The following is a 57,671-nucleotide window of genomic DNA, read 5'->3' as shown; positions in this document are numbered from 1 at the left end:
CCGCAATCAACTTGGCAGTCAAGAGAAACAAAGCGGAAATACCGATAAAATAATTATCGGTATCCCCTCATATGCCAACATCGGTTATTTATTCAGGCTGGTAGCAACAGTGACCGTCGTATGGGGCCTGGTGCCGTAATTGAGAAGGTTTCTATTGGAGAATACCTGGTTGCTGAAGTCCACCCTCATCTCGCCTCACAGGCAACAGGCCACTCTATTGAGCTTTTACATCATCACAGCACAAATATGGATATGCACTCACAAGACAATCAGGGCAACCTATTGAGTTGTGGCCATGCTGAGAGAATGACAGTGCGTATTTTGCTTATTTTTTATGCTTAATAATGCGATAGCTCAAATCACAGCGCCAAAGGCCGTCTTTTCTGTCAACTAGTGAACTGTATCATTTTGATTCTTAACCCGGCACACCGTGCTTGGTATAGATATCAAAACGTCCAGACTTACCTTCGAGAGCGAATGCAGGTTTTCTTCCGCTCAAGTGTGGCGCCAACTTGGGGCGCTTTACCACCGTACGGTAATAGCAGGCCTTAAGAGCAGGCTCTAGAAGATCATCTGCATCATCATCAGTCCCCACCAAGTGATGAAAAGCCACCATCTCTTTCTTTACCTTGGCACTTTTACCTCGCGGTGGGAACATAGGATCCAGGAAGACAACCGGCCAGGATTCCTCCGCCTGTTGCGCTAGCCAGTTGCCGGCGGAATCTTCTCTGTCGGCCAGGGACAGGCGCTCTGCCACCGTTGCCAATTCTGGATCGAGGACCGCCGCCTCTCGCAAGCGCCGTAAACCGTCTTGCAACAACAGATGAACTACCGGATTGCGCTCTAGCATCAGTACCTCACAGCCAACAGATGCCAAAATAAAGGCATCGCGCCCGAGCCCAGCGGTAGCATCCAAAACACGAGGGTGGAAACCGGGCCGAACACCTACAGCCTTGGCAACTGGCTGTGCTTTGCCACCACCAAATTTACGCCTGTGCGCCATGGTACCCGCAACAAAATCGACTACGACAGGTCCAGGAGCCTTACGTCCTGTTGCGCAAAGCTGTATTTGTTCACCACAACGTAACACCTGGGCAAAATCGCTGATGTCTGTAGGGTTTGACACTCCCAGACAGGGGAGGTCGAGCTGACTGGAAAGTTGGTCCGCGACAGCAAGATTATCAGGTGCAGCCGCGATAATGGCCAATGTTGGGCTCACCGGCACTCCATAAAACAGTTAAAAGGTGGGCGATGCTAACCCGGATTTTCCAACCATTCCAGAGCCTGTTTTTTTTCGCTCAAAGTGAAGGGACGTACTTCAGCGCTGATAAAATGGCAAACCAGGTGCGGCATAAAACTCAAAACAGGGTTATCTGACACTACTGCAATTCTTTGAATATGCCTCTGGTGATCATGCACGAAACGAAAATGAGTAATCATCGCCACAAAATTTTCCCAGCCGGCAAAATCCTGTGCATCAATCAATAGCCCTTGGATTCTGCCCTGCTCCCGTATCACCGGGTCAACCTGGGAAGCCAATTGGTGGAAGTCTTCCGCAGTAAACTTTCCCTTGGGCCTTACTTCTAGGATTTTATGTCCCTGAAACCATTTATGCTCAATCATTCTTTCAAAATAGCTTTGGGCCACCTCAACAGGCAGCCCTTACCCATCCATCTCCTGAGTTTATGCCGGATCAGCGCTGGGGCTGATCCGAATTGCTCTCCATACCTTCATCCGTGCCTGTATCCGTTCCGCTGGGGTTTTCGGCGCCCTCCACCGCTTGTTCAGCTTCCTTTGAGGTGTCTTCAACGGCTTCTCCAGCAGGATTTGTGCCCATTTGAGTGGTATCGCTATCGCTGGCCGAACCAGCCTCACCAGGAGTGGGGGTTGGATCAGTGCCCGAAGGAACATCAGGACTGGAAGAAGCGCCTCCTCCCGGAGGTGTCGGATCAGTCTGGTCAGATTCCTGCGGCATCTGAGTATCCGGGTTACCCATACCATCAGGAGGTGTAGAGGTGCCATTAGGAGAAGAGGAGTCACTACCACTGCCGCTATCAGCCGGCATGGAGTTGTCATTCATCTGCTCGCTTTTCGGCTGATTCATCGAATCATACGCTTCTTTGGCCTTATGCTCGCCACTCCGCGACATAAAATATCCGATGATCAACAACAAAATGATCAGTGGAATCAATAACTTCTTCATACGTCGACCTCTCGACCCCAAGCGGTTTCAGGAAAAACACTTATTGCGAGGCCGGTCCAGCCCTAAAGCTTTTGGGCCCACAATTTTGGGTGATGTGGGCTCGCCTCACATGGCATCCATGCGACAATAATAGCTGGCCCTAAGGCCTTTTGACGCCAGCGCAATCATAATTCAACGTAAATCGATCAAAAGAAGATGACGCCAATACTGATAAGAATAACCCGGCATTGGCGTAGTTCAAGGAACTGACCTCTTCCTGGAGAGTTTGGATTGCTGTAAATAGAGGATGACTTACAACGGGAAGTTCTATTCACCAGTCTTTGAACAACAACCTCACTGACAGGCTTGATAAGCTCCCTCAGCCCTGGGTGGTAAATTCCCTAAGTTCGGCTAGGAGTTCTTCTGCCTCTGACTCCATCACCGCTGCATCACAACTGCGAAGCTGTAACCGCCCGTAACTGTCCAGGCTGGCAAAGATCAGGTATCTCTCTCCTTTTTCCAGTTTCATATCACAGTATTCCAATCCCAGGCGAAAGGTAATCTGGTCCGCCACGACTCCCTTCCATACCTGCCCAGGCACTGCTGAGTAGACATACCCGGAAATTGCCGTAACACCCTGTTCTGACAAGGCACTATCAATATCCCGGTGAATCCCGATAACTTCCACTTGAGCCACTATCACCGCCTCAGTAAAACGTATTTCCAGGTTGGAAATGGGTACAACCGGGGCTTTCTCCACTGCATACCCCAACGTGGCCGCCAGATTAAGGAAAATAAAGACAAATCCCAGAGCAAAGGTTGCTGGGCTAATATGACGCTGCACAATATATCTCCATTATTTGCGTTATCGCTGTTTTAGAAATAGCACAAGTCGGGAACTCTCGAAGAATACGCTCCTTTTCTTTACCTGTATTATTCTCGATGAATAATGATCATTTATTGACCACGCCTTACTTCTTCACATATTGCTTCTCGTTATCTATTACTAGAAGCCCTTGCGGGCAATGAGAATTATGTGCAGTAGCTTGATGGCGCGTTACACTAAGCCAACATTTTTAAAGAGCAGCTTCGGTGCCAACGTCAACATTGGCAATCAAGCAGTGATACGACTACAGAATATTTTATCTGCCAATAGGTCAACTTACTTCCGTAAAAATATCGAAAACCGCATCGATCAAATTTATCGCACACTATACAAATGCCTTCAAGAAATCGTTGAAGACAAAAAATCTCTACTTAGGACTTCTGCGCTGCCTTCGCCTTCTGCTGATTCGTAATTTTCACTTTAAACAACACACACCAACTTCTACCACACTCAATCCCAACCAAGACATTTAAAAAAACTCAAATCATAAAACATCAAAAAAACAAACCACCCTACAACGCCAATCAATCAAACTATGCAGATGCCCCCCTTTTTCACAAACGCATAAAACATTAAGAGCATTTGCGACAAGCGGGACCAACATTAAGACAAAGGTCTCTTAGCTACACCCCACAGAAAAAATGCTTTGATAGACTTTATGTATAGCGGCCAATAACCTATTAAAGTGATTTTGAGGTGAATATTTTTCAACTCTCTAATTTATCGACCAAGACCAAGCCATCTGAAAAAATTCAAAACTATAACAATAATACTATTACAATCTCATAGATACCTTCAGGTCGAAGGAAAAAAACCTCTCCGATCTAGAGGCACACTCATTCATGCTCGCCATAGACTTACATGAATCAGACTGAAGAATATTATTATTCCTCCGGCTTTTAGCAATCAACAAAGAAACAAAAAAATGCTTATACAAAAAATAGCGATTACGCTGGCCTTTTCAGCGGCATTAGCATCTTCACTTGTAAACTCAAAAACTTTAGTTTGGGAGGATAACTTCGACGGTGACAGCATCGACACTTCAGTCTGGACTTACGATGTTGGCAACTCCGGCTGGGGCAACAACGAACTGCAAAATTATACCGATAACAGTGATAACGCTTATATAGAAAACGGTAACTTGGTGATTCAGGCACTGAGAGGCGCCGATGGTAAATTTACTTCTGCCCGCCTTAAATCCATCGGCCGCATGTCCTATAAATACGGCACAATTGAAGCCCGTATTAAACTGCCGGACTTGGAATCCGGTCTATGGCCAGCATTTTGGCAACTAGGAAATGATTTCGGCCAGGCTGGCTGGCCTGCATGCGGTGAGCTAGATATTCTGGAAGCGGGTATGGCTGAAGCTCTAAATGCTGGCAAGGTAAATTCCGCAGTCTCTGGTGCTTTCCATTGGCGGCACGAATCAGATGATTACACAGGCAAAGCAGATTACGGTCAATCCAAGAATCTGATAGAAGATTTTCAATCCAGCAGTAACCTTACTGAAGATTACCATATATTCGGTATGACCTGGACACCGGAAAAAATCTCTATGTGGGTGGATGACGAAGCAAATGAAATAATCAGCATCAACACAGATAATCCCGCATTCAGTGAATTTCAGCAAAAGCATTTTTTAATTTTAAACTTGGCGGTTGGTGGGAATTTCCCACAGATATACGATAACAATGAAATCACTGCACCCATGCCCGCCAAGATGTATGTTGACTATGTACGTATCTACGACAATGACGATTCCAGCTATAGTACCGAACTCACATTAGCCGCCGATACTGCAAAAAGAGGAAATCTGGGTATTATCGGTGAAGGCAGTGAAATCACTGAATCTCTTCGTCTCGGCACCGATACCGAACTCTATGTATGGAACAACATGGAAGGCCTCAATAACAGCGACTCGCTGGAATTCAAAGTAGCCGAAGGCGACTGGTTCGGCATGGGAGTGTGGATGCATTACGATCTGAACCTGATGAATTATCAAAATGGTCACCTGAACTTCCGTATGAAAAGCACTGGAAACCAGGGTTTTGAAATCGGGCTCGCTAGTACCAACGGTGGCGAAGCATGGGTTGCCCTAAACCCAGATGGCGAGTCTTTTGGCCTGAAATGGGATGGCCAATGGCACTTGGTCAGTATCCCCCTCAGTCAATTTGGAGTGGACTTTCATACCATCAACCAGGCCCTCATGATACGCGGCGATGCATCAACAGAAGTCTTTGTACTATCCATAGATGATGTTTATTTTAGTGAGAGCCTTGACAAAAGATCTCCGAATGGCACCTTCTCTCTATACAGCGAGACTATCGAGGCCAACTCATCTTTCGAGTTGGGCACTGATGGCAATCTGTATATTTGGGAAGAAACCCTGCTAGAAGTTTCCTCTTCACCATACGAAGGATCAGAGTCTCTATCCTATACCTCTGCCGGTGCCGGCTGGTTCGGCATGTCCTTTACCGCTGATAATTATTACGACCTATCGGCGTTTGATAACGGTACTGCAACCCTCAATTTCGCCCTTAAGTCCAGCTCGACCACCAGCTTTCAAATTGGTATGAAGAGCGGCAGCATCGGCAATGTCGGGCAGAAATGGATCGACTTTACCAGTGGTGCCGACCCCTATGGCTTTGTTCGTGACGGTCAATGGCATCAGATCTCCATACCGCTCAGTGACTTTAGCGATGAGGTGGATATGTCGAACGTAATCCAGCTGTTCGAGCTACTCGGTGTGAATGGAGAAATCAGCCATATCGAAATCGACAATATTTACTTCTCTGGGGGCGACAGCAATGATAATGATACCGGTGACCAGGATCTGATTGCCCAAGCGACAGTCACAGCCAGCAACGAAATCCAACCCATATCAAATGCCATTGACTCTGACAGCAGCACCCGCTGGGAAAGTGCCCACGGCGGCGACTCCGCCTGGATTCTTTTAGATTTGGGCGAAGCTGAATCACTCAAAACCCTCTCTATCGACTGGGAACATGCGAATGCCTCAGCTTATAGGGTACAAGGCAGTAACGACGCTGTTACCTGGGCAACGCTGGTCGACTTCACCGGGGGCAATGCCGGTGAGAGAACTGATGAACATACGCTCGGTGGCAGCTACCGTTATGTACGCCTGTATTTTACCGAGCGGAGCACCGTCTATGGCTATTCCATTTGGGAACTGAACCTCAGAGGAAAAAAAGGCAAGACTCAAACATCTCCGCCACTTCAGAACTGCAAAGCGCCAAACTGGCAATTGATGGGGACCACAACACGCGCTGGGAAAGTGCTCATGGCCTCGACGATGTCAGCCTGACTTACGACCTGGGCGAGCAACAGGTTATTAATTCAGTCCGCATCGACTGGGAAACCGCCAATGCCGCCACATATACTTTACTGGGCAGCACTGACGGCAACAATTGGGTCAACATCCAGTCCTTCTCCGGGATGAAGGCCGGTGAGCGTAGCGACTTTATCACAGTAGAGAGCAACTACCGCTACCTGAAAGTTGACTGCACTGAGCGCAACACTCCCTACGGTTACTCTATCTGGGAAATAGGCACTCTCTAAGTAGTTCGGGGCAACGCTAAGCTGATGGTGCCCCGCTTACTGCCTACACACCGAATGGAAGTAAATCCCAAATTAAATGATCAAACAATGCCAACAAGGCGAGAGGCACCCGCTGATTACAAGGTGCTGTCAACCTGCCCCAAAGAAATATTGAAATGATGAACTTCGAATTGCTCGCGAAGAGTCATCTAGCCGTATTTTCGGTGCGCTTTAGCCCCCACTCTTATCTTGATCAGAATCATACAATAATAATGACATGCTACACTTTCTTTAAAAGGGAGAGTAAAAAGAGCAGTCTAAGCATCAAAGTAGACTCCTTAGATATTTATGAAGGGCAGCTTTCAGTTGTCTCTACAGACCACTATAAGTTAGACGGTAGATCTTATGAGCGAAATCATCTGAAATCAGTATGCTGCCGTCAGGCATTTCCAAAAAGGCTACCGGGCGGCCAAATGTCGTTTCCTCTTGCATAAATCCTGTAATTACTGGCTGATATCCAGTAATTTTGCTGTCTTCAACTGTGGCCAGCATTACGCGGTACCCGGATTTTTCACTTCGATTCCAAGAACCGTGTTCAGCGACCAGAAGCTGTTGCTGATATTGCTCTGGGAATTGCTTGCCTCGATAAAAATGTATCCCCAAGGGCGCCACATGGGCCCCCAAATTCAATACTGGTGGGGAAAAATCGCTAGCTTTTTTCCCCTGACCAAATTCCGGATCGGCAATATCATCGCCGTGAAAATAAGGGTAACCAAAATGCTCCCCCTCAAAACTCACCTTGTTTATCTCACACGGCGGAATATCATCGCCCATCATATCTCTGCCGTTATCACTAAACCACAATTCGTTTGTTTGCGGATGGAAATCAAAACCTACAGAGTTACGTACACCGCTGGCGATCACTTTTACTTGCTGGGAGGCCAGATCCAAAGAAAATATCTTAGAGTAATTTTCATCGGCATCACAAATATTACACGGCGCCCCTACGGGAACTATTAGTTGCCCGCTTTTATTAAACTGCAAAAACTTCCAACCATGATGCCCGTCGGTTGGAAACTGGTCGTAAACCACTTCAGAGCTTGGCTTATCCAGATTCTTATCTATATCTTTAAATCGAATAATTTTATTAATATCAGCCACATACAGATCACCATCCCTATAAGCAATGCCTGTTGGGGCCCTTAGATTTTCCATTAGCAACCAACGCTTATCGGCTTTGCCATCATTATCTGTATCTCTGAGGGCATACACCTTTTTAGCGCTGAAAGAACCTGAAAAAACAGTACCCGATTCTGAACGGGCGAGCTGGCGCGCAGTCTCTACATCTTCAGCAAAGTAACTAAGCTCAAAGCCTTCAGGCACTTTTAGTTGTTCAAGTGTTATTTCAGCCTGTGCCAGTGGTGAGAAAAGTAAACTTGTTAGCAATATCCGCTTCATTATTGTCAACCAATAGGTAAAAGGCCATCTTATCGACAGACAAGCTTATTGGCTAATTCACAAAAGAGACATGGGATAAAATCCAGTGTAGATACGCCAAAGTGTTAAGTTAACGTCCTAAACCTGCACTAACTCACAATTCACTGAAAGTTGTTATGGTTAACCAGTGGCAGCTCTCAGTTTCCGGTTATCTCCGTAAGCTGGTTATTACCAGGGAATATGGAGGCGTAATTAGCTGGGTACACCAAATAGGCAGGATATGGAAGCGAATTAACAGGATTGAAGCTCGGGACAAATACAATTATTGGAGGGCCGCAGCGTCCACGGCAATTTTCTATGGACGCTGCGGGAAGCCGCACATATGGCAGCCGTATTTTGCGCTTTTACAAAGGCAGCAGCTCAAGCTCTACACGGCGATTGGCCTGACGTCCAGATTCGGAGTCGTTGCTGGCCAGCGGATAACGCTCACCATAACCAACAGCTTGTACACGGCCATAGGAAACACCGCCATTGCTAAAGAAATTTGCTACAGAGTTAGCACGCTGCTCACTCAAAGATTGGTTGTGAACATCCGAGCCAGTGCTGTCAGTGTGCCCGCTTACGCGAATGGCCGTTTTATCAAACTCCTGCAGAACCACGGTTACAGACTCCAACGTATCATAAAAATCGGAGCGAATATCGGAACGATTGGTGCCGAAGGTGATATTGCCAGGCATGATCAGGCGGATGTTGTCGCCTTCTCGCTGCACTCGTACGCCACTGCCTTCGAGGCGCTGGCGTAGAGCCATTTCCTGACGATCCATGTAGTAGCCAATACCACCACCGATAGCCGCACCACCCAGAGCGCCAGTGAGCGCGCCCTTTTTACGGTCTTTCTTGCTCGCAGTTGCCACGCCCACAATAGCACCAGCCACCGCGCCAATTCCCGCCCCCTTGGCGGCATTACTGGTTTTACTCTCGCCTGTGTAAGGGTCCAGTGTGGAACAGCCCACCAGTGAGCCCATTGCAAGAATTGCTACCCAATGTTTCATTATTGGTTCTCCTAACTCTCTTTTAAATAACGGGTATCGGGATGTACTGAAGCCCAGTGCTCCTGCACAGTCCCAACATTATTCAACGCGCTAGCTGACCGGCGGCTGAATCAACCCTGTGAAATGTGGTGAAGGCTACGACGAAGTGACCATCAAATCTATTGACCAGTCCCCATTGCGCATCACCAGTTACTGCAGAGATGTACCCGGGTACAAACTCGATGGTTGAGAAGTGCCCAACCCCCTATTCTTCCACAGCTTCTGTGGATAACTCTGTGCATTAATTAGCAAAGGACAACGCCATACAGCGTGGATCCTTGCCTGTAGCGTTTTGCACATTTTTTAAACTTTTTAATTTTTCCTGTAAAAACAATAAGTTAGAGTAGTCAATAAAAATAATGTACCGGCTGTTTCAGTTAATTTTAATGCGTCGCCAGTGCCACTTTCTTATGTGGAAAAGTTTGTCAATACCCCTAGCGTCAGAGGACAAACTTTTTTTAGACGCTTTTGTACTTATTTGTCTTACTAAATGGCGCAACATTTATTTTAATGTTTTCTGCGCCAAACATCTTTTAATAATGCGGTGGCTTTTCATCCTGCTGCTTCGCCCCACCCTGCACTTCAAAGGCCAGGGCACCGTACTTTTCCCCCAGCTCGCGCATACGCGCGACAAGGCCGCGGATGTCGGCATCCTGACGTGTAATAACATCATTTAGCTGAGAAATGGTATCTTCCTGGAAAGCGAGACGGCCTTCCAGTTCATCAATGCGTTCGGCCAGTTTCAAAACTTCCTCACTCATTACAGCAACCCATATAACGATTCCACCAGTCCTACCGCGCGCCGGTCCATAAACAGGCTCTGCCCTAAACGAGTGGTGATATATCCGATTCCCAAACCTCGCTCGGGGTCAGCAAATCCCACGCTTCCACCTGCACCCGGGTGACCAAAACCCCGGCTACCGCCAAAACGCAGATCCGCTGCACTACTACTGCGGATAAAGCCGCAGCCAAAACTCACCTCGGCCTGCAGTACCATATCGCGACCATGGCTCTGTTCCCGGGAAGCTTCTCTAACCCACTCTTTCGGCAAAGTCTCGGGGTTTTCTTTTGACAGGTCACCATAAACCGCTGCCAGGTCCCGCGCACTGAAGTGGCCATTCGCCGCAGGAATCAAAGCTTCGCGCCACTCGCGGCTATTGGTTCCCATCATCAGGCTGACCGGGTTACTGAAAGCCATGGCTACCGGGCCCTTGCGATCCTCTTTTATCGCGCGACCGATAGCATTTTCACGCAGCTCATGAAGCGGTTGCTTCAGCGGGCTTACATCAGCAATACGTTGGGATTTATGACCCTCAGCGCCAAATCCCCCATCGAGATCGAGGGGTTGGGCTAGCATATCCCGATAAAGTTCCAATAGCGATTTTTGTGCAACCCTTTCGATTAACCCACCCAGGCTCCAGCCGTATAAAAAAGGTGCATACCCTTGTTTACTGCCGGGAGCCCACCAGGGCTCGGCGCGTGCAACTTCGTCACAAGCCGCTTGCCAGTCATAAATCAGACTGTCCTTAACCCGCTCACTGAAGGCAACCAGGCCACTGCGGTGACAAAGCAACTGGCGCGCGGTGACAGTTTCCTTGCCATGAGCAAATTCAGGCCAGTAATCAGCCACCGGGCGATCCAGGTCCAGCTTGTCCGCGGCCACCTGCTGCATGGCCAACAGCGCAAGGACTCCCTTACTGGAAGAGAACACATTAACCAGCGTGTCCTCTGTAAAAGGCCGCTCTGCGTCCCGGTCGGCGCTGCCAGACCACAGGGAGCAGATCAGTTCACCATGCTGGCGTACGGCGAAGGCCGCACCAGTATCCCCACACTCGCGAAAATTCCTGGCAAAAGCATCGTAAAGCGCTTCAAATCCGGGGGCGCAAAAGCCGTATATTTCCATGTATCTACGTCCAGATAATTCGGGTAACTCTATTGGAGGTCCGCAAGGGTAGTTTCTTCCCCTCCGCGGCGCAAATCAGTAGTATTGCGCGTCCACAGTGAGGGATAGTTATGAATCAAGAAACCGCCATTCAGGACCAGATTCAGGGCAACCACTGTTTCGGCTGTGGCCCGGACAATGACCAAGGACTACGCATCAAGAGCTTTTGGAGTGCCCAGGATCAAACCCGTTGTGAATTCACTCCGAGCCCGTTCCACAACGCCGGACCTGCAAAGTACTTAAATGGCGGAATTATCGCCACAGTGATCGACTGCCACACTGTTTGCACCGCTATCGCTGATGGCTACTTACAGGCTGGGCGCGAAGTTGGGGCCGGAGAGAAAATCTGGTATGCCACAGGCAAGCTTGATATCAAATACCTGGCTCCAGCATTAATTGACAAACCACTACTCCTCGAAGCCTCCATTGTCGGGCGCAGCCGGAAAAAAACCGTATTACACTGCGACCTCTACAGCGATGACCACTTATGTGCGAAGGCGGAAGTTATCGCTGTGCTTGTACCGGGCAGCTGGTAACGGCCTCCACCGCTCAGATAAGCACCACTTTGTATTTCCTTTGTCCAGAGCAGCCTTGCCATCCCACTTGTCTGCCGTCCTTTCCAGGCCGATTTAGCAATAGACTGCAGCCAAAAAATTCAAACTGATCAAACTTCAGGCGCCTCTTCCGTATCCTCCAGCCTATGCCCACAAAACTTGCAGTATTCCGCATCCGGGTCGTGGGCGCTACGGCTGCAGTTATTGCAGGCCAACTGGGTGCGTTCGCGGTGCATCTCCCCGGCCAGCTCAGCGGTAAGGATCCCAGTGGGAACCGCAATAATCGAATAGCCGATCAGCATAGTCATGGCGGCAATTGCCTGTCCCAATGGGGTCTGTGGTGAGATGTCTCCGTAACCCACTGTGGTGATCGTGACAATGGCCCAGTAAACGCTGGTGGGAATACTGGTGAAACCGTGATCAGGCCCCTCTACCACAAACATCAGCGCCCCAAAAAGGATGCACATCACCAGGACACTGGCATAGAACACCAGGATTTTTCGCCGGGCAAGCCCTAAGGCGCGCAACAGGATATTGGCATCGCGCAAATAGCGAACCAGTTTCAGAATCCTGAAAATACGCAATACCCGCAGCAGGCGGATCACCAACAGGTAGGTCGCACCGGTATAGAGCAGGGCCAGGTAACTGGGAAGGATTGCGAGCAGGTCGACAATTCCATAGAAGCTGAATATATATTTGCGGCGATTCACCGAGCAGTAAATACGCGCGAAGTATTCGATGGTAAATAGCCCGGTAAAGACCCACTCAAGACCGATCAGTAGCTGTCCAAAACGTTCGGCGATAGTGCCAATCGAAGCCAGTAGGACCAGGGACACACTGATCAAAATCGCCCAGATCAAAAAAACATCAAAGTTGCGTCCGGCGGGGGTATCTGTACCGAAGATCACCTCATTGAGCAGTTTTCGACGTCCAGTTAACGCCATCTATCACCTCAACCACTTGCTGCTATCAATTTGCGGCGAAATTCTAACCTCTGGGAGGGCGCTGGTCGCCCCTAATTTCCACCGGGTCCATTACCTTTCAGTTAAGCTGAGCCCCTTTGACTTCTTCTATAGCTCGGGCACAATCGCGCCCAATTCAAGAATACAACTGTTTATCGTGGAGTCCCCAGCCATGGCCAAAGAAAATCGTCTCGTCTATTCCACCGACCGCGGTCGCATCAAAGAAAAAACTTCTGTGGAGAAGCGTCACGAGGGGGACGGCACAGTGCGTATCCAAAGAGAGACCAAGGGGCGCAAGGGCAAAGGGGTAACCTGTGTACATGGGGTTACCGGTACCGACAGCGAGCTGAAACTGCTACTGGCGGAACTGAAAAAGCGCTGTGGCTGCGGCGGCGCCCTGAAAGATGGCGTGATCGAGATCCAGGGCGACAAACGCCCGGAAATCAAGGCGCTACTGGAATCCAAGAATTACAAGGTAAAACTGGCTGGCGGCTAAACTGTGCGCAACAGGCGCAATGGATTCAACTGTAATTGCTGTTCCCGCTTGAGACAGCGACTCAGCAAGGAGGCCAGCTGTACTTGGTAGTGCTCGAAAATCACCGACCTGGCATATTTACAGCGGGATTCCATCGACTGCACCATCGCCAAGGCCTCATGGTGACGCTTTGGTAATAGCTGCAGGGGTTCGCGCTTAGCCTTGATACATAAGGCACTGTCGAGCCCCTGTGCTTTGAATAAGTCCGAGGACTCCACCGTAGCAAAAGTCGCATCCAGCTCCCTTGCACTCAGGGCCAGGTATTTCTGTACCAGTTCTCGCTCAGCCAGATTTTGCGACAGATTCTGGGCAAATAGCGACAAGCTGGCAGAGTAGCCGCCAAGCCTTTCCAAGTGCGTCGCGAGAGCGTCGTAGGCCGCCAAATGGCGCAACAGGTTACGTGCTTCCTGCCGCTCTCTGGCCGGCATCGCCACCAGGGCCAGGCACAGCCGTTGGTAAAATACGGTGTATATATGCTGTAGCTGTTTTTCACTCTCTTCCAGCTCTGATCGTTTCAGCGCAGCCATTTCCTGAGCTGATGCGAGACTGCTGCTTTGCAGAGAGTAGTTCTGCGGATTAATGCTCAGCTTGTTCCTGATCATTGCCGCACCTAATTGCATAGCCACCATACGCAACCGCAACTTCTGACTGCGCTCGCGCACCTCCCCTAAATCGACCAGCTTGCCGCGTAACCAATCGATACTGGCCTGCAAATCCATCTCCTGCATCTCTTCTGAAACCGGTCGACGCAACGGTAACAACGTCAGTGGAGGATATCGATTAAAGTACTCTTCCAACACTTGTACAGCCTCATCCACCTCTCGACTGGAACAGAGCAGGCGACGATTCTCCACTACCTGACAGTCAGGTCCGGCATGGGCGGCACTGCTCGCCTGCGCCACCTGGGAAAAATCGACAAACAGATCAGACAGGGAAATCTCACGTAGAATCCGCCCATTCAAGCCGCGCTGATTCACCGCCTCAATACGCTCTAAATCCGCAGCCTCACAAATATCCCAGGGATCACTGGCCTGTCCCATGGCCAGCTCTATGGCCTTCCGGGTTTCCTCATCCAGGTTGTCCAGGGTCCAGGCAACCGCGGTTGAAATATTTTCAAAGCGCTGCCCCAAGGCCGCGGCCTCACGGCCAGTCTCAGATACAATCAAGTCCGCGTGTATCAGCCGATGCCACCTTTCAGCAAAGCCCGCAAATGCCTCACTGCCAATCAAATCTGCCGCCCAGAGATCGGCACGGGACTCCAGGAACCTGGCGCTGCCCCGGGTCATGGCACGGTGCAGGTGTTCAAGGCGCTCGACCATCGGCAGTAAGAAGTGACCACAAGTAACCAGCATTCGATGCAAGGGCTTTTGTAAACGATTCGGTTCCCCACTGGTACATAACGCACTGCGCTCATTTTCCAGTGCCCACTGCATCAACTCCAAGCGACGGACACCATCCAATACCAACCACGCCAATATCCCGGTTAATTTTCCCTGATAGATACCCAGCCCTCGCGCCACCAGGGCAAGACATTCACTGCCACGCATGGATGCCACACAGGAGAGCCCCAAGTGAATAGGTAGCTGCTGGCGTATGACCTGCGTAAATTCAGGAGAGCTGAAAACCTGGGCATCGGGACCGAGAGTGACCTCCTGTACTTTCGGTAAATTGGTCCTTCGGGAAAGCTGGTCAAACAAACGCAAAAGATCCCTGCCCTCGGCACGATTTAGCCTTATCTCGCCGGACTTGGGCTGGATATTCCGCGGAAACCACAGGTAGGGTGCAACCAGGAGTAAAAGTAGAAATAAAAGGAAGGCCACAGTAAACAAGCTATAGGCAATAACTCCACCAGTCAGCTCTCCCTGCCACACCGCCAGGGGAATCTGCCAGAGAGCATAACCAACCCCGTATAAACACAGGCCCGCAATACCAAGGAAAATAATGGGCAACACCAAAGCCGGAAGCAGCCCGAAACAAGCCCTGGCAACAGCGGATGGAACAGTAGCTTGTTTATCTCCAAAAACCTGCTCTAGGTCCTTTGCAGGCTCCCGTGTTACAGAGGTCTCCGTGCGTGATTTTACTTTTCTGGCTTGGTCATCTCGCGCTGAGCTAACAGTACTTCCATTGGCAAGCCTTTTATCCGTTGAGGGCTTTTTCGCAACACTTTGGTTCTTTCGTCGCTGGGCTACTTTGATCCGGGCAATCAGCTGCTGGTTATCAAATTTACCTGCGGGGCAGACCTCCACACGCAAGCCAATTTTCTGCAAGCCAGCGCGGAACTCCAGAGCCTGGGCTGATGCCAGTTGATCCCTGATCACCCAGCCTTTCAGCAATAACCTGCGTGCCTGGGCCTCGGGGATAGAAAACAATTGTGCAGCATCCCTTACCACTTGATCCGAATTTTTGGCGTGAAGTGTCCTTCCCGTGGAAACTACCTGGTATAAATCCTGGCCCGCCATCTCCCTCTCCCGTCAACTAGTGACGTAAATTGTCACATTTATTACATCTTGCGCGCAGAGTAAAAGATTCCAAGGAAATCAGGTGCGCACCAGTTCTCAGGAAACTGGTCGAGACCTCAAAATTGGCAGGAAAGGAGGCAAGGTGCACAGTTTTCTGGCGCACTTTGCCTGATTGAAAGGGTCAGGGAGTAAATATCTGGAATATCCGCGCAGCCAGCTCTGGGATAGTCAGCCCCTTATCCCTCGGCTTGTACCAGCTATAGGTGTGGCTCAACGCCCCCACCAAAAGCCGCCGCACCAGCGCAGGATCGTCACCGGGGCATTTGGCCGCAATAATCGCATCCAGCCAAATCTGTTCATACTCTTCACGCAGCCGCAACACGTCCCCCTGGCTTTCCTCAGACAGGCTGCGCCACTCCATTACTAAAATGGAAAAACCGGGCACCGCCTGTTCGTGGATAGCCTCAAGCTCAGACTGAATACAGGCCAGTAACCTCTCCTGCGGACAGCCTGCACACTCTGCAGCACTACGCATCCTGGCGCTGGCAAAGATAGTGACCTCTTTCATTACTCCGCAGAGGATCTGCTCCTTACTGGCGAAATGATGAAAAATACTGCCAGAAAGTATGCCGATTTCTGCAGCAAGATCACGTACGGTGGTGCGGGCAAACCCCCTCTGCTCAAACAGGCGTGCAGCCGCATTCAGTAGGCGCCCACGGGGAGAGGCCGGGTCCGTTAACAGGCCTTCATCAACCAGGGCCCCTATCAATTGTTGTGGTGATAATTCTGTTGGCGCCTCCGCCAGTGCTTGCGCGCTTTCTCGCACGAGTTTCTCCAGTATCTATACGGACAATCAATCCGGAATATTAGCGGCCCCATGAATTTACAATCAAATAGACGCCAGCTATTGAATACCAAGCGCTTGCTTGGTAGCGTTAAGCTATTCTGCGTTTTCCCACAGGCAGGCGCAAGCGCCGACAAGAACAATAAAAACTGAACAAGCCTTAATGGCTCGACATTAAAGGAAACTTTCATGCGCTATCAAAGCCAGCTGCGCCCCGGCAGCTTTAGCGAACAGACTCATGTTGTCACCGGCGGCGGCAGTGGTATCGGCCGCTGTATCGCCCATGAGCTGGCCAGTCTAGGCGCCCACGTGGTGCTGATCGGGCGCAAACAGGACAAGTTGGAACGGGTTGCCGGCGAGATCAATAACGATGGTGGTGAGTGCAGTCTGTACAGCCTGGATATCCGCAATGAAGAATGTGTGCAGGAAACCGTAGGGCAAATCGTTCAGACCCAGGGCAGGATTCACGGACTGGTGAACAATGCCGGAGGCCAGTTTCCCGCTCCCCTTGAACAGATTAATACCAAGGGCTTCGATGCAGTCGTGCGCAGTAATTTGTTAGGCGGCTTTTTGATGTCTCGCGAAGTATTCGTGCAATCGATGAAAAAACACGGCGGCAGCATCGTAAATATCACTGCGGACAATACCGGCGGAATGCCGATGATGGGGCACTCCGGTGCTGCTCGCGCGGGCATGGAAAATATTACAGAAACCGCAGCACTTGAGTGGGCATCGTTTGGGGTTCGAATCAACGCCGTGGCGCCCGGCTATATTCTTTCCAGCGGTTTTGACACCTACGATCCTGACTTCCTGCGCGAGCTGCTGCCGGGATTTCGCGACAGTATTCCCCTCTACCGGCTGGGCGAGGAGGCGGAAGTGAGTGGTGCAGTGTGCTTCCTGCTTTCCGATGCGGCCAGTTATATTACCGGGCAAACCTTGCGCATCGATGGAGGCTCCAGCCTGAAACATCACTCCCCCCTGTGGCAACCACAAGCGGCCAATACTTCCAAGCGTTTTAACGGATTCCATCGGAAACACAGGCCTCAGGTAGTGAAAGAGCTGGAAGCGGAGGGCAAGCTCTAATGCAGCCGATTGATTCCCAGCTCGACAACCGCTCGACGGAATTTAACGATAACAAAGCCGCGATGCTCGAGCAGATCAATGAATTTCGCGCAGCTGAACAGCGCCCGGTAAAGGCGGAAAAAAACAAGGCTGCCCGCTACCGAGATCGCGGCTGGCTACTGCCGCGAGAGCGCCTCAACCTGCTGCTTGATCCCGGAGCCCCTTTTATAGAGCTGTGCTCACTCGCCGGCTACAAACTCTTCGACGATCAGGATGGTAGCGGCGCTGGCGGCGGTGCTATTTGTGGCATCGGCCAGATCAGCGGGCGTCGCTGTATGGTGCGAGTGGATAATTACGCGGTGAAAGGCGGCACTATCTCTCCTGCCGGAATGGATAAAGCACTGCGTATGCAGCGCATCGCACTGGAAAATCACCTGCCGGTGGTCAGCCTGGCACAAAGTGGCGGCGCTAACTTAATGTATGCCACTGATACATTTGCCCCCGGTGGACGCGGTTTTGCCAACCAGGCACGCATGTCCGCCGCCGGTATCCCTCAGATAACCGTTGTGCACGGTGGCGCTACTGCCGGCGGCGCCTATCAGCCGGGACTGTCCGATTACGTGGTAATGGTGCGCGGGCAAACCGGTATGTATTTAGCCGGGCCGCCCCTGCTTAAAGCCGCTACCGGTGAGATTGCCGATGAGGAGAGTCTCGGCGGGGCAGAAATGCACTGCAGCGAATCCGGCAGTGGCGATTACCTGGCCGAAAATGATGCCGATGGCATTCGTATGGCACGGGAAATTGTCGCCGTCCTACCCTCGCCAAAACAGAATAGCTTAGAAAGAAATTACCAAGATCCACTCCACCCTATCGACGACCTGCTCGGCCTGATCCCGTCAGACAGCAAAAAGCCTTATGACGTGCGCGAAATTCTTGCGCGAATTGCCGACGGCTCCGCCATGCTGGATTTCAAACCGGACTTTGACCGGCAGACAGTATGTGGCCACATACGTATCGAAGGCTTTCCAGTAGGCATTATTGGCAATAACGGCCCCATCACCCCCAAAGGGGCCAATAAGGCCGCGCAGTTTATCCAGCTGTGCGAACAGAGCGGTACCCCGCTGCTGTTTTTACACAATACCACTGGATTTATGGTGGGTACCGAGGTGGAGTGCAACGGTATTATCAAGCACGGAGCCAAAATGATTCAGGCCGTGGCCAATGCCAGTGTACCCAAACTCAGTATTGTCATCGGCGGTTCTTATGGGGCCGGCAACTACGCCATGTGCGGTCGCGGATTTGATCCCCGCTTTATTTTTGCCTGGCCCAATTCCCGCACAGCGGTAATGGGCGCGGCCCAGGCCGGCAAGGTTATGCGCATAGTCACTGAGCAGAAAATGCAACGCAGCGGCAGTGTGGATGAACTGGTGTTGGACAAATTGGAAAACGATACCAGTGCCTTTATGCAGGGCAATTCCGGTGCGCTCGCTTGCAGCGCCCGCCTGTGGGACGACGGCATTATCGATCCCCGTGATACGCGCAAACTCTTGGGTATGTTACTGGAGGTTTGCAGTGAATCCGAGCACAGCAGGCTGAACAAAAATACCTTCGGCGTGGCGAGGTTTTAAAAAAACGCGGGGCAACAAGGAAGTGCCGTTGCCCATTTTCAAAATCACCGGGTTCACACTTCAAGGCAGGGAAAACAATAATGATACTCAGCGATCAACACCGGGAACTGCAGCGCACCGTACAAAATTTTGTACAACAGGAGATCAATCCCAACGTGGCAGAATGGGAAAAGGCCGGTCGCTTTCCTATCCGCGAAATTTTCCAGCAACTGGCCGGCCTCGGTCTGCTCGGCATCAGCAAGTCCAGTGACTACGGGGGCCTTGGCCTCGATTTCAGCTATGAAACAGTTTTCCTGGAGGAGCTGGGCGGTGCCCACTGCGGTGGTGTGCCCCTGTCAATTTCAGTCCAGACCTCCATGTGTACCCCTGCCCTGGCAAATTTTGGTAGCCAGGACCTCAAAGAACAATTCCTGATCCCCGCCGTAAACGGAGAGATGATCGGCGCAATTGCCGTATCTGAACCCGGCGCCGGCTCCGATGTCGCCTCAATTAAAACCACCGCCAAAAGTGAGGGCGATGACTATGTGATCAACGGCAGTAAGATGTGGATCACCAACGCCCCCTGCGCCGATTTTTTCTGCGCTCTGGTCAACACCAGCGAAGGGAAATCCCACAGTAACAAATCCCTGGTTATTATTCCGGCGAAGACACCGGGCCTGCGTATCGGTGAAAAGCTCGACAAACTGGGCATGCGCTCATCGGAAACCGCCCCCATCTTTTTTGACAATGTGCGGGTGCCCAAACATTTCCGTATCGGCGATGAAGGTGCCGGCTTCCTGTTACAGATGCTGCAATTCCAGGAAGAACGCCTCGCTGGCGCCGCACTGAATTTAAAAGGCCTGGAGAATTGTGTGAACAGCACCATCGACTATGTGCGCGAACGCCATGCCTTTAAAGCGCCATTGATCGACAACCAAACCATCCATTTTGCACTCGCAGAAATGCAGACCGAAGTGGAGTGCCTGCGCTCATTAACCTGGCGTGCGGTGGAAGCTTATGTGGCAGGTGAAGATGTCACCACCCTCGCCTCCATGGCCAAGCTCAAGGCGGGCCGCCTATCCCGCAGCATTCCAGATCAGTGCCTGCAGTTCTGGGGTGGCATGGGCTATATCGAGGAGACTGTAATCAACCGCGCTTACCGGGATAGCCGCCTCACCGCTATCGGCGGCGGTGCAGATGAGGTAATGCTCGGTATTATCTGTAAGCTGATGGGCATACTGCCCGGCAAACGCAAACCCACCGCGTGAGGTCAGGCCATGCAGACAATTATTAATGAGACCATTGGCATCGCCTGCCATCTCACCCTAAACCGGCCACAACAGCGCAACGCCATCAGTTTGCAAATGGTGGATGAGCTTCTGCAAAAACTTGCGGAAGCAGAGGAAGACCCGCAGGTGCGAGTACTGGTGCTGCGCGGTGCAGAACACAATTTCTGCGCCGGTGGTGATATTGCCGATATGCTCAACGCACAACAGGGCGCGAGTAATGGCAATAGCGATGCATTCTTCCACCTCAACCGCCGATTCGGCGAATTGATGGAGCAATTTAATCGCACTCCACTAGTAGTCATTGCGGTATTAGAAGGTGCTGTAATGGGCGGTGGTTTTGGGCTCGCTTGCAGTGCCGATATTGCTATCGCCGATCACAGTTGTCGTTTTGCCCTGCCGGAAACCCGCCTGGGTTTACCGCCTGCACAAATCGCTCCATTTGTAGTGGCGCGGGTCGGCCTTTCCCAGGCCCGACGCCTCGCCCTCAGCGGAGCAAAAGTCAATGCACAGCAGGCCTTGGAAATTGGCTTAATCCATCAGTTACTCGATAATTCCGAAGACCTCGAAAGCGCATTGCAGGAACACCTGGGCGCAATCAATGCCTGCGCTCCCGGCGCCCTGGCAACTACCAAGCAAATCTTGCTGGATGCAGCACGGGTGAGTGACGAAACTGCCCTCGGTCAATTACTCGACGGCGCCGCAGAGAAATTTTCCCACGCAATTCAAGGCCATGAAGGGCGCGAAGGCGCTCGTGCATTTCTGGAAAAACGATCACCGGAGTGGCAGCACTGATGTCGACAGCAGAGACCCTGTTAATCGCCAACCGCGGCGAGATCGCACTGCGTATTATGCGTACTGCTCGGGCAGAGGGCTATCGCACAGTTGCCGTCTACAGTGACGCGGACCGCGATGCACTACACGCACAAACTGCCGATATCGCCGTGGCAATTGGCGGGCAGACTTCGGCGGAGTCCTATCTGGATATCCAAAAAATTCTCGACGCGGCTAAAAAATCCGGAGCCACCGCCGTCCACCCCGGCTACGGCTTTCTCGCTGAGAACGCGGAATTTGCCAGCGCTTGCGAAGAGAATGAACTGCGTTTTGTTGGTCCGAGTGCCGAAGTCATAGAACTGATGGGCAACAAACGCAAAGCCAAGGAGTTTGTTGCCGCTGCCGGCGTACCCTGTATTCCCGGTTTCCAGGGTGCCCAGGACGACGACACCCTGATCGCCGAGGCGCGGCGCATCGGCTTCCCCCTCATGATCAAAGCCGCCGCAGGCGGTGGTGGGCGCGGCATGCGCCTGGCTCACGGGGACAACGAGCTGGCCTCCCAGTTGCGCGCCGCCCGCAGTGAGTCGATGAGTGCATTCGGCAGCGACGAATTAATTCTGGAAAAAGCACTGGTCAATGCTCGCCATATCGAAATCCAGGTATTTGCGGATCGTCATGGCAACTGTATTCACCTGGGGGAGCGGGATTGCTCCGTACAACGACGCCATCAAAAAGTGGTCGAAGAGTGCCCTTCCCCAGCGGTCGACGCCCAACTGCGGGAAAAAATGGGGCAAGCCGCAGTCGCCGCCGCGCGAGCCTGCGGTTATCTAGGCGCGGGCACCGTAGAGTTTCTACTCTGCCCCAGCGGCGAATTTTATTTCCTGGAAATGAACACCCGGTTGCAAGTAGAGCACCCGGTAACAGAAATGGTAACCGGTTTTGACCTGGTAGCCTGGCAACTGGCAGTAGCACGCGGCGAAGCCCTATGCGTCTCCCAGCAACAAGTCACCCAGCAGGGGCATGCCATTGAAGTCCGCCTGTATGCCGAAGATCCGGAACAACAATTCCTGCCCCAGGCCGGAAAAGTGCTCCACTGGATGGCGCCAAAGAGGCAAGGAATCCGTATCGACCACGCCTTGAAAAGTGGTTGCGAAATTACGCCATTTTACGACCCCATGCTCGGCAAATTAATTGCCTGGGGGCAGGATCGAGAAGAAGCTCGGCGCAAGCTAACCCAAGCCCTAAGCCAGCTGGAATTTATCGGCCCTAAAAACAATATCCATTTCCTGCAGAAGATCCTGGCCGAATCACAGTTTATCGCTGGCGATGCCGATACCAGTTTTCTCGACCAAAACAGCACGCTGACATCCGCAGAATCGGTTCCAGCAGTAATTGCAGCCCAAGCCGCACTACTTAATCACTTGCACCAAGCCAACCCCCAGGATCGGCGTAGCGGCCGCTGTGACTGGCGCAGTGGCGACAACAGCGTGCCAATCAACTATCGACTGGGAATTTCAGGGCAAACCCTAAACTGTGAGCTGCTGGCGTTAGTAAATAATTCTTATCAAATCTTGGTAGGCGATCAGCAGTTCCTGATTCAGTGGGTCCACTTTGAGAAATCACAAAAAGTTAGTGGAGTTTATAGCGCTGAACTCCTGCTGGATGGCGTTAGCCAAAAGAGCCTGTTCCTAGCCAACCAAAGCAATCTGCATCTCCTGTTAGACGGCAGGCAATTTCATTTTGTCGATATCACCCACGCCCCAGCCAAATCGAGCCTTAATGAAGGCAGTGGCCGCATCACAGCCCCTATGGACGGTTGCCTGGTGCAGGTATTGGTTGAGCCCAATCAAAGAGTTCAGCGGGGAGACACCATCGCCTTAATGGAAGCCATGAAAATGGAGCACGCCCTACGCGCAGACCGCGACGGTACCGTAATTAAACTGGGCGCCTGTGAAGGAGACCAGGTACGCGGTGGCCAGCTGTTAGTTCAGATCGAAGCCGCTCCCACGGAAACCGCCAAAATCCCCAGCGACGCTACTTCCTAAAGGAGATCAAAATGTACGATATTGATGCCTCCCGTATGGCAAGCCCCTTTTATGACGAAGGCCATCAGGAATGGCGCACCCAGTTGCGCCGCTTTGTCGACCGTGAGATTACTCCCTACATCACTCAATGGGACGAAGACGGCGAACTGCCCGCCGAACTTTGGGAAAAAGCGGCAGAAGTTGGCCTTCTGCAGATGAGTTATCCGGAAAACTACGGCGGAATCGAAACCGATGTCTTCCATATGATTGTTGCCGCAGAGGAGTTGGCCCGCCCCGGCGCAGGTGGACTCTACGCCAGCCTGATGGTCCACGGCATTGCCCTGCCCCCATTACTGCACTATGGCAGCGAGGCCCTTAAAGATCAGGTTATTCCCTCTGTATTACGTGGCGAAAAGCATATTTCCCTGGCTGTTACCGAGCCAGGCGCCGGCTCCGATGTAGCCAATCTCCAGTGTCGCGCAGAGCGTGATGGGCACGACTATATCGTGACCGGCGAAAAAACCTATATCACCGGCGGCATGCGCGCTAACTGGTTTACTACTGCCGTGCGCACTGGCGAAGAAGGCTTCGGTGGTATCTCCCTGCTCTTAATTCCTGCAGATGCCGAGGGAGTTAGCCGGCAGCTGCTCGATAAAAAACAGGGCTGGTGGTGCTCCGACACAGCCAGTATCTTTTTTGATCAAGTGCGCGTTCCTGCTAGCAACCTGATTGGAGATGAAAATCAGGGGTTTATACCCATAGTGCACAACTTCAATCGCGAGCGCCTGGGCATTGCCGCTTCCTGTGTAGAATTTAGCCGGGTATGTTTACAGGACGCCATTGAGTGGGCCCAAGAGCGCCAAACTTTCGGAAAGCGCCTCGCCAATCACCAGGTGATTCGGCACAAGTTTGCCCAGATGCTTCAACGCATCAATGCCACCCAAGCCTACCTGGACCTCTGTGCCTGGGCAGAGCAACAACATAAACTCAAGGTAGCCGACATCGCACTGCTTAAGGTTCAAGCTACAGAAACCCTTGAGTTCTGCGCCCGGGAAGCTATGCAGGTATTAGGTGGCGCAGGCTATATGCGCGGCAGTCGGATTGAGCGTATCTATCGCGAGGTACGGGTAAATGCCATTGGAGGGGGATCTGAGGAAATTATGCGGGATTTGGCTTCGAGACAGATGGGAATTTAGAGAGATACTGAAGACCACTATTAAAATCTCTGAGTGGAAACCGAAGCCCAGTAAATAAATCAAGCCGGTAAAAAAGCCGGCCTGATTTATTGAGGGATAGTCTTCTAGAAATCCAGCTTCTTCTCTTTAATAAACTCCCTTACCTGCTGGTTCAATACAGCCATAGGGACATTACCATTTCTCAAAACAATCTCATGGAAGTCTTTTATATCGAACCCCTCTTCCAGTTCACTCTGCATTAACTCCCGAAGCGCAAAAATCTCTAATGCACCAGAATCATAGGAAGTCAGCTGGGCCGGCATAACCGCCATCCGGTCCATCAAAGTACTTGGGCCTTTGGCAAATGAAGCGCCGGATTCCCGTAGAAATTCTGCCACTTCTGTATCACTCCAACCGAGCATATGCATAGCGGTATCCGCAACCATACCTCGTGCAGGCCATGCACGTCTCAGGATTTTGGTTGATCCATACTGGTACATACCCGCCTCTTCCGCAAGGTGTTCCGCATACCTTCCCCAACCTTCAGCAAAAGCCGAGTTAGACAGTGCATCTTCTATTTTATGGAATTTTTCTTGCTCCTGGACGAGAGCAATTTGCATATGATGACCCGGGTATCCTTCATGGATAGTGACTTTCTCTGCGGAAGCGTATGACTCATCCTTATAGGTTGTCGGATCATATCCAAATCTTGCCTTTCGCTCCTTAGTGCCAGGAACATAGTGTGCACTACGGCCCGAACCCCACTCGTGCTCGGGAATAGCCTTAACTTCCATTTCGATCAAAGGCATTTCATGGAAAAAGTCTACTGTTAAATCTCTGGACTTATCTACCAAACGTTCATAAAACTGATGCATTTCATCAGAATTGCTAAACTTCTGTGTTTCATCTTCACTTGCTCTAGCGACCGCCTCAGAATACGTGTCCACCTGAAAGAGATCCCTCCCCAAACGAACCACTTCGCTCCTGTTTGCGTTTACCGTACTTAAACCCAGCTCAAAAACCTCTTCAGGAGTCCTCTGTAATGTTGTATATGACCGGTATTGGGCCATATAGCACTCGCGACCATTAGGAATCGCGTGAATGCCCAGCTCGGCTCTTGCCTCAGGCAAATACTCGGCCTGTAGAAAATCCCTATAGCGCTTCATTGACGGTATCAATTGATCCGAGAGAACCACTTTAAATGCAGCCTCAAACTCTGGATTTTCCGCTTTCTTCGCAAGACCAAGAAATGGATGGTCATCAATATGTGCTTGTGTTAGACCATCAATTTGCTGAATTACACGTTCAACCACGCTTTTAGGTGCAGAATAACCTCGCTTAAGCCCATGGCTTAAGTTAATAATTTCCTGATCATAATAGGCAGACGCGAGGCGCCAACGCTCAATTGCATCCACCCTATCCTGTTCAGTTTTAACCGGCTGAACATCAGCCAAAAAACTTAATATAATATGTGGCCCAAACATATGATCAACGGACCACAATTCAGACTGGCAACTTCTCAGTCCGACATTGGACTCCAATCGTTCTTTAAACTTAAAATAAAACATCTTAGCCTGAGAGCTATCCAGATATTTGACATCAATTTTATTCAGCGCCTTAAGGACCCTATCCTCAACCTGAGCCAAGGCATTAAAACTAGCAGGGGTATTGGTTAGAAAGAGATCATGCCTATCTAGCTCTATATCACCAAAATATGCATAAGGCTGGAAGCTATTGAGATACGCCTCGGAGTATTCGTCAGCAAGATCATGTAGAACTTCAGAGCCATTCACAGCAGGAACAGATGGTTCTTCAAGTTTATTGTAGGTGGCAGAACACCCCGCAACAAGCGAAGAGAACACCAATATTCCAGCACTTAAATTTTTAATATCAATCACTTTTTAACTCATTAAATTTCTTTTTATTAACACAAGGGCAAACTTCAGACTCATAAGCCTAATGGTTAAGAGTTATGCATAGCATTAGAGCCAAAGAACCACTGAATAATACTGTAATGTCTCTGCCGGATTTAAGGGCTACAGATGTCAATCGCAAGGGCTAGCCCTTGCAGGTGCTGCAACGCGGTAGAGATGGCCTTCAAGACCCACACTATAGGGCTTTTAGAGGTATCACTAATTATTCAGGGGTTCCTTAATATTCGGCAAAATCTAGATTATAATGATTCGGCATTCTGTATCCCTGTCAACCGAAAACCTCCCGGCGAAAAAACTTCACCCTCAAAATAAAAACACATGCAATTGGAGCTTATAAACGATGTACCATATTGTCTACAGGACCTAATGTCGTTCTCGACAAGGTGACCTTATTCATAGATTAATGGCTTATGAATCACATTTACCTTCCTATCTCAGGAATTCCAAAAGAAAACCTCTCAGTATCTAATCTGGAATACACTGCCCTGTGAAAATATTGTGAAGCTTCAATAACATTGCAATCACACCCCCCTTGATATGCACAGGAACATCGTCTCCAAATACTTTACTGAAAATTTACATTTACACTAGCTCAGCACAATAATTCAACTGCAGAGGAATAAAAATCTACAAGAGAGTCTCGAGCCTCTCCACTTCGCGCCCTAATTGCCAAACTCTGTAAAGTCGCATGGAATAACTTGGCTGTTGTCTTAGCATCCCTACTGGACGACCAATCTCCGCTATTTTTCGCTCTCTCTAACCGGCACTCGATTCGGCTGTCAACCTGGGTAATTAGAGTTGCCAGGTCACTCCTGATCTCTGGGTGAGCTAGAGATTCAACGGGCGCCGTACAAGTAATAAAACAACCTAGCGGCTCCCCTTTATCCAGGTAAGTTATTAGCGCCTGTTCGTAAAATCGCAACATAGCTTCTTTCAAGGTACAACTATCATCCAATATGGCATCGAGCTCTTCCCCCAACTGATTCGTAAACTGAGTAAAAGCTTTGCGATATATAGATACCTTGTCGCCAAAAGCATTATAGATACTCGGCCTGTTCATCTGCATTGATTCAGCCAGATCATCTAAAGAGGTAGCGGTAAGACCTTTACGCCAAAATACCTGGAGCGCTCCCTCAAGGGCTTCAGTGGCATCATATTTGGGCGGTCGCCCCCTTTTCTTATTCATTTTTGTACTATTCCGAACATAATTATTGACAGATGCAAAAGCCTACCATATTTTATTGTTCGAAACGGTACAGAATAAGAAATAAGATGGATCTGACAACAAACAAAACCCCTCCGACTCTACCTTGCCTGGCCTGCAGCCTTGTAGCCTCCAGCGCTAGAGCTGCACTTACTGGGCCCATTCGCCTGGTAAAAAGGGAGCGTATTCAATATGTCGCTAAACAGATATATCAAGTTCCTGATTCGATTAACTGTAAAAGAGCGCTGGATATGGTCGCTCAATGTAGCCCTGCCTTCTTACTTAACCACTGCCTAAGAAGCTATGCATTTGGTTTGGCCATGAGCCACAAAGTAAAGACGACTATTGACAAAGAGGTATATTTTCTTGGGGCCATCATGCATGACCTTGGACTAACCAAGACCTACGATATAGGCGGAACCTTTGAGCTGGATGGCGCGCAGGCTGCAAGATCCTTTTGCATAGATCGTAATATTTCTCCAGAGAAAGCGGATCTGATACATGAGATGGTCGCTCACCACAACTCTGTCGGCATTGCGCACAAAAAAGATTCTGAAATTTCCCTGCTACATTTTGCTGCGGGGCTGGATGTAGCAGGATTCTGGCTGAATGATATCAACCCAAAGACCTTATCTGAGGTAATTGATAATTTCCCCAGACTGGACTTTAAGGAGGGCATGAAACAATTACTGAACGAGCAAATAAAGAGAAAACCAATGAGCTATATGAAACCATTTATAAAGCTTGGATTTCTTAAAAAAATAGACACCACACCTTTTTAACAGACTTTCGAACTGATCATTTGAATAATTTGACAAATTATATTTGTCAGGAGGATTACTATGTCTAAAAAAATCCATTTAACTGATATACAAAAGCTACCTGAAAACCAACTTAAAAAAAGCGAGTGGAGCAATATCATAAAATGGTTAAATATTACCCTTATCTCGATTGTCGCATTTTTAATTGGGGCCTGCGATTCGGGTTTTCGGCAAACAATGATGAAGCAGGCAATACCTATTGACTACTTCGAACCATTTACAGAGCTCCCAGCTCAACTTGTACAACACAGCGACCAACTCTATAGTTTCCGCCTGGGAATGAATCGAGCGATGATTCTGAAAACCAGCGATGGTCTGGCAGTATTTGATAGCTTTAACAAGAATTTCAGTAAGGCGCTCTTCGCCGAGCTAAAGAGATGGTTTCCAGGACAAGCTGTACGTTGGCTGGTCTACTCTCACAACCACCTGGATCATATTCGTGGTGGGGCTTACCTCAACCCAAAAATTGTAGTCGGGCATGCTGACATCAATCACTTGATTCTAGACTGGGAGCATCCACTGAATGACGTCTTGCCTGTCACTGAGACAGTGAAAGGTGATATGACTCTTAAGCTTGGTGACCAAACTGTTCATTTCCTTTACATGCCTAAATCTCACTCCTCAACCTTATATGGATTTTTTATTGAAAAAGAGAATGCCGTATTCGCCCCAGACATGATGTTCGTAAACACATTTCCTCCCTTTGGCTTACCTGATTGGTACTACCCAGGGTATATTCGGGCGCTCAATCGGCTAATTGATCTCAATGCAAAAATCTATATCCCTAGCCACTTCAATGAAGGGAGTAAAGTCGACCTAATCAACTATAGGGATATGATGGTGGATTTTCGAAAAACTGTAGAAAGGGAAATGGCTAAACTTGAATATGAACCTGATCAGGGAAAAAAATTACGAGCTATTTTTGACGTTGTTTATCCTGAACTTCAGGAAAAATACGGCCACTGGCATGGCTTTGACGCGATGTTTGTGCCGCATTTTGCCGGACAAATTGGAGGTACCTACTTGGGGTTCTGAATTAAAGGTTTATTGTACCCCCCCTCAGCTGATAGGGACTTTATCAGCCTTATCCTCTTAAAATCCTTAGCTCAAGAACTGCTTGAGCTACCCCTTTAAAATACGGCCTGGTATCAATTAAAATTTACGGTATCCATCGTAGGCATTAAACCTGCTCAGGACTTATTACCCACCCAGGGGAATCACAGAATAATTCCGTGCTGACTTTGCGAGAATTTGAGAGCAATTTACATTCTGCGTTACGGCTTTTCTGACAGGTCTAAACAGTCCTGTAACTCCTTGTCTTATATGGGATCTCCTGATGGAAGCCTGAGGTTTCACAAAGTTATTCAGAGTCATCCTATTTTTCAAGGTGGGGAAATCTGCTCTTGAATTCTGATATTAAGGGTGCGTGTGGGTACTCTTGTATACCCTGGCACCACCAATACCACCGCCACATCCTGCCTATAATTCCCCTTGAGGTAGTAACTTCTGTTATCATCGCGTCCGCAAAACCTAAGGGGTGGCTTTGGCCTGAGATGTTCGGAGGACTTTTGAATCTTCCGGGCAAACCCTTGAACCTGATCCGGTTAATACCGGCGTAGGAATAGGTAACCTCACCAAACGCCTCCTCACGTCGCGCTCCGGGTCTCTTTCACTTGTGTTGATTCGAGAGAGAACCATGAAGAATCTGTTCAAAGCCCACCCCATTGCATGGCCAGTAAGCATTGCTGTCAGCTTGACTGCGGGGCTGGCAGTTGCTGAATCTAGGGAAGCAGGAATTGAAGAGGTCGAAGTCACTGCCCAATTACGCAATACCAACCTGTTGGACTTGGCTACCAGCGCGACAGTGGTTAATGCGGATACAATCAAGGCCCGGGGTGCGAGCAATCTGGATCAGATCCTAAATATGGCACCAAATGTAAATTTCTCTTCCGGTGCATCACGGGGCCGCTTCATCCAAATTCGCGGTATTGGCGAGCGCAGCCAATTTATAGACCCTGTGAACCCCTCTGTTGGCCTGGTTATCGATGGTATTGACTTCACCGGCCTCGGGCTCGCTGCCAGCACCCTGGATATCGATCAAGTAGAGATTCTTCGCGGGCCGCAAGGCACAGCGTATGGTGCCAACGCCCTTGCGGGTCTGATCAATATGACCAGCGCCGCTCCCACTACCGAGCCCATGGCAAAAGTATCTGCCGAGGTAAGTGAATACAACGGACGCAATATTTCTGTAATTTCCAGCGGCCCATTATCCGATCAACTTGGTTATCGAATCGCTGCTAATAAGCAAAAATCCGATGGCTATACAGAGAATGCATTCCTGGGCAGTGATAATACCAACAATATTGATGAATCAGTGCTAAGAAGTAAGCTGGCCTACACGCCTAGTGACAACCTAAAGTTTGGCCTCTCTCTGCTCTATGTGAATGTTGACAACGGCTATGATGCCTTCTCCTTATACAACACCCGTGAAACACTCTCTGACGAACCAGGCTCGGATCGGCAGGAGACCTGGGCCGGAGCCCTAGCCGCACAGTGGTCAGGAAGTGAGCTATTCCATCTGGGTGCCACGCTGAGCCTCGCGGATTCAGACACAGAATACGGTTACGATGAAGACTGGAGTTATCAAGGCTTCCACCCATGGGAATACAGCCAAAAAGACAATTACCAGCGCGACAAAGATAACATCAGCTTAGACTTGCGCTTGCTTTCTACTGATGCATCCAAACTCTTTTCTGGCCGTAGCAGTTGGGTTATAGGTATATATGAGCGTATAGAACGTGAGGATTTATTACGCACCAAAACCTCAAATGAGGAGTTTGGGGCTGATGTTGAATATTTTTCCAGTGAATTTGACACAAGAAACACAGCGATTTATGGCCAACTTAATACTGAATTGACCGCCAGCTTAAATCTGGTGACTGGGCTCCGCCTGGAAAAACGAAGTGCTGATTACAAAGATTCCCTGTTCACTGCCAGGGATACCAGCGAGGACCTCTGGGGTGGCAATATCACTCTGGAGTATCACTACTCCGAAAATACTATGGCGTATGCGACAGTATCCCGAGGATACAAGGCCGGCGGTATCAATGGTGTAATCATCTCTGAATCAGTGAGTAATGAAGAAATTAGCCCTAATTTCTTTGATTTTGACACAGAGCATATGCTCAATTACGAAATAGGCGTCAAAGGCAATTGGTTCGACAACCGCTTGCAAGCCCAGTTGGCCGCTTTCTACCAGGATCGCAACGATATCCAGGCAAAACAATCCGTCTTCATATTTAATGAAGATGAAGTTTCCTTTCACGACTACCTGGCCAATGCCGCGGGAGGTAAAACTTCCGGGCTGGAAGTAGAGTTTAACTACTTTGCTACAGATTCCCTGCGCATCTTTGCCTCTGCAGGCTGGCTAAATGCGGAGTTTGAAAACTTTATAACCGGCTCTCATGTCGGCGCAAGAGATGATTCCCTAGGGGTACCTTTACCTCCTGTAAACCTGGATGGCCGAGATGTAGCCCATGCGCCAAGCTATCAATTTTTCACTGGCAGCGAAATTTCTCTCTTGCCTAATTTAATTCTACGCTTAGAGCTGGAAGGAAAGGACGAGTTCTACTTCTCCAATAGCCACAATGAAAAATCTAATTCCTATGAATTAGTCAATGCCCGGCTGACATACCAGGGTGATAATTGGGACCTGTCCTTGTGGGGTAGAAACTTAACTGATGAAGACTATTACACCAGGGGTTTCTATTTTAGCAACCAATATGGTAACAACCCTGCCAATGGCTATGGGCCAGAAGCCTATTATCAGTTTGGTGAGCCCCGTATCGCAGGTATAAGCGGTACTTATACTTTCTAATAGTTATACCATTAGGGGTGGTGGTCTATACCACCCCAACTTTTGCTGTCAATAGGAGGCGTTGTGAGGCTCTCAGTAGAAATCAGTATGTACCCACTGAAGGATGAGTATATCCACGGCATCCAAGCATTTATTGATCGACTCAATAAATATCCAGAACTCAAGGTAATTACCAATACTATGAGTACCCAGGTTTTTGGGGACTACGATTTGCTAATGGATGTAATCAAGTTAGAAATGCGCAGATCCTATGAGCAGTTTGGCCGCGCCATCTTTGTTTGCAAATTTATAGACGGGGATCTTTCACCGGCGGCATCAGATGTTTGATCAAGATTTCACTAGCGCTATTTCAGCTTCTATCAACGCGATGTCCTCCTGGGAAATTGCTGCGGTTGTATTGGCCTTATCCTACCTACTGCTTGCAATGCGTGAAAAGATCAGCTGTTGGTACGCTGCTTTTGCCAGCACAGCCATTTACCTTTTCTTATTTTGGGACGTCAGCCTGCTGATGGAATCGGCCCTGCAGGTATTTTACCTGGTAATGGCTGTTTTTGGTTGGTGGCAATGGCGTAGTCATCGAGATAAACAACAAGATCTCAAAATTCATCGCTGGCCACTTAAAACCCACTTTCTAGTACTGACAAGCGTCAGCGGGCTCACCTTGTTGCTTGGCTATATTCTGGAGAATACAACCAATGCCGCCCTGCCCTACCTGGACTCTTTTACTACTTTAGGGGCCATGGTTACAACTTATATGGTAACTCGAAAAGTATTAGAGAACTGGATTTACTGGATTTTGGTCGATGGGGTCTCTATTTACCTTTATATGGACAGAGGGCTCTATCTAACCGCAGCCTTATTTCTGCTGTATGTGATATTAGTAATTGTCGGCTTTTTCCAGTGGTATGCCATCTACAAAAATGACAAGTCGGGTAAAATTTTTGATTCAGGAACAGTACCTGTTAATCAGAATATAACTGCTTAACAGATACTTATAGATAGCTATATTAAGCCATGACAAAAATCAAAGATGATATTTTGCCCCGAGACTGGAGCCTGTGGAGCCATTCCAAACCTGTAGTAATCAAACCGCTTACAGGAGGCCAAACTAACCAGACTTTCCTGATCCAGTCAGTGAATGAGCTGTTAGTTTTACGAAATAATTCACAGCTTGGTGATGTATTTGACCTGGATCGTGATACAGAATCAAGTGTATTGATAAGCGCTAGTTACACAGGGATATGTGCTCCCCTAGTCTATACTGATCCAACTCACCGATATCAGGTCACTCAGTTTATATCAGGCAATCCCTGGAAAAAAAGTGCTGCCGGTGCCCTAGAGCAACTCGCTAATCTTCTCCGCGATATCCATAGCCTACCCACTATCGATGCCTACTTGGATATCCCCAACAAGGTTGCATGTTATTGGGCATCAATCGACAAACAGGCAGCTTTCTATCCCCCCTTGAAGCAACTCCAGCAGAAGATCCCTTTTCATATTACAGCCGCAAAACAACTTGGTGATGACCTTTCTCTTTGCCATAACGATTTAAGTAAAGGAAATCTAATCATAGAAAAGACCGGCCAGCTTTATGCCATTGATTGGGAATATGCAGCAATGGGCGATCGATTCTATGATATCGCGGTTATCATAGAGGAACACACACTTAACAGGCTTCAGCAGCGAACCCTGCTTGAGCACTATCTCGGAACCAATCCACATGAGAAACATTGGCAACGTCTATATTATTGGCGCTCAGTCTACCAGTATCTCTGTCTGTTATGGTATGCCGTGCAATGGAGTTCTGGGATATTAAAAAGCAAGCAACTTGCTGAAAAAATAGACAGCGAGAGCAGGAATTTGCTCCAATCAACAGCATTCACTCATTTTTAGCTTTTCTTATTGCAGTACCTTGAGTCACCCCGTGACGGGAATGCTGTAAAATCGTTGTTGCCGATACCATATTTATACAATTGAAAATTAAGAGCTAGGAGTTATAACTTATGTCGAAGATTATTTTTGCTTTAATGCTGCTCATTTTGACCAGTGGTAATGCTCAGGCACAGGAAAAACCTGAAGCGTTCGAAACTATTGAGAATCTATTAAACTTCCTTTCTGACGTTGATCATAAGGGCATGAAAAGCACGGTAACCGAGTCCTTCCTTTTGCTCGAACACGGAGAAGTATGGACCATTGAAGACCTGGTCGAGGTCGCAAAACCCTCAGAGACCGTAAGAACCAATTACTTTAGTATTATTGATTTTGATGAACAGAGAGACCTGGTTACTGTCAACTATTGGAATAAGGCCAATTTCGCCTCCAAGAACAAAAGCCAGGATATTTATTGGCTTGAGAGTGCAATTTTGAAAAAAATTGAAGGAAAGTGGCTTCTCTCCCAGCTGCACTCCACAAGGTTGCCTTCAGGAAAAATACCAGAAAATGCAGTATTTACACAGTAAGGTCCCCTCAAAACCACACCAGAGAAGAGCCAAAATGGATTTAGGCTCTTAGCATATCGGCGATATTGACTCTGTCATCAATGCCCTCCTCAAGCGTCAACACGTATTGTAAAATGATGACCTGAATTCTAAATTCTATCGCTTATCATCATCCGGTAAACTAAACTATGAAGCTTAAAGTATATCTCTCAGGTGAAATTCACTCAGACTGGAGAGATCAGATAATCGAAGGTTGTACTAAGCATGGCCTGGATATCTCATTCTCCTCAGCGGTGACCAACCACGAAGCCAGTGATGCGGCTGGTGATGGCTTGGGACAGGAGTCCAATTCTTTTTGGCGAGACCACAAGTCAGCCAAAGTAAATGCAATTAGAATTAAACATCACCTAGAAAATTGTGACTTGGCTGTGATCCGATTTGGCCAAAAATACAAGCAATGGAATGCAGCATTCGATGCGGGATACTGTGCCGCTCTGGGTAAACCCTATATTACTTTACACGACGAATCACTGGTACATGCCCTTAAAGAGGTGGACGGTGCCGCGCAAGCCTGGGCACAAACACCTGAGCAAGTAGTCGAAATCCTTAGGTATTTAACCAACCAAGCTTAGAGGTTTGTGGGCAGCAATCTATAGAGCTGCCCTCTCAAGTTTTTTCGTAGGCTGAACAACCTACCAAGCTTCCCAGCAATACAAATTGCTGCTCATTACTCCAATCTCAATTTCTGATTAACGTAAGAAAAGTGGTACCATAGTGTATTCAAAATAAGACCAATATGTGTTTGCTAGTCAGACTTACAGGAGAGGTATATGGCCATTACCAAAGAAGTTGAACAGGGACAGGCAGTTTACTCCAAATCCGTCCTCTGGCTATATGATCTTTGGGTCCTGGGGTTGTCCAATAGATTTATATGGCAATGCCCCACTCCCAGCATCCTTAAGCATTTCGATAAATACATTACATCAAACCACCTGGATGTTGGCGTCGGCACTGGATATTTTTTAGACAGATGCCACTTCCCAACCAGCGATGTGCGGTTAGGATTAATGGACTTGAACCAAAATAGCCTGGATGTTTCTGCCGCGAGAGCTGCCCGCTATAACCCACTTCAGTTTCGTTGCAATGTACTCGATGAAATTAATATTGCAGCAGATAAATTTGATTCAATTTCCTTAAATTACCTGCTCCATTGTCTACCCGGCAAGTTACCAGAAAAGCTCTCAGCCGTAGAGCACGTTAGCACACTGCTCTCGGAGTCCGGGGTTGTATTTGGTTCGACTATTTTATCAAAGGGCATACACAGGAATGCCGCCGCAAAGAAGCTTATGGCCATTTACAATAAAAAGGGCATTTTTTCCAACATGGAAGACAGCAAGGATGACCTCGAAGCCTATCTTGCTAGTGGGTTCAATGAATATCAAATAGAAGTAAAAGGCTGTGTTGCTCTGTTTAGCGCTAAAGGAAAACGACAATAATAGAATAGGCTTTTCCTGCTCAAAGCTATTAAAAATTAGCAGCTTAAATACTCCCTTACAATGAAGGAAAGTGAGAGATCCTTTTGAAAAGGCAATTTTATAAAAGTCTTCTTTGCTTGGATCTCTTAACTTCAACATTAACTCCCAGGTATTGCAGTACTAAAACCACCTTCAATTATATTGAGAGTCGGTAAGTTCATACCTATCAAAATACCCTTTAAACAGGCCCTCCAGCTGCCCACGACCGGGAAACAAAAAATCAGGTTAGATTCATAAAGGAGCCTTTTAATCCCAACTACGGTATATCAGTTGACAAGTCACTTTTCCTTGAAAAAAATCTCTACTTACAATTAAAATGAATGAATGCATAATTCTTTCAGGGACTAATTCATAGTTAGAATTTATCGGCTGTGGCCTTCCAGAAAAACTATTAAATTATTTTTTTGACTGGAACCCTGTTTTTTGACATTTTGAAAACTTAGTCAACTTTCTCTATTTTATAGTTCTTGCCATGCTAAACGAGCAGATACACCAATAATCCCGGGTTGATTCGCCGATATATTGATCTAAAGTTAGTCTTTCTACTGTAAAGCGGCAATATCAATAACAACACTGGGCAAGTCCGTTTGACTACCTTTCATACAAAAGAGGAACTACCATGTCTATTGAGCGATTAAGAACTCCCGACGAGCGTTTTTCCCTACTGCCTGGCTTTCCCTACCAACCCAACTATATAGATAGCCTGGAAGATTATGATGCAATGCGCATGGCTTACATTGATGAGGGGAAGCCGGATGCGGAAACAACTTTCCTATGCCTGCACGGCGAACCAACTTGGAGCTATTTATACCGCAAGATGATACCGGTGTTTGTTGAGGCTGGGCACCGCGTGATCGCACCAGACCTGTTTGGTTTTGGCCGCTCCGACAAACCTGTAGATGATGAGGTCTACACCTTTAATTTCCATCGCAACAGTCTGATTCGCCTGATTGAGCACCTGGACCTTAAAAATATTACTTTGGTTTGCCAGGACTGGGGCGGAATCCTGGGTCTCACCCTCCCTATGGATATGCAGAATCGGTTCACAAGGCTATTGGTAATGAATACTGCTATTGCTGCTGGAGACGGCGCATCCGACGGCTTTTATCACTGGCGAAACTTCTCTATCGGGGTACCAGAGATCCCTGTTGGAGGCCTGATAGCTAACGATGCTCGATCTGAGGTCAATCTTTTCGATATAGTTGCATATGATGCCCCCTATCCCGACAACCGCTACAAGGCCGGAGTCCGCCGCTTTCCCTCAATAGTACCAGTTGACCCCGGGATGGAAGGCGTAGAGTTAGGCCTGAGAGCGCGGGAATTCTGGTCCAAAAACTGGGAAGGTGATAGCTTTATGGCGATTGGCATGAGAGACGCTGTGCTCGGTGAAAATGTCATGGAAATGCTGAGGGGCATCATCAAAAACTGCCCGCAACCACTCAAGATTGAAGAGGCCGGTCATTTTGTGCAGGAGTATGGCAAGGAAATTGCTGAAAAGGCCCTCGCCCACTTTAAACTTTCTTCACCAGTAACCACAAACTAAGATGTTTGATTGCAGCTGCCGGGCTTATACAGAGCCCGGTTTGTTATCATCTAAACATTCTAAAAGTAATCGGTAAGCGGTACATGAACCACATTATTCAACTTGCTTTGGCAGACTGGCATGATGCCCCCTCCATCAACTTCGGTGGGAAGCCCCATGAATCTGCAGCAGTGGCAAAGTCATGTCAGCGCCTACGAGAAAAGCTCTCGATCCAAGCGCGCCTATACTCGTAAGCACAATCTAAACCACAGCCAGTTCCTCTACTGGTACCGCAAACTATCTGAACAAACGCCTGTGTCTGATATCCCCGACTTTGTTCCCGTGGATATCAAGTCCCCCACAGCCACTACGGGAAACCTGAGGGTATTAGTGCTCCCCAATGGCATAAAGCTGGTGATCAACAATCCGATGTTGTTGGCGAAAATTCCTGGCCTTATGGACTTGTAAATACGATGTGGCTGCCGTTTAACATCAGGTCTGGTTTTACCGTCAGCCGATCGATTTTCGCAATCAGATTGATGGTATCGTGCTGTTGGTGGCTGATACGTTACACAAAGATCCGACACCCGGTCAGCTCTTTGTCTTTCGCAATAAAAAGGCCGATAAAATTCGTATGCTCTACTGTGAAGATAATAGATTTTGGCTCCTTTATAAGCGAAATGAGAATTGGAAAGGCTTATAGTCAGCTATTGTTTCAATTCAAATAACTACAGCGCTCCCTCTTTGGTCGACGCTCTGAGCAATAAGAAGCCCCTGAAGATCCCCAGGGGTTTCTATTCGACAGTACAGAAGTTCGGGATGAAGGTTCTGTAGAGGAAAATGATGCTGATGGCGACAAAGAACAGGACGATGAGGTTAGTATTGCGACACACAAGCGTCATAAAAAAACAAAGAAAATCTTTGCCGAGCACCTGCCAAGAAAAGAGGTGGTAATCCCTGCCTCAGAACAGGATAAAACCTGTACATGTGGCTGCCAAAAGAATCTCGTTGATTAAGAACGCCATGAGCGCTTGAACTACATACCCCCGGTATATGAGGTGATTGTCGAGTTGCGGGAGAAGGTTGCCTGCCCCAAAGGCTGTGCAGGCCAAATAGTTATTACTCCCAAGCCAAAGCATATCCTACCTAAGAATAAGTTTACCGAATCCGTTCTAGCCCAGCTCATAACCAGCAAGCTTGATGATCGACAGCCGTTCTATCACCTGGAAAAACAGTTTGAGACCCTTGCCGGCTTTAGTTTTCCCCGTCAAACCATGGCTCCTACTGTTATCGATTGTGCCACTTCCCTACAACCACTGATCAATTTGCTAAAAGATGGCGTCATTGGCTAGGATAGTGTGGCTTTGAATGCCACATCACTCCAAGTTCTTAATGAACCTGGCCGGCCAGCAAGCCGAAAATCTTATGCCTACTGTTTCCGAGGTGGTCCTCCGGGAAAGGAGGCTATCCCCTATGAATATAATGCCTCGGATCACAAAAATTTTGTAAATGACTGGTTTGTCGGCTTTAAAGGCACGCTGAATTGCGATGCTGATCCATTTTTTGAGTTGCTATTTGAGCAGACAGCTGTAAACCCAAATCATTGCAATGCACATACCCGTCGAAAACTCGAACCCATAGCGAGAGCAGCGCAGGGGGGATGGACTGGCAAAACGGGCAATGCAGTTTTATAAGAAGCTCTATCGGGTTAAGTGAAAAGCCAAAGACAACCATCTATCATCGAAACAAAGGCATGAATTACGACAGCAAGAATCCAAACCCACTATGACCTCCTTTAAGTGCTAGCTGAATAAGCACCATCTACAAGTGCTATCCAAGTTCCCTCTGGGTAATGCAATGAATTACTGCCTCAAATACTGGAATGGGCTTTGTGAATTCCTCAGCGATGGCCACTTGGAAATCGATAACAATCTAATTGAGCCGGAAATCAAACCCTTTGTGATGGCTCGTAAAAACTTCCTGTTTGCATCTTCGGTCAATGACGCTAGAGCACTGTGCTCTGCACTTCAGTTTGATTCGCACTGCCAAGATCCACAGCCTTGCCCCTACCATATTTATCGATTTCCGACACTCAATTTTGGGGTCTTCTGGCTGGGCCTTTAGGGGCCTAACTTGAATGTATCCATTGGCAAAAAATATGACTCTTTGTAAAACCTAATTTTCAAACACTATGAATATACCCAGCCTCAATGCAGCCTGGAGCATCTGATTACGCCACATAATGAACATTATGTGTACACAAAAGACTTGAATCGGTGACGTTTATTTAAAATAGTTTTTTACTACATCTGTGAATTATTGACTAGGCGGCATTTCTTGATGAAATCATTCCCATTAAGGCCACTCCGCAGCTATCACTGAGATGAAACTTATTTTATTTACGTTAGTTACAGCATTAATATTGACCAAATAATAACTGCTAAAAGACTATGGCATGCGATTTATAGCCAGACCGCATTCTTGTGCCTTTCCTTACATTTACCTCTTCCTAATTGTTAGTCATTCATTTATATTAATCACTTCAAGTCACAAATATTAACTAACGCTACAAAGTAGCCTTATATCTTTAATAATCTTTGTCCTTTCGTTAGGCACTATTAAAGATAAATGGCCAAACCTATCAAAGGGAAAACTATGAAAGCTTTAACTATTTTTTCGCTGTCTATTTTAGCGACGGCATCTGCCGCCTCTTATGCAAATAATTTCTCTGTTAATGTGGTTCAACAACAGTTCGATTGTGCGAATACACCAATTACTTCTCCCCCTGGAGCTAATGTGATACGGCTTGATTTTCTCCAGAATGAAATGCAGGCACTTCTTGCAGGTGGAACTAGCCAAACAACCATAAAAAAATCTTGTGAGGTCGACTATAAAATAACTCCATTCCCAGGGTACAAGATTGCAGCAATCGAGTTCTCAACAGCTGGTAACTATCTCACTAGCCCTAATTCCGTCAATGCAGCCAGAGTGAGAAATCGTGTTAACAATCAAAACCAAACTTTTTCAGACCAAAAATCCTGGTTTGGTGCCGGAGAAATAAAAAGCGACAGTTTTGACAATGTTATCGCAACTACAACTTCAGGTTTAGGCCAGTGTGGTCAATCAGTTTTCGTAGAGACTGATCTGTATAGTGAAATAACTTACCGACCAGTTAGCGACGCTTCTCCAGCTATCACAAACCTCGACCAAGGTAATGGTACCTTTAAGTTAGCAACAGTTGTCTGTGTTCCATGTTTTTAAATGAGGTTCTTCTTAGAATAGTGTGAAAATCCATTATAATTGGTCATGTATTCATCGAAACTGCCAGTTACATCAGGATCAGCAGCCCATTCAGATTGAAGACCACTACTCGCAACTCTTAGGTGTTCAATCTGAATGGAATATGAGTGATGTCGATCTTGATATCGCCGGTGAATTGGTAGAAGTGAAATTGGATACAGTGGAAGGCTTTTAGCAGTGATGTTGGCCACTGCTTGCCCGGTGCGACCATTATCCTCGACCGCTTTCATATTCGCCTGCACCTCAACAAGGCAGTTAATCAAGCGAGCAGAGGGATTTACTGAAAAAAGGTGACAAGCGTTTATCCAGAAGTAAATATTTTTTTTGACCAACCCCGAGTAGTGTTAGCGAAAAATTTACGGGAAAAAATTATGCATTTAAAGGACTCTGTCCTGGAAGTAGCGCGTACCTGTTCGATCATAGACCTATTTCGCAATTTTTGGCAATGTATGAGCAGAATTACAGCCGAGAGGTTCTTTGAGCGCTGGTGCAGCTGGGCGATACGCAGAGGAATGAATCGGTAAAAAAGGTTGCACAAATTCTGAAAAGGCACTTGTCCAACCTGCTGACCCACTTTGAGGACCCAATTAGTAACGGTTTGCGAAGGGGCTGAATTCGAAAATCCAAGGTATAAAATCCAGAGAGAGGAGCTTCTGGTCATTCGAGAGTTTTAGAAATAACATCCTTTTTCTATGGAAAGCTGGATATGACAACTCAATCATTCACACAATTCTAAGAATCACCTTAAATAGATAAGGCGTAAAACTTAGGCTAATTGCTATGAGTAGCGGTAAGTAACCTATACCGCTACGTCATCATGCTTAGGACTGAAAGCCGAAGGCAAAGTTTAACAATAGAGACATATATTATTCAGAGATTTACTAGAAGCTAATTTGAAAAGAAGGATTTGGTATGTTGAAGAATACTAACCGGCACCGACTATCGCCACAAAAATTGATCGCCTTTATTGCAATATTGTGTTTTACATCCGTACCGAATGCACAAGAAGCATTGAAAGACGTAAATTATGCAGTAATACTGCAAAACCAACAGTTTGATTGCCAGTTTACTGATGTCGTCATTGATAACGATGCAGAGGGATTCCCCTATATGCACGTAAACTTCACTGACGAATTAAAGAGTGTTGGAGTTACTGATAAGAAAAGTTGTGAATTAGACTTCTTTGTCTTGATCTTGCCTACAAAAAACAACATTCGTCTGAAGTCATTGCAGTTTAGTGTCAAAGGAAACTACCTTGTTAAAAGTAGTTCGATTGCTGCAGCTCGGGTCAGGCTTAGATACAACAACAGTTCGCTCAGCCAATCTGAACAACTTATCGTGATAGCTCCAGAGAATGAAATACGAGAAGAATCATTTGACTTGGATGTCACTCTAGCAACCAAACATCCACCAAGCGATAGTCCAGATGAGAACGATTGCGGCAAACCTGTCTCTATTGAGGCCAGTATATATTCAGAGTTTCAATATGCCCCCAACACACCGGGTTTTATTCAAATAAACGAAGCTTTTGTGGATCACTCAAGAATGACTTTTGAAGAATGCGACCCCACCCCACCTTTACAATCCTGATGTATTAATAGACGGAGACTTATTATGCTTAAAGCCTATATAATGTATGTAACACTTGCAATATCGCTGATCTGTTTTAATTCAGGAGCCGTGAATGCCAGCGTAGCATACGACAATCAATATAACCAAAGGGGTTCAGACCCCTACAATATTGAACTGATTGCCCAGGAGGGCGATTGCGTAAATAGCAATATAGAGATAAAACAAAGAGCTCCGGGCGAAGGTGATTTGATAAGGATTGATTTCACCAATAAAGAAATGCAAGCAGCTATATCCGACGCCGATTATGCTAATGAAAAATATTTTGATGAAAAAAATTGCTACCTCAAATATAAAATTGTCGTTGACGATCAATCTCAGCTTACGAATGCGGGGTTTTCAGCTGCTGGCTCATTTGTAATTACAAAGTATGGATTTTTGCTATCACAGGTTAGGCATGAATTTCCAGATCAGTATTTTTCTGTCAATGATTCAGCAATCTATGAAGGACATGAATTCTCTGATTACCCCTATAGCGATTCGTTCGACAACCAAATGATTGATATCAAGCAACATCTTGATAACAGTCAATGCGGCGGAGAGTTCACTATCGAAACCCACCTGCGCACCTTTGTCGCAATTACCCATTTTGATCAAGGGCCTAATTTAATTGACTTCGATCAAGCCCAAGGGGTTTATGATTTATGGAATCTTCATGTCGATCCGTGTGATATCAGTGAAGATTAATAGAGGCTGTTTCATAACTTGCAATCGGCTATTCTCGCACACTCATAGAGTAAAAAGATGGGTAGCTGTAAGCCGATTCAAGTCAAAGTAGACCGACGACCAGTGAAAATTTGAATCCTGCATTCCCCAGCTAAAACGTAGGAAGGGAGGCCCAAAGCTCATTGATAGCCGAGCATGTATTGAGGGTGTCTTATAGGTTTTGCGCTTAGGCCGCGCAAGTAGTCTTACCAAGGCAGACCCCTATTATGATGAGAGGGGGACCGTTGGCATATTGCGGCAAGTGCGTGCAACCAGAGAGGTTATTTTATCTGGAGGGGCTTTTAACAGTTCGCAACTCTTGAAGTTTTCTGGAGTCGGCCCTCCACACGAGCTGCGAGACCATGGGATTGATCCGGTCGTAGATCTGCCAGGCATAGGCGAGAATCTGCAAGACTCCTATGAGGTGGGTATTGTTAGTAAGATGACTAAGGATCTGGCGTTACTGAAAGATTGCACGTGGGGTGCCGATGGAGATCCCTGTCTTCGGGTGGTGGGCGTTTCAGTATTCCCAAGGATTCCGGGCTTCTTTATTGTGGTACCGGTGTATATGGTCAGCGAAAAGACTAGCGACGACATTATCGTAACGGCGAAGGGCCAAGCTGCCTGATTTACCATTGGCTCGAAATGGAAAAGCCCTGCAATACGGGGCTTTTTTGATCAGAACGAAATGTTCTTCGGTGTGCACGGGAAGGGGATTACATTGCGGATGTTGCCCATTCCGGTCAAAAAAGTAATCGCTAATGGCATACTGCTTTTCACCGGTATTTCCATGAAAAGCCAATCACACTGGTGTGTTGGCTATAGCACTCTCGGCAGTTATTAAGCGGCGCATTGACTTGCTTCCGCAAATCAAGCACCTGGAGATGCTGTGATATTCCAGTGAATCCAAATCAACACAGTCTATAATCCCGAATAATCACCCATTTATTTCAAGTGTAAAGTCCTTTTCCAGCGCATTTCTATCCCAGGCAGCACTGTTAGCTGCTGCCTCATAGGTACTTTGTAGAAATTCAAGCAACAACTCATCTGGTGATTCAGCCCTTCTTACCTCATCATAAGGAAGTATGAACTCTCCCAATTTCTCGGAGTAGAAAGCTGAGGAGGGTTTAATTTTTTGACTAGAAAAGTTTTCTGCTGAGGGGTAGCTGTAAGAGTAAAAGGATGCGCTATCAACCGCACCACCTCCCGGCCAAAACCCGGCACTACTCACCTCATGGGAATAAGCCTCTCGTGCTGCCCAATCAGGGAAATGCGGGACTCCACCGGGATGTGGCGGGGCTTCCCTACCGGAAAAGCGGGTTACCGCCATATCAAAGCTTCCCCAGAAAAAGTGCACTGGGCTGCATTTACCGATAAACCGTGCGCGAAACTCCTTAAAAACTCGATCCATTTGTACCAAGGCCCGCCAGAATCGAGTGGCGTATTCTCGATCATAATGGTGGTGTTTCTCATCCTTTTCGAAGGGAATTCCATCCGCAACTTCACTTGGGGTTGTAAATATCTCTACCGGAAGCCCCAAATCTTTCATCGAGTTCATTACTTCCCGATAAAAATCTGCAACAGATTGGGGCTTCAGAGGAATAGAATGACTTTTGCCATCGGTAGCTTGAATTGACAGCCGATGATCCAGAAAATCAAAGGCTATAGAGAAGGCCTCTTCATCATAAGGAATCAATGAAGTATCCAGCCCTCTGGCAGTCACATAAAGAGGTACATGCCAAGAATGGTTGGTCCAGGGAGTTCTAGATAAACGAATTTTTCCCACTATTTGGGTCCACATATGAAGCGTCGCAGCCGTTTCTGACCACTGTTCAAATGGAATATCCGGCCAGTCAGAACTCTTAGATCGGTTTATGGGATTTTTCACAAATTTGCATCCTTAAAATTCTGATATTTACCTGTACGGCAGGTTGTTTATAGGTTCATTTAGAAAGGTCTTTGAGCTTCAATAATCATCATTTTTCAAATGCTACAAGCTTATCCCTAAAGAACTACTGGTTAGCCATCATAAATCCGCATAAATTACAATAAGACAAAAATTAAGATCGTAAGCATGTAAAGAAAAATCACCGTAGTAGCCCCAAGAAAAGTCACACTTTTTTTTGCCTGTACTCCCCCAGACAACCAAAAACCAAACACTCTGGTCACAATAGGCATTGCCACCCAGGTCAGGACTGAAACACTAATAATACTGGAAACAAAAACAGACAATGCAGATACCCAGCCTTCCATAAGTGGCAAAATCCAAATTGAAATCAGCATAATAATCGGATAAAGCGCTAGAATAATGAGCATCGCCATTTTCCACTGAGGTGGCAATGTATTGCTTTTTACACCCCGCGCATGAGCAAGCCAATCCTCAAATCCTCTTCCGATTTTTTGGTATTGCACTCGCTCCAGAAATGACTCGGATTCCTTCATTAGCTTCTTATGAATTGATGAAGATAACCACAGGTTCAAGTTATCCTCAGAGTCGAAACGAATAATAATCACCCAATCATCCTGCAAACCCTTAATTGGCTTGATAAGCTCTCTTCCGATAAATCCAGGGCGCTCTGCCGCTGCCCCTCCAATAGTCTCCAGCCACTTTTTATAATCCCGCATATGGTCTGGCTTAACGCGCTGGAATACTACGATGGTCACAGGCACCGTCATCTGCTTGGTATTGACGATAGCCTGCTGTCGTATTTTCTTTCCAAATTCCTTCTCACATGCAGTCAAAGTTGATCGAAACTCGCCCTTATTCAGAAATGAATTTAGTTGCTCTACTGCTTCAAACTGAAAAAGCTGAACCCACTCTTCCTGAGTCCCCATAATAGGTTCAAATAGGCTCGCCTCAATGAGTCCTTCGCAATGCAGCGCTATGTCGGTAAATTTTTCATGCCATTGACAATATTCACAGTCCCTGTCGGCAGGAATATTCTGGGATATCATTACGCTGGCATTCGATTTGAAGTCGGTCACCAAGCAACTCTCTGAATAGTCAAATAAGATAATAGGGCTAACTAATTACCTGCCAAAAAAAGCTGAATCAGGTGTCCAGTATTCAGAATGCCTATAGATAGATATATCTAGCCCGATGAATAATCGGGCCAGTATAAGGGTATGCAAAGTGGGTAATATTGCCAGGGTTACAACGCCAGACAGATAGTGTCTTATTTAGGCCAAGGGAAAATTAACTGAATACTGCCTGGAAGTAGCTATTGGAGCTCCTTACAGGGCAACTTTAACGACATATATCTGATAATTAAAAATATACCCCTATCATCCTTGTACAAAAAACGCCACAAAAAATTGTGACGTTTAATAGTGCAAAGCTCACAATAGTATTTTTATTAATAGCTAATTGAGAAGTTCCTGACCCACCAAGAGCACCTTGCCATTGCGTTCTCCCGCAGCAGCGACCCTAACGGCCTCTTTTACATCTTTCACGAGGTAAGTCCCATGAACTGGGGCAGACAATTTTCCCTCAGCCACAAGACCGGTAATGGTTCCAAAAACTTCTTTTTGGCGCTCAGGGGAGGCTGTACCAAACCATTTTGCCAACCAGAAGCCCCGTACAGTGATATCTTTGAATATGATGACACCTGGAGCCAACAGGCAAGGCTCACCGCTGAGAGCGCCATAGTTCACCAGAGTTGCGCCATCACAGAGCACCTCTCCCAGACGAGCTGTTGCCATCCCTCCCACGGCATCAATGCCCAACTTGATCTTGGCTCCACCAGTGGCTGCTTCGACTCTCTTTGCAAGGCTCTGACCATCTACCTCACCGTCTACCAGCACCACATCCGCCCCGGCTGCCAGCAAAGGTTCCACCAAAGATTCTCTGCGTACTACATTCACAATTTTGAGGCCCTGAAGTTTTGCCAGGGAGGTTAGATAAGAGCCTACTCCCGAATTGGCGGCATTCTGGATAACCCAATCCCCCTCTTGGAGATCCACAAACTCGCTCAACAATAAGTAAGCCGTTGGCGGGTTAATAGTGATCATGGATAGCTGTACTGGGTCTATGCCATTTGGCAAAGGGATTAACCCCTTAGCATCCGCGACCATATGAGTGGCCCAGGTACCACTACCCACTGGCAGTAAAACTGTCTGACCGATAGCCGGCCCGCTTACATTCGGTCCATGCTTAACTACCTTCGCAATCCCCTCATTACCGCCAATAGCCGGCAGTGGCGGCAACATGCCATATTCACCGGTCAAAGTAAGGACATCAGAAGGGTTGATAGGCGCAGCCAACATCTCCAACAGGACCTGGCCCTCCTGTAATTCGGGCACTTCAAATGAAACTGCTTCTATGACATCTTGTGGCACGGGGCCACGTTCACGATATTCTGCCTTCAGCATGTCGCCGTATCCTCTCTCTACTTGTAGTTCTTCTGGAAGTTTGATGGTAATCCCATCCATCAAACCTATGGCCAGTGTACTTACCGCCATCGATTGTTCAAGGATAAAGCGAGAAGGAAGGTGCAAAATTAGAACTATTCAGCACAATATGTTTTTTTAAGAAGTGCGCATAAATACCTGTGGAACCGATTTATGCTGTCAACTATTACTTGTTGACCTAACACTCCGAATATTTCTGTAAACCTATGCAGCGTTATCATACTGAAAGCTAAACTTAAGATAGGCCGATTCTGAGCGTGACAAGCGGAATATTCAATGAGTGTACTTTACTTGAATTAGAGTAACAATTTATCGCACAGGTAAGTTTGGCGTGCATTACCCAGCAATACACTCACAAGTAATTCCAGCATTTTCATTTAATAGTTATAACTTAAAACATAGATAAACACCGAAAAAATGTTTCCTTTGGATCGCCAAAACACTTCCAACATTTCACTTTTGATACTACACAGCATCTATTTTTTAAACACCTCAAAGGGCAAGAAAAATCTACAAGAGTTGTGCAGACAAAATAACAGTCTAAATACAGAAAGGAAGGTTGGAAGTACATTACAATTCTTCAGAAATATCCCTATTCTCTATGAGTGGACCGGGCAGGCTCAAATAGAAAGAAAATATCACCCTGAACTCCTCAATTAATTCGAGATTAATAGCAAAACAGCCCTCTGCGATAAGCATCATACTCCTCAAAAAGCAACTGCAACCTGGAATAAGATAGCACGGTAAAATCCTGCCACCTGAAGCTCTCTATTGAACATTATTATTCATTATTTTCTAACTCTTAATTCAGAAATAGAGGATTATATGGATCTCACAGACAAATATTCGGACTGAAACATGATTATCAGTCAGGGCATATCGAATCTATTTAAAAAAACACAAATTGAAGCCGATATTTTTCTTTGCCCTCCAGAGTACTTGATTAATATGTCAGGAAATTAAACGCTATGGCTTACTTGGATGGTGTCAGTGTTGATGACGCTATCTATTCTTCAGAAGGAACTTCATGCACGATTTCCGAGATAACGAGGGAAAATTTTCCCGGAATTCCCATTACCAACAAAGGGAAAGCAATCCTTAAAGCAGCCCTTTAAATTCCTGACGGCCCCTCCAATAAATTCAAGCAAAACAAAATCTTAACAGCAACAGGCCCTACATCGGCAAAGTAATAGTACATCCAAAACATACTCAAAATTATTGATACCCAAGGAAAGGTAGTCAAATTAATTTGGCTTTCTGAAATTTTTTCAAACTCACTATGGCAAACAGTACTAGTTATTAGTAGAGTTGATTTTAAAGGCAAACAACCACCGTACCCTGAAAGAAAACTAATACATGTTATGGCAGTAACAACCCTACTTCACGCAGCCCTGTATCTCAGTAAGAACCTGCACCTATCATTCCATACTCTAATGAAGATCTGCTTACTTTTTCCCCGATCAACTCAACTTCTCACAAGAACGTCAGGCCAACCAGGTATAGAGCCCAAACCCTTTCATCAAATCTATAGTTATAAATACCCCCAGCTAACCATAAATATTTCCCTAGACAGATCCACTCAGCCATCGTATCTGCTACGCAACAAGAGGAAAACAAAATGGGACTTTGCATAGACTCCAGCAATATCGTCTTTATCACTCAAGTAAGGGCTGCCCTTAATTCTCTACTAGGTGGTGTTGGTACTGCCCTCACTTACACAACGGAAAAATACCGCACCGGTGGGCGTAATGTCGTTCGGGTCAAAGAGGGAGCCGGCATTCTTACAGCTGCAGGTTTGAGGGCCCAAAGCACAACCCTGGTTCGGCGCCTGATCGCCAGTAATCACGATACCCGTATCACTGAAAGCCATGCGCTGGGTTTCAGACCTGACAAATGGATTAAAGACCAGATTTGGAGTGGCTTTAAAAGCTATATACCTCTGATCAGTGCCGATCAAGGGTTTATGGCAAAAGTAATGAGCACAGGTTCCAGCGGCCATGTTATGTGGAATAACACCGTTTTCCAAACAGCCAACCTGACCAATACTGGAACTGTGACAATGGGGAACTGCCCCAGCTTTATCACTCTCGCGCATGAACTGGTGCATGCAGATCGCTGCAATCGTGGACTATACCTTTCTGGCAGCACTAACTCCACTTACCTGGCAGATCAAAGACAGGGACCTATGAACAATGTCTTACGACAGCAAGGAGGCGCCCTCGCAAGAGCCAGAATCAACAATGGTGGTAACACCATCACTTACAACAATATGACCGTCCCCAACCTCAACAATATTGTTACCACGAGGAATCGGGGCTGGATTTGGGTGGGAGGCTCCATGGAGTTGCGAGAGGAAATTGCTACAGTTGGCCTAAGTGACGACCAAAATAACGTACCGAATGACCTGCTTGCAATCAGTGAAAATATGATACGCATCGAACACAACATTGCCAGGAGAATGAAATATGGACAAATTGGAAATTTAAATTAAGCAAAAAATTATTGAAACATGGAGATAATTAATAAACTTTAATCTGCGAAAAAACGTAGCTTCTGTAGTAGCTTCAGATATTTTAATGGAATAGAAACAGGAATCACCACTGCTTGGGGAAAAATTTAAGTTCGCCCTTACAGATTAGAAAATAACACCCTTCAGATAAGGATTACCAATATGCCCACAGGAAAGGAACTTCTAAACCAACTGGATGAGAAATCCCCAGTTTTTGGCGTTGCATATTCGATCATCAATTGGTCAGGTCTTGCCAAAGGGATTTCAATTTCTCCCTCAGGAATTACAAAGTTGATGGGGAAACTTGTAGAGGATGGCCATGCAACCACTTTTATGATAGAAAATGGATATATCACTTTGACCGGAATGAGTGATGATGGGTGGGTATTTGAGAGGGGGCCCCTGAACTCCACCCAGTGGGCTAGAAACACACAGAACGCAAATACTGATGTTTACTATACAAAGTGCACTACAGACGATGTAAGCAAGTATAAGAAAATCAAAAAAGAACTGGAGAGTGCTAAAAATACCAAGTACCACGAAGTTTGGCCCAACATTACGGGTCAAACCCGATACGAAAATTGTATCAGTTCAAGTCATATGATCGTACACAAGATGGGCTTTGGTTCTGCCCTATCGACAAAGGGTGTATGGATCCCCTCCGTCAGTAACTGGGCTACCTGGACTGCTACGAAATTCTCTGCCTGGAAGCATAAACGATTCACTCATGTGAACACTCATATCCCATAAAGGTCATACCACCCTTAGTCCGAAAAGTACCCCGTATTAAACAGGGTGAGCGTTTCGTATCGCTACCCTGTATCAAACTTCCCTATAGTCGAAGCTTACTTACCACCCTGACCCAGTTGCAGGGGCACCTGTTTACTCGTTACCATCTGCCATCACTAGCGTGTGCTCTTTCAACAAGCACGTTCCAATTTACAACTTCCGGACATTGCCTTCGGGAAAATGAAGTAGCCTTATCGATGGTTAGTTATACCCTGATAAAACATACCCATGTTTTTGCCGCAGTTTTGAGTATCACTCTCTTTATATTACGTGCCAGCCTGGATCTCAGCAGAAATACTGCATGGCGGCAAACTCCATTGCGCTGGATACCCCATGTGAATGACACTGTTCTGCTAAGTGCGGCTATCGCGCTGGTAGTTATCGGCAGCTGGAATCCGGCCATTTATCATTGGCTTGCAGTGAAAATAGCCTTGGTATTTGGTTATATAATCGCCGGTTTTTTTGCTTTAAAGCAGTCTACTACGCAGCGTACCCGTATTATTGCGATTGTTCTGGCAATAGTGCAGGCCGCTTTAATTTTCTATTTGGCAATAAACAAACCTTCTCTCTAAATAACCTATCTGCCGGGTACACGCCTCCCGGCAGATAGCTATCTTGTAACCCCATGCTACGCAATAGAAGCAGCGGCAATTATCAACCAGATAGATTACCCGCAACCGACCTGGCTAGAACAACCCCTAGTACGTTAAGTCCAAGTCCAACAGGGAAACCGGCTCACCATCTTTTCCAACCAAATCCACTGTCACAGGCTCCCCCGTTCTTTTATCAATGACACGGGCCCACCGTGTATCTGGCTTTTCAGACCAGCGGGCACTCCAGTCGATCAGAGAAACCAAAGTAGGAACCAGCGCAATGCACTTAGGGGTTGCGTTATAGAGCATGCGGCGCGCTCCGGGTTTGATTGGGGTCTTAACCAGAATCCCAGCTTCTTCCAGGGTATTTAATCTTTGGGTAAGAATATTTCTGGAAATTTGCAGGCTCTCCTGCAGTGAGTCAAACCGGTTCACCCCTCTCATTACATCGCGAACAATAAGCAGACTCCAGCGATCCCCAATTACAGAAAGCGCCTCTTCGATCGCACATTGAACAGCGGGTTTCTTCTCTCTCATAACAGTCCTGTAGTAGCCCAGGTCGCAATAGTCTCACAGGAAGTTTCATTACAAAACTCTCCTGAGCCACTCAATAAACCTGCATATAACTAAAAGTTATTACTTGATACGTTTCCCTTTCTGTTAAATTAGTTGCAATTTAGAACTTATTGACGCCTAATAAGTTCCTAAATGCAACTTAATGGACAGGTAATGCGATTCAAACCTATTGTTTTGTGCTCTTTTATCGAGGGGACCTTAACTAATCACGAAAAACAGAAGCTGGAGCTCATCATTTACCTGGCTTATCGGGATCATGTGGACCCCCGCGTAGCACCGAGGGTTGTATGGATGGAGGTGCCAGTTAATCAAGCATTTATGGAGGGTAAGCCATCATCGGTGGCCACCCTTATGGCCCCCCTTCCCGATGGAACTACCAATACTTTACGGCACTCATTTTTATACAGGCTGCTTGACCAGTGGTGTACCTCAACAGGAAGCGATACATACGAGGTCGTCATTACAGCCCCGGATCATTCACTCAGCAAAGAATTCCTAAGCACAAATCGCAAGCGCATGTCTCCGGTAAGGCAAATAGCATTTATTGGCAAGACACTAATGCGCTTAGTGAAATCCAAAAGCTCCTCGGGGCAATTCAAAACACACATCAACTTATAGGAGACGGAAATGCCCCTTTACACAATTTCCACTAAACGGCCACTATTAGACTCTGACCAACAGGCATTAGTATCCGCAATTACCGAAGCTCACTGCTCCATTACCGGCGCACCTGCACAGTTCGTACAAGTTGTATTTAGCCGAGGCGTTCGCCTGCGCTCAAGAAACATTGTCCATATCCTGGGTTCCATTCGCTCGGGCCGTAGCGATAAAATCAAGTCGGAGTTGGCCAGTGCCTTTGTTAACTCAGCTTCCCAGATCTTGTGCTGCCCCCGCTCTCGCTGCTCGGTAGACCTTGTTGATGTTCCCGCAAGCTGGGTTATCGAGGGAGGCGCTGTGATGCCGGAGCCTGGACAAGAGCAAGAGTGGCTCGCCCGACAGCCAGGCTAGGTCCGAGCTGACTTTCACACACGCCAGAATAATGAATAACACAATGCTGCCAGGCGCTAGACCGCAGACAGGGAGTAATACTATGTCCACCTCAACCTTGAAAGACATCGAGGCTCTGGAAGCCTACCTCGAAACAGACAAGCAACCAGAAGGTTATGATTTTACTCACCTTAAAGAGATCTCGAAAAAGTTTACTGGCAACACCTTTGATGCATTAATGGCATCCTGTGAGCGCTACTCGCAGCAAACTGCAGTTTCTTTCTTTCTCACTGGGCATGATTATGAAAAACCGGTAAAAATCAGCTATCAAGTGCTGGCCCAGCGCATCATTCAAACAGCTAACTTATTTAGAAGCATCGGTATTGAAGAAACCGACACGGTAGCCTACATACTGCCAAACCTTCCCGAAACACACTATGTTTTATGGGGGGCAGAAGCAGCAGCCAGAGTGTTGGCGATCAACCCCTTGCTGGAAGCCAAACAGATAAAAGAGCTCTTGCAGCATAGCCATGCAAAAGCGATTGTTACCCTGAGCCCTTTCCCCGGCACCGATCTTTTCGAAAAAATTGAGAGTATTTTGGCCGACCTGCCGGAAGTTAAAAGCATTCTCCACGTAGATCCCGCCTATCACGCCCGCGGATTTAAAGGTTTTGCAGCTAAAATCATACAATATCAATACCGTAGAAAATTGAAATCGCTGGAAGGAAAACAACGAATACAATTTCAAGCGGCCATGAACAAACAGAATTCCAACCGCTTAAATTTCAAACGCAGTATTAATCGTGATGATATTGCCTCCCTTTTTTGTACCGGAGGTACAACAGGGTTACCCAAAATTGCAACACATACCCACGGTAATGAATTAGCCAACGCGAAAAGTATTAGCCTTGTCGCAGGCGATATTATGAATCCAGGAAAAGTGATTCTTTGCGGACTGCCGCTTTTTCATGTAAATGCAGCAATAGTGACTGGACTTGCAGCCTTTATCAATGGCTGTGAAGTTGTATTAATGACTCCCCAAGGCTATAGGGGAGAAGGCGTATTTACCAATTTTTGGAGGATCATTGAGTTATATCGAGTGAACAGTTTTAGTGCTGTACCTACAGTTTATTCCGCCCTACTCCAACAGCCAGTAAACCAATGTGATATATCCTCCCTGCAGATGGCCCTATGCGGTGCAGCCCCTATGCCCATAGAAGTATTTAATGCTTTTGAGCGAATAACTGGTGTACAGATTGTCGAGGGGTATGGCTTAACGGAGGGTACCTGTGCAAGCAGTATCACTCCCCCATATGGAACCAAAAAGGTTGGCTCTATAGGGCTACGTTTACCGCAGCAAATGATGCAAAGTGCGCAACTGGATGGACAAGGGAATTTCATCCGTTATAGCCAAACAAATGAAATCGGCAGTCTGATTATTTACGGTGACAATGTATTTAATGGGTATCTCAATCCCGAGCACAACAAGGGGATATGGGTCCACGATGACCAGGGGCGCCGCTGGCTAAATACCGGAGACCTGGGCAGGCAGGATGAAGATGGATACTTTTGGCTCACCGGCCGCAAGAAGGAATTAATTGTACGCGGCGGGCATAATATTGAACCCAAGCTGATCGAAGAAATCCTTTGCCAGCACCCATCTGTTGCCATGGCGGCAGCGGTAGGTACCCCTGATGCTTATGCGGGAGAAATCCCCGTTGCCTATGTCATGTTATCGGATGATGCCACCGATTCCCTCACAACCAAAGAGAGTGAGATTGTGATGAATTCCTCTGCCCAAACCCTACTGGAAGAAATTACCAGTTACGCCAGGGAGAACATTACCGAACGCGCAGCTATTCCAAAGAAAATTGTACTGCGCACAGCGCTCCCCACCACAGCAGTTGGCAAGATATTCAAACCTGCGCTAGAGATGGAAGAAATCCGCTTATGTGTTGAGGGTATTATCAGGCAGCTCAACCAGGATGCAGACATTCTCACTGCTGATACTGAGATAAAAGTAGAGCAGGATAAAACACTTGGGACTATAGCTAGGGTCTCCACTCAGGGAAATTCAAATCTCCAGAACCATCTTGCTGAACAGCTCGCTCCATATACATTTAAATACGAAATCGTCTAACACCCCATGAGACGAAGGGACTTTCAATAGATAGTCCCTCTTTCTATTCAACAAAATAGAGTTTAGAAAGATTGGAATAGAATCTTGATCATCCAATAAGAACCATCAGTGGCATTAACCAAAATTAATTATTTTCTTTTTTTGTGGTTATTGTCACTTCTGTTGGATATAAATTTTGTATAAATGCTAACGATATAAGCTCTTATTTCCTATCCCACACTTCATGATCAACCCCCTTAATATCATACTTTCTTGCGTCAAAAACCGGCTCCTTGATACCGCTATTTAATTGCTCTTCGTAATCCCCAAGAACTTTGAACGCAACCCCTGAGAGCAAAATAATAGCCAGGATATTTGTTGAGGCCATAAATCCCATAGAGACATCAGCCATCCGCCATAACAGCGTAAAATTTTCGACACTGCCACTATAAGAAACCCAGGCACCAAACAGGATAAACATCAGGAAAACTATACGGTAACAAAAAATAGAGGTGCGACTATGATACAGGTAAAAAATATTGGTTTCGCCATAGTAGTAATTGCCAATAATGGATGTAAAAGCAAAAAACAGCAGCGCAAAAGCGATAAACCCGCTCCCCCAGGAGCCCACTTCACTGGCCAATGAGTCTTGGGCCAGCTTTACCCCTTCGACATTGCCCACCATATACACATCAGCAACCAATATAATGGCTGCGGTGCAGCTGCAAATCACAATGGTATCTAAAAATACTGAAGCCATTTGCACATAGCCTTGTACCAGCGGGTGCTTTACATCCGCCGCAGCACCGACGTTCGGTGATGACCCCAGCCCAGCTTCATTGGCAAAAAGCCCACGTTTGATCCCATTGGAAACCACAGCCCCAAGGACACCTGCTCCCGCCTCGGTTACACCAAAAGCACTTTTCAGGATGGTGACAAGTACTTTGGGTAACTCAGAAATATTGATAATTATGATAACCATTGCCACTACCAGGTAGGCGATAGCCATAACAGGCACCACAACACCGGCAAATCCCGCAATTGAACGAATACCCCCAAACACAATTATCGCTGCAACCACCGCCACCACAATGCCAACTAATAAAGGATTGATCCCCCAGGCATCATTGATCGCCTGGGCCATGGCATTTGACTGTACCGAGTTGAAAATAAAGCCGTAACACATCAAGAGAAAAATGGAAAAAGTTACCGATAGCCATTTCCAGTTCGGGCCTAGCCCCTTTTCGATATAGTATGCGGGCCCACCGCGGAATGTGCCTGGCTGCTCGCCTTTTTCCTTGTAAACTTGCGCGAGCGTATTTTCCACCATACTGGTGGCCATCCCCAGCCAAGCCACCATCCACATCCAAAACACCGATCCTGGCCCGCCAGCAGTTATAGCTACCGCAACACCAGCAAGACTCCCAGTGCCAATACGCGCTGCCGCACTGGTAGCAAATGCCTGAAAGGCTGAAATAGACCCAGGGTGCTCCTTATGGATACCCCGCACCATGACCATCACCATATGGCCAAAGTGCCGAAATTGGATAAAGCGGCTACGAATTGAAAAGTAAAGACCAGCCGGCAATAAAGCCAGTATCAAGACTCCGAGCCACCAGATGCCACCAACCCCGCCCCATAAAAACAGGTTGGCCCAGTCAATCACCTTGATTAATTGGTCCAGCAGCGCTTGCATCCACACTCCTATTGGCGACTTGTTTTTTTAACACCCACGACACTGGCGACACTTTCGGGTGGTAATAAGACTAGCAGTCCACAGGCAGAACGATTTCCATCAGGGGAAAGGGGTCAAATAAGGAAAGGCCTGCCATAGCGTCAAGTTCCTACGCCACGACAGGACCAAACAAGAAAAGGGTTCAGCAGAAGATTTCTCGCGCTCGCTCAGGGGAAACCACTTTACGACCACATTCCTCAGCAATTACAGCCAGCGCCTCAATCAGCTGGCCATTACCGCTAGTACGCTCACCTCCAGGCAGGTAAAAGGTATCTTCCACCCCTGAGCGCAGATTTCCGCCCAGCTCCGCTGTTTTGCGATGCACGGGCCAGATTTCCTCACGCCCGATCACCGTACTCTGCCACAGGCTATTTGGCTTCATATATTTTGGCATCAGCTCCAGCAATTCTGGATCGGCAGGCATTCCCGAAGCCACCCCCATCACCAGGTTGTAATTGGGCTTATCCACCATACCTACATCTGCGTACATGCCCACCGAGCGCACGATACCGAGATCAAAACACTCAAACTCTGGCCGGGTACCTGTCTCACGGCAAACTTCCAGTAGCTCCTCCACCTTGTCTACCGGGTTATCAAAAACCATGGGCGG

At 47.4% G+C, this 57,671-nt stretch carries 54 protein-coding genes, 1 pseudogene and 1 riboswitch (1 of these 56 running past the window's edge); of the genes and pseudogenes, 35 read left to right on the top strand and 20 right to left on the bottom strand.

Features of this window, described 5'->3' with window-relative positions; translation table 11 throughout:
- Positions 1-120 precede the first annotated feature (120 nt).
- The gene (locus GL2_RS16020; protein ID WP_143731589.1) at positions 121-342 is read left to right on the top strand and encodes a hypothetical protein; all 222 of its coding nucleotides are present in this window, start codon (positions 121-123) and stop codon (positions 340-342) included.
- A gap of 73 nt (positions 343-415) precedes the next feature.
- Here the strand turns inward: GL2_RS16020 and GL2_RS16015 are convergent, their stop codons facing one another.
- From GL2_RS16015 to GL2_RS16000, 4 genes are all read right to left on the bottom strand, one after another.
- Positions 416-1,219, bottom strand: coding sequence for a class I SAM-dependent methyltransferase (locus GL2_RS16015; protein WP_143731588.1), 804 nt, complete (start codon positions 1,217-1,219; stop codon positions 416-418).
- A 35-nt stretch (positions 1,220-1,254) separates the two neighbouring features.
- Positions 1,255-1,623: an STAS/SEC14 domain-containing protein gene (locus GL2_RS16010; protein WP_143731587.1), complete on the bottom strand. Its 369-nt coding sequence runs from the start codon at positions 1,621-1,623 to the stop codon at positions 1,255-1,257.
- Between the two features lie 70 nt (positions 1,624-1,693).
- A complete protein-coding gene (locus tag GL2_RS16005) occupies positions 1,694-2,203 on the bottom strand; it encodes a hypothetical protein (RefSeq protein WP_143731586.1) in 510 nt (169 codons plus the stop codon).
- A 358-nt stretch (positions 2,204-2,561) separates the two neighbouring features.
- Positions 2,562-3,026 carry a hypothetical protein gene (locus GL2_RS16000; protein WP_143731585.1) on the bottom strand — a complete coding sequence of 155 codons (465 nt, stop codon included), beginning with the start codon at positions 3,024-3,026 and terminating at the stop codon, positions 2,562-2,564.
- Between the two features lie 967 nt (positions 3,027-3,993).
- Here GL2_RS16000 and GL2_RS15995 point away from each other — a divergent pair.
- A complete protein-coding gene (locus GL2_RS15995; RefSeq protein WP_143731584.1) occupies positions 3,994-6,393 on the top strand; it encodes a discoidin domain-containing protein in 2,400 nt (799 codons plus the stop codon).
- Complete coding sequence (locus GL2_RS21995) at positions 6,294-6,647, top strand: discoidin domain-containing protein (protein ID WP_232053851.1); 354 nt, start codon at positions 6,294-6,296, stop codon at positions 6,645-6,647. The genes GL2_RS15995 and GL2_RS21995 overlap by 100 nt, the downstream gene beginning before the upstream one ends.
- A 351-nt stretch (positions 6,648-6,998) precedes the next feature.
- Here GL2_RS21995 and GL2_RS15985 read toward each other — a convergent pair whose 3' ends face one another.
- From GL2_RS15985 to GL2_RS15970, 4 genes are all read right to left on the bottom strand, one after another.
- Complete coding sequence (locus GL2_RS15985; RefSeq protein WP_143731582.1) at positions 6,999-8,084, bottom strand: sorbosone dehydrogenase family protein; 1,086 nt, start codon at positions 8,082-8,084, stop codon at positions 6,999-7,001.
- Between the two features lie 383 nt (positions 8,085-8,467).
- A complete protein-coding gene (locus GL2_RS15980) occupies positions 8,468-9,115 on the bottom strand; it encodes an OmpA family protein (protein WP_143731581.1) in 648 nt (215 codons plus the stop codon).
- 572 nt (positions 9,116-9,687) lie between these two features.
- Positions 9,688-9,915 carry a SlyX family protein gene (locus GL2_RS15975; protein ID WP_143731580.1) on the bottom strand — a complete coding sequence of 76 codons (228 nt, stop codon included), beginning with the start codon at positions 9,913-9,915 and terminating at the stop codon, positions 9,688-9,690.
- Positions 9,915-11,057: a serine hydrolase gene (locus tag GL2_RS15970; RefSeq protein ID WP_143731579.1), complete on the bottom strand. Its 1,143-nt coding sequence runs from the start codon at positions 11,055-11,057 to the stop codon at positions 9,915-9,917. The genes GL2_RS15975 and GL2_RS15970 overlap by 1 nt, the downstream gene beginning before the upstream one ends.
- 110 nt (positions 11,058-11,167) lie before the next feature.
- On the opposite strand from GL2_RS15970, the gene GL2_RS15965 reads away from it, so the two are divergent.
- Complete coding sequence (locus GL2_RS15965; RefSeq protein ID WP_143731578.1) at positions 11,168-11,632, top strand: PaaI family thioesterase; 465 nt, start codon at positions 11,168-11,170, stop codon at positions 11,630-11,632.
- 128 nt (positions 11,633-11,760) lie between these two features.
- Here the strand turns inward: GL2_RS15965 and GL2_RS15960 are convergent, their stop codons facing one another.
- The gene (locus GL2_RS15960) at positions 11,761-12,594 is read right to left on the bottom strand and encodes an ion transporter (protein WP_143731577.1); all 834 of its coding nucleotides are present in this window, start codon (positions 12,592-12,594) and stop codon (positions 11,761-11,763) included.
- Between the two features lie 190 nt (positions 12,595-12,784).
- Here GL2_RS15960 and yciH point away from each other — a divergent pair, with 190 nt between their 5' ends.
- On the top strand, positions 12,785-13,108 hold the full coding sequence (gene yciH, locus GL2_RS15955; protein ID WP_143731576.1) for a stress response translation initiation inhibitor YciH: 324 nt from the start codon (positions 12,785-12,787) through the stop codon (positions 13,106-13,108).
- Here the strand turns inward: yciH and GL2_RS15950 are convergent.
- Both GL2_RS15950 and GL2_RS15945 read right to left on the bottom strand, forming a co-directional pair.
- On the bottom strand, positions 13,105-15,606 hold the full coding sequence (locus GL2_RS15950) for a hypothetical protein (RefSeq protein WP_143731575.1): 2,502 nt from the start codon (positions 15,604-15,606) through the stop codon (positions 13,105-13,107). The genes yciH and GL2_RS15950 overlap by 4 nt on opposite strands.
- 181 nt (positions 15,607-15,787) lie before the next feature.
- Entirely contained in the window at positions 15,788-16,432 is a 645-nt protein-coding gene (locus tag GL2_RS15945; RefSeq protein WP_143731574.1) for a TetR/AcrR family transcriptional regulator, read from the bottom strand.
- A gap of 207 nt (positions 16,433-16,639) precedes the next feature.
- Between GL2_RS15945 and GL2_RS15940 the strand changes: the two genes are divergently transcribed.
- The 6 genes from GL2_RS15940 to GL2_RS15915 all read left to right on the top strand — a co-directional run bounded on the left by GL2_RS15940 (position 16,640) and on the right by GL2_RS15915 (position 24,399).
- Positions 16,640-17,533, top strand: a complete 894-nt coding sequence (locus GL2_RS15940) for an SDR family oxidoreductase (RefSeq protein WP_143731573.1) — start codon at positions 16,640-16,642, stop codon at positions 17,531-17,533.
- Complete coding sequence (locus tag GL2_RS15935; RefSeq protein ID WP_143731572.1) at positions 17,533-19,140, top strand: acyl-CoA carboxylase subunit beta; 1,608 nt, start codon at positions 17,533-17,535, stop codon at positions 19,138-19,140. The genes GL2_RS15940 and GL2_RS15935 overlap by 1 nt, the downstream gene beginning before the upstream one ends.
- A gap of 80 nt (positions 19,141-19,220) precedes the next feature.
- Positions 19,221-20,387: an acyl-CoA dehydrogenase family protein gene (locus GL2_RS15930; RefSeq protein ID WP_143731571.1), complete on the top strand. Its 1,167-nt coding sequence runs from the start codon at positions 19,221-19,223 to the stop codon at positions 20,385-20,387.
- Positions 20,388-20,396: 9 nt separating this feature from the next.
- Positions 20,397-21,200: an enoyl-CoA hydratase/isomerase family protein gene (locus GL2_RS15925; protein ID WP_143731570.1), complete on the top strand. Its 804-nt coding sequence runs from the start codon at positions 20,397-20,399 to the stop codon at positions 21,198-21,200.
- Complete coding sequence (locus GL2_RS15920; protein ID WP_143731569.1) at positions 21,200-23,224, top strand: acetyl-CoA carboxylase biotin carboxylase subunit; 2,025 nt, start codon at positions 21,200-21,202, stop codon at positions 23,222-23,224. The genes GL2_RS15925 and GL2_RS15920 overlap by 1 nt, the downstream gene beginning before the upstream one ends.
- 11 nt (positions 23,225-23,235) lie before the next feature.
- A complete protein-coding gene (locus GL2_RS15915) occupies positions 23,236-24,399 on the top strand; it encodes an acyl-CoA dehydrogenase family protein (RefSeq protein ID WP_143731568.1) in 1,164 nt (387 codons plus the stop codon).
- A 104-nt stretch (positions 24,400-24,503) separates the two neighbouring features.
- Here GL2_RS15915 and GL2_RS15910 read toward each other — a convergent pair whose 3' ends face one another.
- Entirely contained in the window at positions 24,504-26,276 is a 1,773-nt protein-coding gene (locus GL2_RS15910) for a DUF885 family protein (RefSeq protein WP_143731567.1), read from the bottom strand.
- Positions 26,277-26,904: 628 nt separating this feature from the next.
- Positions 26,905-27,498, bottom strand: coding sequence for a TetR/AcrR family transcriptional regulator (locus tag GL2_RS15905; RefSeq protein WP_143731566.1), 594 nt, complete (start codon positions 27,496-27,498; stop codon positions 26,905-26,907).
- 86 nt (positions 27,499-27,584) lie between these two features.
- On the opposite strand from GL2_RS15905, the gene GL2_RS15900 reads away from it, so the two are divergent.
- The 15 genes and pseudogenes from GL2_RS15900 (at position 27,585) to GL2_RS15825 (ending at position 40,970) form a co-directional block, all read left to right on the top strand.
- Complete coding sequence (locus GL2_RS15900; RefSeq protein ID WP_232053651.1) at positions 27,585-28,298, top strand: HD domain-containing protein; 714 nt, start codon at positions 27,585-27,587, stop codon at positions 28,296-28,298.
- 60 nt (positions 28,299-28,358) lie between these two features.
- The gene (locus GL2_RS15895) at positions 28,359-29,372 is read left to right on the top strand and encodes an MBL fold metallo-hydrolase (protein WP_143731565.1); all 1,014 of its coding nucleotides are present in this window, start codon (positions 28,359-28,361) and stop codon (positions 29,370-29,372) included.
- A 488-nt stretch (positions 29,373-29,860) separates the two neighbouring features.
- Positions 29,861-29,976, top strand: a riboswitch (TPP riboswitch).
- A gap of 57 nt (positions 29,977-30,033) precedes the next feature.
- Positions 30,034-32,214 (top strand): TonB-dependent receptor, encoded by a 2,181-nt coding sequence (locus tag GL2_RS15890; RefSeq protein WP_143731564.1) that lies wholly within the window; start codon positions 30,034-30,036, stop codon positions 32,212-32,214.
- 63 nt (positions 32,215-32,277) lie between these two features.
- Complete coding sequence (locus GL2_RS15885; protein WP_143731563.1) at positions 32,278-32,541, top strand: hypothetical protein; 264 nt, start codon at positions 32,278-32,280, stop codon at positions 32,539-32,541.
- Positions 32,534-33,199: a nicotinamide riboside transporter PnuC gene (gene pnuC, locus GL2_RS15880; RefSeq protein ID WP_143731562.1), complete on the top strand. Its 666-nt coding sequence runs from the start codon at positions 32,534-32,536 to the stop codon at positions 33,197-33,199. The genes GL2_RS15885 and pnuC overlap by 8 nt, the downstream gene beginning before the upstream one ends.
- Before the next feature lie 29 nt (positions 33,200-33,228).
- Positions 33,229-34,107: a choline kinase family protein gene (locus tag GL2_RS15875; RefSeq protein ID WP_143731561.1), complete on the top strand. Its 879-nt coding sequence runs from the start codon at positions 33,229-33,231 to the stop codon at positions 34,105-34,107.
- Between the two features lie 110 nt (positions 34,108-34,217).
- Positions 34,218-34,673, top strand: coding sequence for a nuclear transport factor 2 family protein (locus GL2_RS15870; protein ID WP_143731560.1), 456 nt, complete (start codon positions 34,218-34,220; stop codon positions 34,671-34,673).
- 167 nt (positions 34,674-34,840) lie between these two features.
- Entirely contained in the window at positions 34,841-35,284 is a 444-nt protein-coding gene (locus GL2_RS15865) for a YtoQ family protein (RefSeq protein ID WP_143731559.1), read from the top strand.
- Between the two features lie 198 nt (positions 35,285-35,482).
- Positions 35,483-36,148 (top strand): class I SAM-dependent methyltransferase, encoded by a 666-nt coding sequence (locus tag GL2_RS15860; RefSeq protein WP_143731558.1) that lies wholly within the window; start codon positions 35,483-35,485, stop codon positions 36,146-36,148.
- Between the two features lie 658 nt (positions 36,149-36,806).
- A complete protein-coding gene (locus tag GL2_RS15855) occupies positions 36,807-37,730 on the top strand; it encodes a haloalkane dehalogenase (protein ID WP_143731557.1) in 924 nt (307 codons plus the stop codon).
- A 156-nt stretch (positions 37,731-37,886) separates the two neighbouring features.
- On the top strand, positions 37,887-38,177 hold the full coding sequence (locus GL2_RS15850) for a hypothetical protein (RefSeq protein ID WP_143731556.1): 291 nt from the start codon (positions 37,887-37,889) through the stop codon (positions 38,175-38,177).
- A 79-nt stretch (positions 38,178-38,256) separates the two neighbouring features.
- Positions 38,257-38,412: an IS66 family insertion sequence element accessory protein TnpB gene (tnpB, locus tag GL2_RS22425; protein ID WP_370452063.1), complete on the top strand. Its 156-nt coding sequence runs from the start codon at positions 38,257-38,259 to the stop codon at positions 38,410-38,412.
- Positions 38,413-38,767: 355 nt separating this feature from the next.
- Positions 38,768-39,403: pseudogene (locus GL2_RS21990) on the top strand (transposase).
- 163 nt (positions 39,404-39,566) lie between these two features.
- Positions 39,567-39,833, top strand: coding sequence for an IS66 family transposase (locus GL2_RS15830; RefSeq protein ID WP_232053650.1), 267 nt, complete (start codon positions 39,567-39,569; stop codon positions 39,831-39,833).
- A gap of 531 nt (positions 39,834-40,364) precedes the next feature.
- Positions 40,365-40,970, top strand: coding sequence for a hypothetical protein (locus tag GL2_RS15825; RefSeq protein WP_020415078.1), 606 nt, complete (start codon positions 40,365-40,367; stop codon positions 40,968-40,970).
- Here the strand turns inward: GL2_RS15825 and GL2_RS21545 are convergent.
- Positions 40,967-41,239 carry a hypothetical protein gene (locus tag GL2_RS21545; protein WP_172620999.1) on the bottom strand — a complete coding sequence of 91 codons (273 nt, stop codon included), beginning with the start codon at positions 41,237-41,239 and terminating at the stop codon, positions 40,967-40,969. The genes GL2_RS15825 and GL2_RS21545 overlap by 4 nt on opposite strands.
- On the opposite strand from GL2_RS21545, the gene GL2_RS22420 reads away from it, so the two are divergent.
- The 4 genes from GL2_RS22420 (at position 41,204) to GL2_RS15805 (ending at position 43,971) form a co-directional block, all read left to right on the top strand.
- The gene (locus tag GL2_RS22420; protein WP_172621176.1) at positions 41,204-41,293 is read left to right on the top strand and encodes a hypothetical protein; all 90 of its coding nucleotides are present in this window, start codon (positions 41,204-41,206) and stop codon (positions 41,291-41,293) included. The genes GL2_RS21545 and GL2_RS22420 overlap by 36 nt on opposite strands.
- Positions 41,294-41,921: 628 nt before the next feature.
- Positions 41,922-42,599, top strand: coding sequence for a hypothetical protein (locus GL2_RS15815; protein ID WP_143731552.1), 678 nt, complete (start codon positions 41,922-41,924; stop codon positions 42,597-42,599).
- Positions 42,600-42,623: 24 nt separating this feature from the next.
- Positions 42,624-43,325, top strand: coding sequence for a hypothetical protein (locus tag GL2_RS15810; RefSeq protein ID WP_143731551.1), 702 nt, complete (start codon positions 42,624-42,626; stop codon positions 43,323-43,325).
- Positions 43,326-43,524: 199 nt separating this feature from the next.
- Positions 43,525-43,971 carry a GMC family oxidoreductase N-terminal domain-containing protein gene (locus GL2_RS15805; protein WP_232053649.1) on the top strand — a complete coding sequence of 149 codons (447 nt, stop codon included), beginning with the start codon at positions 43,525-43,527 and terminating at the stop codon, positions 43,969-43,971.
- A gap of 309 nt (positions 43,972-44,280) precedes the next feature.
- Here the strand turns inward: GL2_RS15805 and GL2_RS15800 are convergent, their stop codons facing one another.
- From GL2_RS15800 to GL2_RS15790, 3 genes are all read right to left on the bottom strand, one after another.
- Positions 44,281-45,231: a DUF5996 family protein gene (locus GL2_RS15800; RefSeq protein WP_172621175.1), complete on the bottom strand. Its 951-nt coding sequence runs from the start codon at positions 45,229-45,231 to the stop codon at positions 44,281-44,283.
- Positions 45,232-45,386: 155 nt separating this feature from the next.
- Positions 45,387-46,328, bottom strand: coding sequence for an antibiotic biosynthesis monooxygenase (locus GL2_RS15795; protein ID WP_143731550.1), 942 nt, complete (start codon positions 46,326-46,328; stop codon positions 45,387-45,389).
- Positions 46,329-46,706: 378 nt separating this feature from the next.
- Entirely contained in the window at positions 46,707-47,804 is a 1,098-nt protein-coding gene (locus GL2_RS15790) for a zinc-dependent alcohol dehydrogenase family protein (protein WP_232053648.1), read from the bottom strand.
- 1,567 nt (positions 47,805-49,371) lie between these two features.
- Here GL2_RS15790 and GL2_RS15785 point away from each other — a divergent pair.
- The 3 genes from GL2_RS15785 to GL2_RS15775 all read left to right on the top strand — a co-directional run bounded on the left by GL2_RS15785 (position 49,372) and on the right by GL2_RS15775 (position 51,623).
- Positions 49,372-50,244: a M91 family zinc metallopeptidase gene (locus tag GL2_RS15785; RefSeq protein ID WP_143731549.1), complete on the top strand. Its 873-nt coding sequence runs from the start codon at positions 49,372-49,374 to the stop codon at positions 50,242-50,244.
- A gap of 180 nt (positions 50,245-50,424) precedes the next feature.
- Positions 50,425-51,012, top strand: a complete 588-nt coding sequence (locus GL2_RS15780) for a hypothetical protein (protein ID WP_143731548.1) — start codon at positions 50,425-50,427, stop codon at positions 51,010-51,012.
- 116 nt (positions 51,013-51,128) lie between these two features.
- Entirely contained in the window at positions 51,129-51,623 is a 495-nt protein-coding gene (locus tag GL2_RS15775; RefSeq protein WP_232053647.1) for a SirB2 family protein, read from the top strand.
- Between the two features lie 126 nt (positions 51,624-51,749).
- Here GL2_RS15775 and GL2_RS15770 read toward each other — a convergent pair whose 3' ends face one another.
- Complete coding sequence (locus tag GL2_RS15770) at positions 51,750-52,181, bottom strand: helix-turn-helix domain-containing protein (protein WP_143731547.1); 432 nt, start codon at positions 52,179-52,181, stop codon at positions 51,750-51,752.
- Positions 52,182-52,847: 666 nt separating this feature from the next.
- Between GL2_RS15770 and GL2_RS15765 the strand changes: the two genes are divergently transcribed.
- Complete coding sequence (locus GL2_RS15765; protein ID WP_143731546.1) at positions 52,848-53,228, top strand: hypothetical protein; 381 nt, start codon at positions 52,848-52,850, stop codon at positions 53,226-53,228.
- Positions 53,229-53,310: 82 nt separating this feature from the next.
- Positions 53,311-55,347, top strand: coding sequence for an acyl-CoA synthetase (locus tag GL2_RS15760; protein WP_143731545.1), 2,037 nt, complete (start codon positions 53,311-53,313; stop codon positions 55,345-55,347).
- Positions 55,348-55,549: 202 nt separating this feature from the next.
- Here the strand turns inward: GL2_RS15760 and GL2_RS15755 are convergent, their stop codons facing one another.
- Both GL2_RS15755 and GL2_RS15750 read right to left on the bottom strand, forming a co-directional pair.
- The gene (locus tag GL2_RS15755) at positions 55,550-57,022 is read right to left on the bottom strand and encodes a sodium:alanine symporter family protein (protein WP_143731544.1); all 1,473 of its coding nucleotides are present in this window, start codon (positions 57,020-57,022) and stop codon (positions 55,550-55,552) included.
- Between the two features lie 181 nt (positions 57,023-57,203).
- On the bottom strand, positions 57,204-57,671 hold the 3' portion of the coding sequence (locus GL2_RS15750) for a 3-keto-5-aminohexanoate cleavage protein (protein ID WP_143731543.1). 387 nt of this gene lie beyond the right edge of the window; 468 of the gene's 855 nt are visible here — the last part of the coding sequence; its start codon lies beyond the right edge, outside the window — the gene reads right to left on this strand; its stop codon occupies positions 57,204-57,206.

This window comes from Microbulbifer sp. GL-2, from assembly GCF_007183175.1.
In the GTDB taxonomy this organism is placed as follows: Bacteria; Pseudomonadota; Gammaproteobacteria; order Pseudomonadales; family Cellvibrionaceae; genus Microbulbifer.
The sequence above is the reverse complement of the archived record's forward strand: the minus strand, read 5'-3'. Positions and strand labels throughout refer to the sequence as shown.

Coding starts and splice junctions, on each gene's coding strand:
- GL2_RS16020 (WP_143731589.1), top strand. CDS start 121: ATGGGGCCTGGTGCCGTAATTGAGAAGGTTTCTATTGGAGAATACCTG.
- GL2_RS16010 (WP_143731587.1), bottom strand. CDS start 1,623: ATGATTGAGCATAAATGGTTTCAGGGACATAAAATCCTAGAAGTAAGG.
- GL2_RS16005 (WP_143731586.1), bottom strand. CDS start 2,203: ATGAAGAAGTTATTGATTCCACTGATCATTTTGTTGTTGATCATCGGA.
- GL2_RS15995 (WP_143731584.1), top strand. CDS start 3,994: ATGCTTATACAAAAAATAGCGATTACGCTGGCCTTTTCAGCGGCATTA.
- GL2_RS15985 (WP_143731582.1), bottom strand. CDS start 8,084: ATGAAGCGGATATTGCTAACAAGTTTACTTTTCTCACCACTGGCACAG.
- GL2_RS15980 (WP_143731581.1), bottom strand. CDS start 9,115: ATGAAACATTGGGTAGCAATTCTTGCAATGGGCTCACTGGTGGGCTGT.
- GL2_RS15975 (WP_143731580.1), bottom strand. CDS start 9,915: ATGAGTGAGGAAGTTTTGAAACTGGCCGAACGCATTGATGAACTGGAA.
- GL2_RS15970 (WP_143731579.1), bottom strand. CDS start 11,057: ATGGAAATATACGGCTTTTGCGCCCCCGGATTTGAAGCGCTTTACGAT.
- GL2_RS15965 (WP_143731578.1), top strand. CDS start 11,168: ATGAATCAAGAAACCGCCATTCAGGACCAGATTCAGGGCAACCACTGT.
- GL2_RS15960 (WP_143731577.1), bottom strand. CDS start 12,594: ATGGCGTTAACTGGACGTCGAAAACTGCTCAATGAGGTGATCTTCGGT.
- yciH (WP_143731576.1), top strand. CDS start 12,785: ATGGCCAAAGAAAATCGTCTCGTCTATTCCACCGACCGCGGTCGCATC.
- GL2_RS15950 (WP_143731575.1), bottom strand. CDS start 15,606: ATGGCGGGCCAGGATTTATACCAGGTAGTTTCCACGGGAAGGACACTT.
- GL2_RS15940 (WP_143731573.1), top strand. CDS start 16,640: ATGCGCTATCAAAGCCAGCTGCGCCCCGGCAGCTTTAGCGAACAGACT.
- GL2_RS15935 (WP_143731572.1), top strand. CDS start 17,533: ATGCAGCCGATTGATTCCCAGCTCGACAACCGCTCGACGGAATTTAAC.
- GL2_RS15930 (WP_143731571.1), top strand. CDS start 19,221: ATGATACTCAGCGATCAACACCGGGAACTGCAGCGCACCGTACAAAAT.
- GL2_RS15925 (WP_143731570.1), top strand. CDS start 20,397: ATGCAGACAATTATTAATGAGACCATTGGCATCGCCTGCCATCTCACC.
- GL2_RS15920 (WP_143731569.1), top strand. CDS start 21,200: ATGTCGACAGCAGAGACCCTGTTAATCGCCAACCGCGGCGAGATCGCA.
- GL2_RS15915 (WP_143731568.1), top strand. CDS start 23,236: ATGTACGATATTGATGCCTCCCGTATGGCAAGCCCCTTTTATGACGAA.
- GL2_RS15905 (WP_143731566.1), bottom strand. CDS start 27,498: ATGAATAAGAAAAGGGGGCGACCGCCCAAATATGATGCCACTGAAGCC.
- GL2_RS15900 (WP_232053651.1), top strand. CDS start 27,585: ATGGATCTGACAACAAACAAAACCCCTCCGACTCTACCTTGCCTGGCC.
- GL2_RS15895 (WP_143731565.1), top strand. CDS start 28,359: ATGTCTAAAAAAATCCATTTAACTGATATACAAAAGCTACCTGAAAAC.
- GL2_RS15890 (WP_143731564.1), top strand. CDS start 30,034: ATGAAGAATCTGTTCAAAGCCCACCCCATTGCATGGCCAGTAAGCATT.
- pnuC (WP_143731562.1), top strand. CDS start 32,534: ATGTTTGATCAAGATTTCACTAGCGCTATTTCAGCTTCTATCAACGCG.
- GL2_RS15875 (WP_143731561.1), top strand. CDS start 33,229: ATGACAAAAATCAAAGATGATATTTTGCCCCGAGACTGGAGCCTGTGG.
- GL2_RS15870 (WP_143731560.1), top strand. CDS start 34,218: ATGTCGAAGATTATTTTTGCTTTAATGCTGCTCATTTTGACCAGTGGT.
- GL2_RS15865 (WP_143731559.1), top strand. CDS start 34,841: ATGAAGCTTAAAGTATATCTCTCAGGTGAAATTCACTCAGACTGGAGA.
- GL2_RS15860 (WP_143731558.1), top strand. CDS start 35,483: ATGGCCATTACCAAAGAAGTTGAACAGGGACAGGCAGTTTACTCCAAA.
- GL2_RS15855 (WP_143731557.1), top strand. CDS start 36,807: ATGTCTATTGAGCGATTAAGAACTCCCGACGAGCGTTTTTCCCTACTG.
- GL2_RS15850 (WP_143731556.1), top strand. CDS start 37,887: ATGAATCTGCAGCAGTGGCAAAGTCATGTCAGCGCCTACGAGAAAAGC.
- GL2_RS15830 (WP_232053650.1), top strand. CDS start 39,567: ATGAATTACTGCCTCAAATACTGGAATGGGCTTTGTGAATTCCTCAGC.
- GL2_RS15825 (WP_020415078.1), top strand. CDS start 40,365: ATGAAAGCTTTAACTATTTTTTCGCTGTCTATTTTAGCGACGGCATCT.
- GL2_RS21545 (WP_172620999.1), bottom strand. CDS start 41,239: ATGAAAGCGGTCGAGGATAATGGTCGCACCGGGCAAGCAGTGGCCAAC.
- GL2_RS15815 (WP_143731552.1), top strand. CDS start 41,922: ATGTTGAAGAATACTAACCGGCACCGACTATCGCCACAAAAATTGATC.
- GL2_RS15810 (WP_143731551.1), top strand. CDS start 42,624: ATGCTTAAAGCCTATATAATGTATGTAACACTTGCAATATCGCTGATC.
- GL2_RS15790 (WP_232053648.1), bottom strand. CDS start 47,804: ATGGCGGTAAGTACACTGGCCATAGGTTTGATGGATGGGATTACCATC.
- GL2_RS15785 (WP_143731549.1), top strand. CDS start 49,372: ATGGGACTTTGCATAGACTCCAGCAATATCGTCTTTATCACTCAAGTA.
- GL2_RS15780 (WP_143731548.1), top strand. CDS start 50,425: ATGCCCACAGGAAAGGAACTTCTAAACCAACTGGATGAGAAATCCCCA.
- GL2_RS15770 (WP_143731547.1), bottom strand. CDS start 52,181: ATGAGAGAGAAGAAACCCGCTGTTCAATGTGCGATCGAAGAGGCGCTT.
- GL2_RS15765 (WP_143731546.1), top strand. CDS start 52,848: ATGCCCCTTTACACAATTTCCACTAAACGGCCACTATTAGACTCTGAC.
- GL2_RS15760 (WP_143731545.1), top strand. CDS start 53,311: ATGTCCACCTCAACCTTGAAAGACATCGAGGCTCTGGAAGCCTACCTC.
- GL2_RS15755 (WP_143731544.1), bottom strand. CDS start 57,022: ATGCAAGCGCTGCTGGACCAATTAATCAAGGTGATTGACTGGGCCAAC.